We start from the raw sequence: 56096 nt of genomic DNA, 5'->3' as shown, positions 1-56096 counted from the left end.
CAATCATCTCTGGCTCAAACAGGTAAAACAGCAGTTGCCCGACGTACCCGTGGCGCCACTGCTCGAAGGGATAGCTCTCGACCAAGCCGCAGTGGTCAGTGAACTCAAAGCCTGGTCACTGCATCTGGATATCAGCTTTATCAGCCGTGAACTGGTTGCCGATGCTCATCAGCGTGGCGCCAAAGTGTATGTCTATACCGTAGATAATGCCGATGATATCAGGGCACTGGCGGCGCTGGGGGTAGATGGTATTTTTGCCAACTATCCAGACAGAGCCGCCGCCGCATTGACTCAGGAGTCACAAACCGACTACCGCCACTGGTTTGAGTGATTAGTCGTTTGAATGCTCTCTGATTAGCGTGTTCAACTCTGGTTATTACGCTGGGCCCAGCTGCCGACAAAGATAAAGGTGGCGCTGACCAAGAGTAAAGTCCACAGCGCCGGTAGGTGCGCCAGCTGCCTGGCGAGCCAGGGACTGAGCGCCACTATCAGCATGCCGTAACCAAAGGCGTTGACCAGAATAAAGATCAGCGTGCGCAGCACAAAATTGCGAGCCCCGAGCTTACGGCGCAGAAAACGGTTGAAGTCGGCACCGAACACCAAAATGACGCAGGCAACCATGGCGGTGGCTATCTCATTGAGCCAGGGATAGAGCTGACTGCCCAGCTGGGTCAGCAGTTGCGTAACTGAATCCATTAAAATATAAAATCCATAAAAATAACGAAAACAACAAGGACAGATACTATGGCATACAAGCTGCTGTTACTCACCCGGGAAAATGCTGAATATCGACAGTTGTTGTCAGAAAAATCACTTCCTGGCCTTACTATCCTGGGCGATGACCCGGCCAATATCGCCAGTGCCGATATCTGGCTGGCCGAGCCGGCTCTGGCCCAACCGCTGCTGAGTCACGGCAAGAATCTCAGTTGGTTGCAATCAACCTTCGCCGGTGTCGATAAACTGCTTGGCACTAAAACCAGGAAAGACTACCTGCTGACCAATGTGAAAGGTATCTTCGGCCCCTTGATGAGTGAATATGTGTTCGGTTATCTGCTCGCCGAAGTTCGCCAACATGCGCTGTATCATCACCAACAGCAGGAGAAATACTGGCACCCAGGTTCCCTGGCCACCCTACAGGGGATGAAGATGCTGATCCTGGGCACGGGTTCCATCGGCGAGCACCTGGCCGCCAGTGCCAAGCACTTCAAGATGCAAGTCTGGGGTATGAACCGCAGCCAAAGGGCCGTCGCGGGCTTTGATTGCATCATCAGCCCGGCCCAGCTCAATGAGCTTTTGCCCCAGGCCGATGTGGTCGTCAACACTCTGCCGAGCACTCAGGAGAGCCGAGGCTTGCTGAGCAAAGAGAGACTGGCACAACTCAAAGACAGCGCGATACTGTTCAACATAGGCCGCGGCGACGCCCTAGATCTCGATGCCCTGGTGGTCGAACTCGGCCGCAGAAACCGGCTCAAAGCCGTGCTGGATGTGTTTGCCCAGGAGCCGCTGTCGCCGCTGCACCCCATCTGGGATTGCCCCAATGCGGTAATCACTCCCCATATTTCGGCGCCCAGCTTCCCGTCTCAGGTGGTCGATATCTTCGCTCGCAACTATCACCACTACCTCAATGCCGAATCACTGGAGAACCTGGTGTACTTCGACAGAGGCTACTAATCCTTACTCTAGCGCGCCCATTCCTCCGGGCGCGGTGCTATGGCTGACTAAAGACCTAATAACCAACTAAAGGGTGATCAGCCCTAAAATATACCCAAGTGTTATTAGTATTGATAACGGTTTTCATTTAGAATTACGGACTGAAAATTGCCTTCCACTTACCAGCAGCAACCGGAGCCCGATAAATGTACGTTTGTCTGTGTCATGCGATTACGGATACCCAGATAAAGCAGGCTGTCAGCCAGGGAGATATTAGCCTCAGCGAGGTGAAAAAACGCCTCGGGGTGGGTGATCAATGCGGTAAGTGTGTACGGATGGCGACGCAAATCATCCAGAATCAGCTGGATCTCGAGCCCAACTATTACGAAGTCGCCTGATATATTGGGTAAAAAGCAAAAGCCGCATCATGATGCGGCTTTTGTGGTTTTTGGGCCGGGCTACAGCGCCGGCTCCTCCAAACTGACCTCGACACTGTCGACCCTTTGCAACCCTCTTGGCAGCTTGGCGCCACGACGGCCACGCTCCCCACGGTAATGTTCCAGATCGCTGCTCTTCAATGTCAGCTTACGCTTGCCAGCCCAGAGGGTGACATTGGCACCCTCCGGCACCAGATATAGATGGGTCACCAACTCTTCGCGGTTTTTCGCCCGCTCCGATGGGATGCCGATGATCTTGTTGCCCTTACCCTTGGCCAACTGCGGCAGCGCCTCCATGGAGAACATCAGCATCCGCCCTTCATTGGTAATGGCCAGAATCGAACTGGGTCTGGACTTGTCCAGTTTACGCGGCGTTAAAGCCTTGGCATTGGCCGGCAGTGTCAGCAAAGCCTTACCCGCCTTGTTGCGCGACACCATGTCCTTAAAGGCGCAGATAAAGCCGTAACCGGCATCACTCGCCAGTAGGAAGCAGTTATCATCATCCCCGAGCAATACATGCTCCATGCTCTCCCCTGGGGCCAGATTGAATCTGGTGGTAATAGGTTCCCCTTGGCTACGGGCCGAAGGCAGAGTATGGGTATCCGTGGCGAAGGCGCGCCCGGCGCTGTCAATAAACACAGATTGCTGGTTGCTGCGGCCGGCTGCGGCGCAGAGGAAACTGTCACCAGCCTTGTAGGACAACCCGGCGGCGTCTATATCATGGCCCTTGGCACAGCGTACCCAGCCCTTTTCAGACAACACCACAGTCACGGGCTCGGTGGGCACCAACTCCTGCTCAGACAGTGCTCTGGATTCGCTTCTCACCACCAGTGGCGAGCGGCGGTCATCACCATAGGTTTCCGCATCTGCCTGCAGTTCTTTCTTGATCAAGGTCTTCAGGCGGCGTTCCGAACTGAGCAGTTGCTGCAACTTTTCCCGCTCGGCTTCAAGCTCATCCTGCTCACCACGGATCTTCATCTCTTCCAGCTTGGCCAGATGGCGCAGCTTGAGGTCCAAAATTGCTTCGGCTTGCTTGTCTGTCAGCCCGAAGCGGCGCATCAACTCGGCCTTGGGTTCATCGTGGAAGCGGATGATCTCTATCACTTCATCAATATTGAGGAAGGCAATCATCAAGGCTTCAAGAATATGCAACCTGGCCAGAACTTTATCCAGACGGAATTCCAGACGGCGGCGCACAGTATGAATTCGAAACTCCAGCCACTCACTCAAAAGTTGCTTGAGCCCCTTGACCTGAGGCCGACCATCGAGGCCAAGCACATTGAGGTTGACCCTGTAGCTCTTCTCCAGATCTGTAGTGGCAAACAGGTGCGCCATCAACTGTTCGATATCGACCCGGTTGGATCTCGGCACTATCACCAAGCGAACCGGACTTTCATGGTCCGACTCATCGCGTAAGTCTGTCACCATGGGCAGCTTCTTGGCCTGCATCTGCGCCGCCAACTGCTCAAGGATCTTGCTGGAGCTGGCCTGGTGCGGCAAAGCCGTTATCACCACTTCACCGTTTTCCACAGTGTAAACCGCACGGGCCTTGATTGAGCCGCGGCCCGATTCATAGACCTTGGCGATTTCGGCGCTTGGGGTAATGATCTCGGCAGCTGTCGGATAATCGGGCCCGGGCACGAATTCCATTAGCCGCGGCAGGTCAGCCTTGGGATTATCCAGCAGCTCGATACAGGCATTGGCCAACTCTCGGGCGTTATGGGGTGGAATATCCGTGGCCATACCCACTGCGATACCGGTAATACCGTTGAGCAGAATATGCGGCAGTCTGGCAGGCAGGACCAAGGGCTCTTTCAGAGTGCCATCGAAGTTGACGCCCCAGTCCACTGTTCCCTGACCTAGCTCGCTGAGCAGCACCTCGGAAAACTTGGATAGCCTGGCTTCGGTATAACGCATGGCCGCAAACGACTTGGGATCGTCCGGAGCCCCCCAGTTACCCTGACCATCCACCAGGGGATAGCGATAGGTAAAGGGCTGCGCCATCAGTACCATGGCTTCGTAACAGGCGCTGTCACCGTGCGGGTGATACTTACCCAGTACGTCACCCACGGTACGGGCCGACTTCTTGTATTTGGCCGCCGCCGATAATCCAAGCTCGCTCATGGCGTAGACGATTCGCCGTTGCACTGGCTTGAGACCATCGCCGATATGGGGCAAGGCCCGGTCCATGATCACATACATGGAATAGTTGAGATATGCCTCTTCGGTGAAGCGCCTGAGCGGCATCTGCTCCACGCCATCCAGGCTCAAGGCTATCGCATCACTCATTATTCATTTTCCTGTTCAGGTGTCGGCGCATAGTCCGACTCAGATTCAGCATCTTCTGCATCAGTGTCTTTGTAGTACAGGCGGTAGATGTTTCCCTTCAGATCATCCGAAATATAGACGGCGCCATCCGGGGCCATCGCCAGTGAATGGGGTCTGGCCACCGGAAACTCACCATCGAGAAAACTCACCAGGGTGCGGCGATTGCTCACCTGACGGCCATCGGTTTCCAACACCACTATCTGGTAGCCCACCTTACTGGAACGGTTCCAGGAGCCGTTCTCAGCCAATAAAATCTGGTTGTGATATTCGGCGGGAAACTGGCTTCCCCGATAAAACAGCATCCCCATAGGAGACACATGCGCCGGCAATTCATAGACTGGCTTGGTAATATTCAGGCTCTTGGGCTCTTCATAGGCAGGCTCCTGCACCGCTTTGCCATGCACATATGGAAAACCATAATGCGCCCCGGCAACATCGACCCGGTTGATTTCATCTGGTGGCAGATTATCCCCCATCCAGTCGCGGCTCATATCGGCAAACCAGAGGCGGTTATCCAGTGGCGACCAGTCAAAACCTATGACATTGCGTATTCCGAGCGCTATCTGCTGACTACTGCCCGAGTTCACATCCACGGCAATGATGCTGCCAAAAGGGGCGCTGGGCTCACACACATTGCAGGGGGCGCTGATGGCGATATAGAGCCTGTCGTCCGGGCCAAAGCGCATGGCTCTGGCGCTTTTCTTACCATTGCCCGGAAGTTGATCATAGACTTCCCGTGCCCGCGGAGGGCGCCTGAGCCTGGGTTCGATATCACGGAATACCACAACCCTGTCTTCCAGAGCAACATAGAGATCGCCCTTGTGAAAAGCCAAGGCCTCCGGGTAATCCAGGCCCTTGGCTATCAGATAACGCTTATCAACCCGGCCATCATTGTTACTATCGACCAAAGCGTGAATCGTGCCACTCTTGTGAGAACCGACAAACAGGGTACCTTCATCTCCTACTGCCATCTGCTTGGCATCGCCAACATCTGTGGCATAGAGAGAAACACCAAAGCCTTTGGTCACAGTAATGATCATCGACTGAGATGCATTGGCCGCCGCACTCAGCAACGCCGCTCCCAGCAGGAGCAAGCCTCCGCCGGCCGCGATACCGACTCTGTTATTCAGGTTCATCATATCCTTGCCTTTAAGTTTTATAGTTATTGGCACATCAAGGGCGATTACAGCTGAGCAAGGTCTCCCTTGGTTTCCAGCCACGACTTACGATCACCTGAGCGCTTCTTGGCCAGCAACATGTCCATCAATGCCACAGTCTCGTCGACATCATCTATGGTCAGTTGTACCAATCTACGGGTGTTGGGATCCATGGTCGTTTCCCTCAGTTGCAGTGGATTCATCTCACCCAGACCTTTAAAGCGGGTGACCTGCACTTTTCCTTTCTTGTTGTCTGCGGCAATTCTGTCAAGAATGCCTTGCTTTTCAGGCTCATCCAAAGCGTAAAACACTTCTTTGCCGATATCGATACGGAACAGTGGCGGCATAGCGATATACACATGCCCCTTTTCAACCAGAGTGCGATAATGTTTCAAAAACAGCGCGCACAGCAAGGTTGCTATGTGCAAACCATCCGAGTCGGCATCGGCGAGAATACATATCTTGCCGTATCTGAGTTCGGAGATATCGTCGCTATCGGGATCGCAGCCTATGGCCACTGAAATATCGTGCACTTCCTGGGAGGCCAACACTTGGCTCGCTTCCACTTCCCAGGTGTTGAGAATTTTGCCCCGCAGCGGCATGATCGCCTGAAACTCTCTGTCCCTGGCCTGTTTGGCACTGCCACCGGCCGAGTCCCCTTCCACCAGAAACAGCTCGGAACGTGCCGGATCCTGACCTGTGCAGTCGGTCAATTTACCGGGCAGCGCCGGGCCTGAAGTGACCTTCTTACGGGCGACTTTCTTCGCCGCCTTGAGGCGCTTCTGGGCGTTGTTGATGCACATCTCGGCCAGCAGTTCGGCTTGATCTGTGTTGCTGTTGAGCCAGAGGCTGAAGGCATCACGCACCACACCCGACACAAACGCAGAACACTGGCGGCTGGAGAGTTTCTCCTTGGTCTGGCCGGCAAATTGCGGATCTTGCATCTTCACCGACAGAATAAAACTGGCCTTGTCCCAGATATCTTCCGGGCTAAGCTTAATCCCCCTTGGGATCAGGTTGCGAAACTCACAGAACTCACGCATCGACTCGAGCAGTCCCTGACGGAAACCGTTCACATGGGTACCACCAAGCGGCGTTGGGATCAGGTTGACATAGCTTTCGCTGATACTGTCGCCGCCCTCAGGCAGCCAGGTAATGGCCCAGTCAGCGGCTTCCAGATTGGTCTTGATACTGCCGACAAAAGGCTCCTGTGGCAGCGCCGGGGCTTCTTTGAGGGAGTCTTTCAGATAATCGGTCAGGCCCTCTTCATAAAACCACTCATGAACCTCACCGTTTTGTTTGTTGGCGAAACGAATTCTGAGCCCAGGACAGAGTACCGCCTTGGCCCGCAACAGATAAGTCAGCTTGGTGACCGAAAAGTTCGGTGAGTCAAAATAGCTGGGATCGGGCCAAAACTGTACCCGGGTGCCGGTATTGCGGCGCCCGCAGGTACCGGTTTCCCTGAGACTCTCGGCCTTGTCGCCATGCTCAAAGGCCATTTCATACACTTTGGCATCGCGGCGAACCGTGATCTCAACCCTTTTGGAGAGGGCGTTGACCACAGAGATCCCCACCCCATGCAAACCACCGGAAAACTGATAGTTTTTGTTGGAAAACTTACCACCGGCATGCAGTTTGGTCAGGATCAGCTCGACCCCTGGGATCCCCTCCTCCGGGTGAATATCCACCGGCATACCACGGCCATCGTCTGTGACTTCCAGCGAGTTGTCTGTGTGTAACACCACATCGATTCGGGTTGCAAACCCTGCCAAAGCCTCATCGACACTGTTATCTATGACTTCCTGACCCAGGTGGTTGGGTCGGGTGGTATCGGTATACATGCCGGGACGGCGTTTTACCGGATCCAGTCCGTTCAGTACTTCAATGGCATCGGAGGTGTATTGATTGGTCATAGCGCACACTGTCTTTTATGTTCAGGCCATGGTGGGCCGCGAGGATCTGATTGTCAAGATAAGTGTAAAAAACGGCAGACTGCGTCCAGCTTGTCGCCGTAACCCACAAAACTATGGTTTCCACCGCTTTCCAGCAGCATCTCACAGCAGTGATATTTGCCCAGGGCCTGGCGATAATCCAGCACCTCATCGGCAGTCTGTAATAATACAAAAAAACGATCCGGATTGAGAATGACCGGCGTATCAAATTCAATCAGCTGCTGCTGATGTTGTGGCAATAATTGGTAATGTTCGTCGGTATAAGGGTTGTATTGCAGCCCCAAATAGTCGCTGAATAACTCAAAGGGACGCACCGCCGGGTTGACCAATACCGCCTTGCCGCCATAGCGCTCCGCCAGCCAAGAGGCAAAATACCCGCCGAGGGATGAACCGATAAACGCCAGTGGCTCGCCCTTGGCTTTGGCCGCTTCGGTCAACTGGATCAGCAACGCCATTGCCGCCTTGGGCGAAGTGGGTAGCTGTGGCTGCTCCAGTCGCACACTTGGAAAATGTTGTTCAATATAGGTGCGGGTAAGCACGGCCTTGTCGGACAAGGGAGAACTGTTGAAACCGTGAATGTAGAGCAGCATAGTTCCTCACAAGGGGCCACTGCTCCAAAGCAAATTCAGTAGCCGCTGGCCTCAGCATCCGGTGCGAAGCGCTCGCCCGGGATCCGATAAACATTGGTGAGCATGCTACCATCGGGCTTGAGCTCCAGCAAACGGTAGCCAGGCTGCAGTGCATCCAGCGCAAAATAGGAAGACAAGGGTTTAAATTGAATACAGGTCGATGGTGTCGCCATCAGAGATAACTTGTGGGTTTCACCCTGATATTCTGTATCCAATTGCTGATGAACATGGCCCCAGAGCATGCCCTTGACCTGAGGATAACGCCCCATCTCTTTGAGGAAATGGGCGCCATTGTCCATACAGTGCTGATCCAGCCAGGTGCAGTCCACCAGCACAGGATTATGATGCATTACCAGCAGCACATGTTTGTCCGGTTCGGCGGCTATGGCACTGCGGATGATCTCAATTTCGCTTTCGGCCATATGGCCCCCGGGCTTTCCCCGCACTGTGGAGTCCAGCAAGATAATCTGCCAATTCCCGGCCAATACCCGCCTGTGACCATAGACACGCTCACCCTGCATATGCAGATACATGATCCTGGGGTCATCGTGATTGCCAGGCAGATAATGGCAGGGCAGATTCAGCGGTTTGATGGCTTCGACAAAGTTGCGGTAGGACTCACCGGAGTAATCCTGGCTAATGTCACCACTGGCCAGCAGCATGTCGGCGGGATACTTGACTGCCTGGATGGTATTGATAACGGCATTGAGACTGTTGGCGGTATTTACGCCAAGAAGCTGTCCTTCAGGATCGGCAAACAGGTGAGGATCTGTGATCTGCACCAAACGAACACTCTTGTCCTCAGGAATACTGTATGTGATTGCCTCTTTCAGCACTTTGATTACCCAATCTCAGGACTGACAAACGAGGCGCGCCTGACAGTCTATTTTCAATAACTCCTCCAGGAAGGCGTTTACCTGGTACTTTTCATCGCGGTGGTACATGCGTAAGTTCGGATAATCATACACTGGCCGCAATTGGTAAATCTGTCGGCTGCTTAACACTTCTGCTAATTTAGCATCATGATAAATCCGCACAGTGACCTTGGGGACAGGTATCAATCCGCCCTTCCCTACATGGCGGGAAATACTGACCAACTGGGTATAGCGGGTATTTTCCAGCAGCTCGACATCCAGGCAGCCGAAATCCCCTTCTACCTGCCAGCTTTCACCCACTTCACCTTGCTCCGGCAACCAGCGCTGAATATGGCCATAGTTGCGGCCACACAGGGCTAAAAAGCGGCTGACATCCGGCTGGTATTTCTTGTCACTGTCTTTCTTGTTCATTGGCCTGGATTAAACTTTGATAGTTAAGCTGCAACCATTGCAGTCCGAGCACGGTCGAAGCATTGTCGATTTCGCCACTAAGCACCTTGGCATAAGCATCACTGCGGGAAAGCACATGCAACTTAATGTCTTCATGTTCTTCGGCCAAGCCATGCAGCCCTTTGGCCTTGGATGAATCCACCGCCGCCCAGTAAAAGAAGAAGCGTTCACTGCAACCTCCGGGGCTGGAAAGATAGCTGCTTACGGCCGAAATTGCACTGGCATTGAGTCCGGTTTCTTCCAAAAGTTCCCGTTTGGCCACCTCATCGGCCACTTCGCCGGGGGCAATCATACCCGCCACCAACTCCAGCAGCCAAGGAGATTCACTGGTTTCCAGCGCAGGAAACCGCACCTGCTCAATCAACACCACTTTGTCTTCTCGCGGATCATAGGGTAAAACCACCACGGCATGGCCGCGCTCAAACACCTCACGAGTCACTTCATCGCTCCAGCCCCCGGCAAACAGCCGATGACGGAAACGGTATTCCTCCATACGGAAAAACCCACGGTATAGCGTGCGCTGCCCCAGCACCTGAACATCCTCTTTGGTGAATTTTTCTGCTGCCATTTTCACTCCGCTTTAGCTATAAAAGGTGCAATTTCAAACCACCCGGCACCATTTGCCAATAAAATCTGTTACACTTCCGAATTGACTTGAAAACGGTTGATTTTTTAGTATCAAAACCATTAAGTTTTGCTGTATCGGGAAGCGTCGGGAAGCGCAAACCGCCTTTATCAAAGGCATTAACAGTCTAACGAAGTTGAAACCGCCCGTCACAGGGTGTTTGTCTATAAGGACAGCCAATGAAATTCAAGATCCGCACTTTATGCGCGGCGTTAACGCTCGCAGTTTCTGCCCCGGCCGTTCAAGCCGACGATTTACTTCAGATATATCAGCAGGCATTAACCAATGATCCAGTGGTACTCCAGGCCAAGGCCCAAAGAGACCAGTTGTATGAGAAAATTGAAGAGAATCGCGCACCACTGCTGCCAACCATCAGTGCCAATGTCGGTTATGACAAAGCCTGGAACGATCCCAGTGCCGACACCAGCGGCCTGACAGGTGCGATTAAACTTAACCAGGTCATCTATGATCATTCTGCCTGGGTCGGTTTGAGCCTGGCGGAGAAAGCTGCATCACAGGCCGATGCCGTCTACGCCTCTGCCCTGCAGACACTGATCACCCGAGTAACAACCGCTTACTTTGACGTGTTGGCCGCCAAGGACAACTACGAGTTCAAAGGCGCCGAGAAGCGTGCCATCGAGCGTCAGTTGGAACAAACCAAACAGCGCTTTGCCGTTGGTCTGACAGCCATTACCGATGTTCATGAAGCTCAGGCTCAGTATGATCTGGCGACCGCCGATGAAATTTTGGCAGAGAATCAGTTGATCAACAGCTATGAAGCCCTGCGTGAAATCACCGGCATAGATCACAAGAGCATCGACATCCTGGATACCAACCGCTTCTCTGCGGCCAGCCCAACCCCGGCAGTGCCAGGCGATTGGCTTAAGATGGCCGAGACCAACAGTGTCGACCTGCTGACCCAGCGTATCGGTAAAGATATCGCCCAGGAAACCATCAGCCTCTATAAGGCCGGCCATATGCCGTCTCTAAGCCTGAGCGCCGGTTATACCAAAGGCCTGGAGCAGGAAATCGGCAGCCAGAGCCAACCTGACTTCGATAACGGCACCGTTGGGGTTAACCTCAGTGTACCTATCTTTGAAGGTTTCAAGGTCAGCTCTCAGGTGAAACAGGCGCAATACGCCTATGTTGAAGCCAGCCAGAAGCTGGAACAGACTTATCGCCAGGTAGTCAAAAATGTTCGCAACAACTTCAACAACGTTGGTGCTTCTATCAGCTCCATCAAGGCCTATGAGCAATCAGTGCTCTCTTCCGAAAGTGCATTGAAAGCCACTCAAGCCGGTTTTGAAGTGGGTACCCGTACCATAGTTGACGTGCTGAACCGTACCCGGGATCTGTATGATTCCAAGCGTCAGCTGTCCAACGCCCGTTACGGCTATATCAAGTCGATATTGGCGCTGAAACAAGCCACAGGCACCCTGAATGAAGATGACGTCATCTCAATCAACAACGGCCTGACAACTCCTGCACAGCAGTAAGCTGAAGCTTAACCAATAAAAAAAACCGCCAACTGGCGGTTTTTTTTGTGGCTAATCGACTGAAACGGAATTAGAACACCAGTTCAACACCGGCAAAGAAGCCGTCAAACTGCATATTACTGCTCATGCCGTTGAAGCCGTTCACGTCAAATTTAAAGTCGCGGTAGCCGGCACGTACCCGGGTATCCAGCGCCACGCCATCAAACTCCCAGCCCAGACCTACTTGGTAGTCATAGACACTGGATTCATTGATACCGGCCAACACATCGGCAAAGGCGTACAAGCCGAAGAAAGGCAGGCCAACCTCGGCATTGGCATAACCCATGACCACACCGCTGTCGATATCACGCTGCTCAGGATGCCCCTTGTCTGCCACCCGGAAAGAACCATCCATCAACTTGTAGGCCCCACCCACATCCAGAGAAACCAGATCATTGTCCAGTAGCTCATAGTAAAGGATAAAGTCTGTGTTGCTCAGGTCGGCCGTAGCATACACATCACCGCTGAAGGTGTGGCCGTTGAAACTGAAGTTGGCATTGCTCATAGCGCCATCTTCTTTCAGGCGGTTTTCGCGGATCTTCAGGTTGGGCAGCAGTGGCACAGGGTGCTCAACGCTGAACCAAAGGCTGTACTGGGCGGAAGAGTCATAGTTGAACTCCTGCTGCGGCTGGCCTTTCTCGGCGAAAGTACCGCTGGCATCTCCTTTCCAGTAATCGGCGCCTACCTTAAAGCCTACGACTGTTGCTGCCTGGGCGGAGGTCGCCATCAAAGAAGCCAGCAAGGCTGTCGCCAATAAAGTCTTTTTCATAAATTAACCCTGTGAAAGCAAGTTGGTTAAATCAATCACCGCGGCATTGGCGCGGGACACATAGTTGGCCATCACCAAGGAATGGTTGGCCACCAAACCGAATCCGGAACCATTGAGGATCATTGGGCTCCAGACTGTTTGCTGAGTCGCTTCCAGTTCACGGATGATCTGTTTGAGACTCACTTCGGCATTCTTTTTCTTCAGTACGTCAGCAAAATCGACCTCTACCGCCTTCATGAAATTCAGCAAGGCCCAGGCAGAGCCTCTGGATTCATAGAAGACATCGTCTATTTGCCACCAGCTGGTCTTAATCTGCTGGCTCGCCAGGTTGGGGGTCGACTGACGGGCGGCACTGTCACCGGCCAGATCGGTATTCAGCCTCTCCTGACCAACACTGGCGGCCAGACGCTGTGACATGCTGCCCAAACGCTTCTGCACTTCTTTCAACCACTCATTGAGGTTATCGGCGCGGGCATAAAACTGGGCATCCGGGTTATTGGGATCCATCATCCGCGCCCGGTAAACCTTCAATAGCTTGATGGCATCGCGATACTCGCTCTCGGCACTGGGCACCAGCCAACTGGTATGCTCGATATTCAGCTTGGAATGTGCTTCCAGCAGATCTTTGTCAGCGGTGGACTGAGACTGGGAGCGGCTGAACTCTTTACGCATGATCAAGGCGAGATCCCGCACCTGTTCCAGGGCACCGAATTCAAACGCCGGCATGTTGTCCATCATCACAGAAGGCGGCATCATGTCGTTGGACAACCAGCCTCCTTGCTTATCCAGCAAGGTCTCCATGGTTTCGATCAAGGCGCTGGTAGTGGCATAACCTGTGATTTTCTCGCCCTTTTCCGATGTCATCACCTTGGGCGTCAACACTTCGGGTTCAATACTCCACCAAACACTGATGCCGTATGCGATAACGAACACTATGACCGCTGCACCGACACCTTTTTTCCATGTCATTTGCATCCCGGGTTCTCCTTAATGATGGTGATGATGCTCTTGGGCTGCAGGAGCATCATTGGGGGATTTTACTTCGAGTTCGATATTGAGGGTTTCACCATTGGCAAAACTGAGTGTCATAGGCACTTTTTGCCCCAGCTCTAACGGTGCCTTGAGGCCCATGATCATGATGTGATCGCCGCTGCTTTGCAGCGTCAACTGGCCATGCTCAGGCAGCGGGAAAGCCGCCACATGGCGCATTTTAACCAGGCCATCTTCTTCAATCAGGGTATGCAGCATGGCTTCACGGGCCACAGGGGTGCTGGCAGAAACCAGCTCAGTCGCCGCGCCATGGTTGCTGAGTGTCAGATACGCCGCCGTATTGGGAACAGAAGCGGGCATGGCCCGGATATATCCTTGTTCGAGCATTATGTTCGAGGCGAAGGCGCTGGCACTGATGCCGGCCAGCAAGATAACTTTAAACAGTTGTTTGAATATCGCCATCTATGTCTTAAACTCCATGTAAAACCCATTTCGTCAGCAAAGGAAACAACGAATGAGCACGATTCAGGTTCAGGATGAGCAGGGTGTACGCATCATACGTTTTAACCGTCCGGATAAACGTAACGCCCTCGATCTCGATATGTATAAGCAGCTTACAGAATACCTGATCCAGGGGGAAGCGGACAACGAGATCCGTGCCTTTCTGCTGACAGGCAGTGAAAACTGCTTTACTTCAGGCAATGATGTGGCGGATTTTCTCAAGCAGCCGGATCTGGGGCCTAACCACCCTGCGGTGCGATTTCTCTTTTGCCTGCTGGAGCTGAAAAAGCCCTTGGTCGCCGCTGTCAGCGGAGCCGCTGTCGGAATCGGCACCACGCTGCTGCTGCATTGTGACCTTGTCTATGCCGATAACACAGCCCAGTTCCGTTTGCCCTTTATCGACCTGGCACTGGTGCCTGAAGCCGGCTCCAGCCTGCTACTACCTGAATTGGTCGGCTATCAAAAGGCCTCTGAACTGCTGTTGCTGGGCGAAAGTTTCGATGCCGAAACGGCGCTGGATCTCAAACTCATCAACCGCATGTTGAGTCCGGTGGAACTCTTCCCTTATGCGCTGGAAAAGGCCAAAGCCCTGGCTTCCAAGCCACCTCAGGCACTGCAACTCACCAGACAACTTATGCGGCCACACAAGAGCCGGGTACAACACCAGATGCATCAGGAGTTGGAACTCTTCGGCCAGCGTCTTCAGAGCGATGAAGCCAAAGCGGTTTTCCGCCAGTTTCTCAACAAAGGTTAGATCATCGAGGCTGAATCCAATGTTGCTGCGGCTGGGCTGACACCAAGCCAGTCGCAGCAACACTACTCCTGCCATTGACTGGACTTGCCTATTCCCCATACTGCCAATGCCAAAACCAGCACGGGCCAAATCATTGCAAAGCCGCTGATAAACATCAGTAATGCCGCAGCAACACAAAGTACACACACCACCGCCAACACACTGAAAGTCATTGCGGCCCACACCAATGCCAGCATCGCGGTTATCAGGGTCAACACCCAGCTCCAGTTCTCGGCATCCAGCCATAAAAACGGGCTACCCCAGATCCCCACTGACATAAACTCGCGGCTGAGCAGAGAGACCATAAGGATCAGTGCGCCGACTATGCTCCATACCAGTAACTGAGACAGCAACCTATATCTTCTGTGCTTGTTTCGACTCTTGTTATACATACTCATTTCACCCACTTGGGCCACAACAGTGCCAGGGCAAAGTAAGCCGTCAACCCGAGCAATGGGTGCATCAGAGTGATGACTGCGGCAACAATTCGGGTCCAGAATACCGACCAGCCAAAACGCTCGGCCATATCGCGGCATAGGCCACAGACGATGGAAGAATTTCCCTTGAGTGTACGTTCCAAATCAAACATAACTGACTCCGATTATCTCGTTAACTGTATCTGCCGGGCACTGCAGGCTAACAACGCCACCAGGGTGTAGCCAAGCAACGGCAGAAACATCAGTAGTGCCAAGGTGCTATTTATCCACATAGGCACCTCAATCGTTGGCTTGGGTCAGAACACTGGTCTCCACGGGTAATTCGGTGATCTGACTCAGGGTTTCTTGAGTCATCTCGTCGCTCAGTTGGGCCACGCTACGCTCCAGTTCCTGTTGCAGGGAGGCCAGCATTTCACGCTTGGCACTGAGCAACATGGTCTGGGCCTGTTGACTCAGGTTCTGTTCAACAGCACTGAGGATAGGTTGAGTAGGCAGTACATCGGCCTGGGCTGAAACACTGGCTGAAGCCAAAACAACGCCAAGAAGCAAAGATTTAATAGTCAGGTTGGAAGTTTTCATGCTTGTCATCCCTTTCTGGTTAAGCTGAACGGGTCAGCGGTCAAGATGACTAATTCAAAGGGCGTGCCAACTGGGAAAAATTTCTATTAAAGATATGATATTAAATGAAATAAAAAATAAAAACGGCCAATCACTAACACAGAATGACTGACCGTAACAGCACAAAAATACAGCAATTTCCTATCTGTTGGTAAAAAGCACTATCACCATAGCGATTTTCACCACTCGGGTATTACAGCAAGGTCAAACTCCGCTGTGCATCATTTCACGAGCCTTAAGCAGCACTTCGATGCCGGCACCCGGCTTGTGGGCATTCTCGCTCAAATGACGGCGCCAACTGCGAGAACCGGGGATCCCCTGATACAGGCCTGTCATGTGTCTGCTGATATGATTCAAGCGGCCACCCGACTGCAGATGAGCTTCCACATAGGGCAACATGGCATCCACCACCTGATCGCGACTCATAACCTGGCTATCGAGGCCAAAGATCTTCTGATCCACCTCGGCCAACAGATAGGGATTTTGGTAGGCTTCACGCCCCACCATCACCCCATCCAGCTGGGCCAGATGGGCATGCATCTCTTCAAAGCTCTTGATACCACCATTGATGCTGATATGCAGGCCGGGAAAGTCCTGCTTCAATTGATACACCCTGGGATAATCCAATGGCGGGATCTCACGGTTTTCCTTGGGACTAAGCCCCTGCAACCAGGCCTTGCGGGCATGGATGATGAAAGTATCGCAGCCGGCGGCACTCACCTTGGTAATGAAGTCACAAAGAAATTCGTAGGAATCTTTATCATCTATGCCGATGCGGGTCTTGACCGTCACCGGAATATCTACCTTCTGGCGCATGGCATCGACGCAATGGGCCACCAGCTCTGGCTCTTCCATCAAACAAGCACCAAAGCGGCCGTTCTGTACTCTATCCGATGGGCATCCCACATTGAGGTTAACTTCGTCATACCCCCTTTGCCGGGCGATTTCGGCGCAGCGGGCCAGATCCTCAACATTGGAGCCACCCAGTTGCAATGCCAGCGGGTGCTCTTCCTGGTTATAAGCCAGATAATCGCCCTTGCCATGCAGTATCGCGCCTGTGGTCACCATCTCAGTGTAGAGCAGAGTCTGACTCGACATCAGCCGGGCAAAGTAACGATAGTGGCGATCCGTCCAATCCAGCATGGGGGCAATGGAAAAACGGCGGTTGGCATCGATAGGGCTTGGCATTAACGGATCCGGTACGCAAAAATGGGCCGCTATTTTACCCTCTGTGGCCATAAAACGACAGCCGCAGATGAATCCCTCTCATAAACCCGAATCAAAGGTCATTCTGTTGTCGCCGAAGACTTTTGACCCGAGTTACTCAAACTCTGTCTCTATCCCGGCATAAATCAACAACATTTCAGCCAGCGAGCTCACCTGCATGCCCTTCATCAGGTTGGATCTGTGGATCTCCACTGTGCGCATGGCGATACAGAGTTCGTCGGCTATTTGCTGGTTCTTATAGCCCTTGGCGATGAGATGCAATATCTCTTTCTCTCTCGGAGTCAGCGCCTGGTAGATGCCTTGCAGCTTTCGGTGTTTGGCGATTTCGGCAGAGTGACTCAGCGCCTTGGTGACCGCCTCGGCCAGGCGAGCGCCATCGGCGGGCTTTTGAAAAAAGTCCACCGCGCCGGATTTAAGCGCATCCACGGCCAGCGGCACGTCGCCATGACCGGTGAGAAAGATCACCGCCAGCGGGCTATTACGCTCATTGAGCAGCTGCTGCAGCTGCGCCCCACTGAGCCCAGGCATACGCATATCGAGGATCAGGCAGCCGGGCTGCTCCAGCAGCTGCGCCTTGAGAAAATGCTCTGCATCTTCAAAGGCCTGCACCTCAAAACCATAGCCTTCCAGCATAAAGCCCAACGAACGCCGCACCGAATCATCGTCATCCACCAGATAGACTGACTGACGCTTGTCATCGGTCGGTGAACTGTTTTGGGCAGCAAATTGTCCCGGCATTTTTCTTTCTCCTTGGCAAAACGGGTTTAAGCCAGCAACACTGTGACCAGACAACCGCCCTCAGGCGGCTGCAGCAGACTGATACTGCCGCCATGGCTCTCGGCGATTTCGCGGCAGATCACCAGCCCAAGCCCCAGGCCATCTGTCTTGGTACTGGTAAAGGCCTGCATCAGGCTCTTGCCGTCCAGTTTAAGCCCAGGGCCATTGTCCTGCACTTCCAGCAAGAGCTTGCCGGGCTGGGATTGATAATCCAGCCGCAGCGAAATAATTCGCTCGGCTTTAGGCTCTTCAGCCAAGGCTTCGATGGCATTCTTAAGCAGATTCAACAAGAGTTGTTGCATGGCGACCGTATCCAGTTGCATGGGGCTTTCTTCGCCGACAATCTGCCAATCGACGCGGATCGCTTGTTTCTCCAGTTCATGCCCCAGCAGAATAAGCGTCTCGCTCAGCAAGGGGCTGAACGGCTGCAACTGCTTTTGCGGCGGGCGCTTTTTCAAAAGCCCCCTGAGCCTTTGAATGATACCGTGAGCGCGGCCCACTTCCGCCTGTATCTGTTCCAGTGCCAGCGGCAACTTGTCCAGTTGCCCCTGTTGCAGCCTGACACTGGCGCCGTGGCAATAGTTGCCTATGGCCGCCAAAGGTTGGTTCAGCTCATGGGCCAGGCTGGCGCCCAGTTCACCGGCCACCGCCGCCCGCTGGGCATGTTCCAGCAGACTGAGGTTTTCACTCAGTTGCCGCTGGGCCTTGGCCAGTTCCCGGCCGCGGCGGCTGAAACTGTATTCGAGCCAGAAGTGATAACCGTTGAGCAGCACCAGCAGCGCCAGCAAGCTCCAGCCCCAATGACTGTGGGCCTTGAGCCACTGCAGCGCCCTTTGCCACCAAGGCGCCTGCAATGGGTGCAGGTCCAGATCCTTGAGCAGCTTATCAATGGCCAGTTGACTGACCGCCGTAGTCCACCCCAGTGAGCCGGACATTTTGGCCGCCTCACTGTCCTCCGGCAGTGCCAACAGGGCCAGGGTCAACTGCTTGGCCAGCCCCTGACCGGCACGGCTGGTCTTGGCCATGGACCAGTTGGGATAGAGGCGGGTCGACACCTCGCAGGCAAACCCTGCCGGCGCCTGGTTGTCCAGTACCCGATAGTGCCCGGCATCGATAAGCCCCTCCGCCGCCATCTGCTCCAATTGGCAGACTGGCACCACGGCGGCGTCTATGCTGCCATCGCGCAGGCGATAGAGCAGATTATCCAGCGGGAATCCCAAAGATTGGATCTCGGCCACATAGCTTGGCAGGTCTATCTGCTTGAGCCGCGCTTCATACACCAAGGTCAGGTAGCCGCCGAAGGCCTGGGTCGAGACTATCCCCAGGCGCTTGTGCCTGAGATCTTGCAGATGTTGCAGGCTGGACTCGCTTCTTACCACCAGCGCCGAACCCACCTGCATCGGCTCACCGGCATTGAGGCGGCTCTTGAGGGTCGCCAGCCAACTTAAGGAATATTGCCGCGCCAACAGCACAGATTGGCCCGGATTGGTGATCACAAAGTCCAGCTCCTGGGCGGCCACCGCCTGCGACAGCTGCTCCAGCGTCAAAGGGTGCAGGCGAAAGTAATATCCCGGGATCTGCTGCTCGAGCCAATTCATGGTGGGTTGCCAGCGGTTGATGCTGTCGCTGTAGCCCCGGGTAGCCAACACACCTATATCCACCACCGCCTTATCGGTCAGCGCTCCAGTTGTCATGGCTGGGCCTGATACCGGCAAAGGCTCAGTCGCTGCCGCAGCTGACGACCAATGGCCGAGCAGTACAGCCGCAAACAGATAACACAGCAGATACAGGGTTCTCATCTCTTGATTTTGGCTCCGGTTAGAAAATCTTGCGGCCACAAGCGGCTGGGTCAGCATCAGTCTGCCCGCCATTCTAGCCTCAATTTCTTGCGCTGGATCAATAGCGGCCCCGATATGTGGAAAACCACTATAGAGACCAAGGGCGCCAGTTGCCGAGAATACAGGCAACAGGAGCCCGGTGGGTTTCCAATCACCGCAAGACTCAGGAGTCTGTATGGACAAGAGTAAACGTCAACTACTGGGGCAAATCGCCGCCATCAGCGCCGGAGCTGCGTTTTTGCCCGTCGCCCAGGCATCGACCGCCAAGCCCCAGGCAACCAGTGGCAAACGCTATGGCATGCTGATCGATCTGCGCCGCTGCGTCGGTTGCCAGGCTTGTACTGTCGCCTGCACCATAGAAAACCAACCCCCACTGGGGCAGTTTCGTACCACAGTCAACCAGTATGAAGTGACCCAAGGGCAGGAAAGCGCCTTTATGATGCTGCCCAGGCTCTGCAACCACTGCGAAAACCCACCCTGCATCCCGGTTTGCCCCACTGGCGCCACATTTCAGCGCCAGGACGGCATAGTGGTGGTCGACAGCCACTGGTGTGTCGGCTGCGGTTACTGTGTCCAGGCCTGCCCCTATGATGCGCGCTTTATCAACCATGACACCAACACCGCCGACAAGTGCACCTTCTGCGCCCATAGGCTGGAGGCGGGCTTGCTGCCGGCCTGCGTCGAAACCTGTGTCGGTGAAGCCAGGATCATCGGCGATCTCAACGATCCCGGCAGCCAAATCAGTCGCATGCTGGCCGAGTACAGAGACGAGATCAAGGTACTCAAGCCCTCAGCCGAAACCTCGCCCTGCGTATTCTATCTGGGGATGACAGCCGCATTTGAAGAAAGGATCCGCGGCGAAGCACCGGTTCGCAGCCTGATGACCGCCACTGGAGAGGAGTTGCACCATGGACATTAAAGAGATCTTGACCCCGGATATCGCCATCACCTGGTTACCCTGGGCGGTGCAGTACTTCTTTATGATGGGACTGGCCTATTCCGCGGTGTGGATTGCGGCGCTGACCATTATCCGCCCCGGCGCCAAAGATAGGCGCCTGCTGACACTCTGCGGCAGCCTGATCCTCAGCACCGCCATTGTGGCACCTGTGGCACTCTTGGCCGATCTGCACCAACCCGCCCGCGCCTGGCACTTCTATATGCAGCTCAGACCGGATTCCTGGATGTGGTATGGCGCCTGGTTACTGCCGCTGTTTATGGCAGCGGCGCTGGCCTTTGCCTACCTCTTGCTGCGCCCTTCCCTTCCGACTCAGCCCAAAGATGGCTGGAGCCGCCTGGGATACTGGTTACGCCTGGGGAACTGGCAAGGCGAGCCCTGGCTCAAGCCTCTGGCCTGGGTTGCCCTGCTCAGCGGCCTGAGCATCGCCCTCTACACCGGCATGGAAACCATGGCCATCAAGGCCAGGCCACTGTGGCACAGCTACTGGCTGCCGCCTCTATTCGCCGCCAGCGCCCTGGCCGCCGGCAGCGGCATGCTGATTTGGCTCAACCGCCTGTTCAATGGCCATAAACAGGAGACCGACAAACAGCTGCTGCTCTGGCTGCGTGGCTCCTTCGCCCTGTTTGCCCTGTTGCTTATCGGCTGGGCTCTCAGTGGCGGCAACAGCGCCAATGAAGCCAGATTACTGCTCGGCGACAGCCCAAGTTGGCAACTGGCCGCTCTCTGGGTGCTGGCCACCCTGGCCTTGTTGGCGCTGCTGCTGGCCTTCAGACATCTGCCCCGCTGGGCCTTGCTGTTTGGCAGCTTTGCCGCCATCCACCTGGCTTGGGGCTTTCGCTGGCTGGTGCTTATCCAGGCGCAGACAGATCCCAAGTATGGCGCCGGCACCTACTTCTATGAACTGCCCTGGGGCCCACAGGGGCTGCTGGGGATCCTGGGTACCTTTGGCCTATGGCTGGCCCTGATCACCCTGATTTCCGAACTGATACGTCAGTCTGCCACCGGACTGAAAGGAGCCGCATAATGGACAAGAGTAAACGCCGTTTTATCAAAGGGGCTGCCATCACAGGTGGTACCGGACTGTTTGTTGCAGGCTACAGCCACACCCTGACCCAGCTGGGCAAAGGCCTGGTCAATGGCAGCTCGGGCAAAAATACCCAAGAAGCGATTCATGGCAACTCGCTGGCACCTGAGCTCAAGGTCGACCTGAATAGTGGCCAACTGAGTGCCAATGACAACCAGCGTCTGGCCAACACCATGTGTTTCGGCTGCTGGACCAAATGCGGGGTACGAGCCCGTATCGATAATGAAACCGACAGCATTATCCGTATCAGTGGTAACCCTTATCATCCACTGTCGGCCCGAGAACACCTGGACTTTGACACCCCGGTGCGCGATGCCCTGGTGTCCACCAGCGCCTGGCAAGAGCAGGGGCTTGCCGGGCGTTCCACCGCCTGCGCCCGCGGCAACGCCATGCTGGAATTATTGGACAGCCCCTATCGGGTAACGCGCTGCCTGAAACGGGTCGGCCCCAGAGGTTCGGGCCAATGGCAGAGCATAGCATTCGAGCAGTTGCTCAAGGAGGTTGTCGAAGGTGGCGATCTGTTTGGTGAAGGCCATGTGGATGGACTCAGGGCGATTCGCGATCTCAATACGCCTTTGGATCCCGCCAACCCTGAATACGGCCCCAAGGCCAATCAGCTGTTGGTCAGCAACGCCTCGGATGAAGGGCGGGACACCTTGATAAAACGATTTACTTTCAACAGCTTCGGCACCCGTAACTTTGCCAACCACGGCTCTTACTGTGGCTTCAGCTATCGGGCCGGTGCCGGCGCCTTGCTGGACGATCTGAAAAAGTACGCCCACTTGAAACCGGACTGGGATCATGCCGAGTTTCTGCTGTTCATCGGCACTTCACCGCAGCAGTCCGGCAACCCCTTCAAGCGCCAGGCTCGGCAACTGGCCAATGCCAGGGTCAACAACCGCAACTTCAGCTATGTTGTGGTTTCGCCCATGTTGCCCAACACCTCCAATCTGGCGTCGGCGCCGGACAATGTCTGGTTGCCGATCCGCCCGGCCACAGACGCCTCGCTGGCGATGGCCATGCTGCGCTGGATCATAGACAATCAGCGCTACAGCGCCGAGTTTCTCAGTGCTCCCAATGCCAAGGCCGCTAAAACAGCCGGTTTCCGCGGTTTCAGTAATGCCGGTTTCCTGGTGCATTCAGACCAGGCGCATCCGAGATACGGCCAATATCTGCACGCCAGCGAATTGGGTTTGGCCTTCAGCGGCAAGCCCTTCGGTGATGAAGACCCCTTGCTGGTGCTGGACGCCGTCAGCGGTGAACCCATGGCCGCCGAAGCCTGCCCCAAGGCGCAGCTCGAAGTGGACCGCAGACTCACAGGACAAAATGGCCAGAGCCTGGCCTGCAAGAGCAGTTTCAGCCTGCTGGCCGAATCGGCCCGGCTCAAGACGTTGGCGCAATACAGCGCCGAATGCGATGTGCCGGTCGATGAGATTGAGGCCCTGGCCAACAAGTTCACCAGCCATGGCAGCAAGGCGGCGGTGATCAGCCACGGCGGCACCATGAGCAGTGATGGCTTCTATACCGCCTGGGCCATCATGATGCTCAACGCCATGATAGGCAATATCAACCAAAAGGGCGGCGCGCTGGCCAAGGGCGGTACTTTCCCCCCCTTCGGCAAAGGCCCACGTTACAATCTGGCCGAGTTTGACGGCATGGTGCAGCCCAAGGGAGTATTCCTGTCACGCTCCCGTTTCCCCTATGAAAAAAGCTCGGAATACAAGCGCAAGCAGCAGGCCGGCGAGTCGCCCTACCCGGCCAGGGAACCCTGGTTCCCGATTTCGGCGCCCATGTTGAGCGAACATCTAACCGCGGCGGTCAACGGTTACCCCTATTCGCTCAAGGCCTGGATCAACCATATGGGCAACCCTGTCTATGGTCAGGCCGGGCTCGGCGCCGCCATAGGCGATAAGCTCAAAGATCCCAAGGTGCTGCCGCTGTTTATCAGTATCGACAGTTTTATCAACGAAACCACGGCACTGTCCGACTATATAGTGCCTGACACCCTCACCTATGAGTCCTGGGGCTGGACCTCGGCCTGGCAGGGCACCATGACCAAGATTGCCACCGGCCGCTGGCCGATAGTCAAACCCAGGGTGGAGCACACAGTGGATGGCGATCCCGTGTGCATGGAAAGCTTTCTTACCCGGATTGCCATGGCGCTGGCCTTGCCCGGCTTCGGTGAAAATGCGGTGCTGGCCCATGATGGCACACGCCACCCGCTGACCCGTGCCGCCGACTTTTCTCTCTACGGCGCCGCTAACGTCGCCTGGTTGGGAGAGAAAGTCCCCGCCATCGGCAAGGAAGATCTCTATTGGTCCGGGGTTGCCAGGATCATTCCCGAACTCAAGGCCCGTCTCGGCGAAGAGGAAGCATCGAGAGTCGCTTATCTCTATGCCCGCGGTGGCCGTTTCGAATCAATGAACAAGGCCAGGGACGCCGAAGGCAACCCCGCCAAGGTCTGGCCCAAGCCGATGATGTTATGGAACCCTCAGGTGGGCAGTCGCCGTCACTCCCAGAGCGGCGAGTTTCTCAGTGGCTGTCCGCGCAGCTATGGTCAACGTCTGGCCGATGGCACAGAACTCAGGCAAGCCTTCGACCGCCAGTCCTGGCCCATGTTGCTGTCGAGCTACAAGTCACACACCATGAGCTCCATGAGTATCGGCTCTGACAGACTCAGGCAGGTGCACCCCAATAATCCGGTGCGGATCAATAAAGACACGGCCCAAAGATTGGGGATAACCACAGGGGATACAGTGAAAATCAGCACCCCCAACGGCAGTGTGCTGGCACTGGTGGAGTGCGTCGCCGGCGTGCACCCCGAGTGCATCGCCATCGAACACGGCTTTGGCCACAAGGAGCTCGGCGCGCGGGCATTCAGCATAGATGGCAAGCAGGTTGCTGCCAATCCGCTGATCCGCGCCGGGGTTAACCTCAACGATCTCGCTGTGCTGGATCCCAGCCGTTCGGGTTCCTACCCTCTGGTGGATTGGGCCAGCGGCGCCTCGGCCCGCCAGGGGCTACCGGCGAAAATCGAAAAAGTCTCCTGAAGCTCGCTCTGTGCCCGGTTTTTATGCCGGGCACAGTTTTTCCGGGCAAGAAATCGCCACAGAGCCCAAGCCATTGTTCTAAGCTAATAAGAGTGTGATCCAGTGGGCGGGAGTGAAACCGCTTATGGATTAGCCTTACGCTATCTGCACTTCCCTAGGCAGCAAGAGGAACAAATCCGGCATGAATGTCACTTTTATCAATCCCTTTCTTCAGTCACTTCTCAATGTGGTTTCCACCATGGCCAACATGCAGTTGACCCCGGGTAAGCCCAGACTCAAGACAGACAACCTGGCCAAGGGCGATGTCTCCGGGCTTATCGGTATGGTGGGCCCGCAGACCAAAGGGTCGCTGTCGATCACCTTTGAACAAGGGCTGATCCTGGAGATAATGCAAAATATGCTGGGAGAGAATCCCGGCAATATCAATGAAGAAGTGACAGATCTGGTGGGGGAAATCACCAACATGGTGACCGGCGGCGCCAAAAATCTGCTGTCGGACAAGGGCTATGAGTTTGAAATGGCCACCCCTGTAGTGGTTTCCGGCATAGGTCACAAGATTTCCCATCAGGCCCAGGGCCAGAAGATCATCATGCCTTTTGTCGCACCCAAGGGCTCGGCTTACATAGAGATCTGCTTCGAGAATCAGTAATGACAAAGGGCGCCTCGGCGCCCTTTATTGTTTGCCAACTCAATGGCATGACTCACTCAATCGAGGCAGACGGCCACTCTGGGAGTTAGCTTGGTCACCAGTTCATAGGCCACGGTTTCGATATGAGCCGCCACCTCTTCCACCGGTAATGCCGGGCCCCACAAGAGGGCATCATCACCGACCGCATCCCGGGCATCCGGCCCCAGATCCACAGTCAGCATATCCATGGACACCCTGCCAACCACAGGCACCCGGCGACCATTGATCAGTACAGGCGTGCCCTCGGGGGCATTGCGTGGATAACCATCACCATAACCTATGGCCACCACGCCGAGGCGGGTATCCCTTGATGAACGCCAAAAACTCCCGTAGCCCACACTCTCCCCGGCCTTGTGCTCGCGCACGGCTATCAACTGTGACACCAGACTCATGGCCGGTTGCAGGTCGTGGTTGGCGCCTCGGTCACCGACAACAGGCGACACCCCATAGAGGGCGATACCCGGGCGAATCCAGTTTTGCTGGCTGCTGGGCCAATAGAGGGCACCGGCCGAGTTGGCCAGACTGCGGTCGCCATCCAACCCGGCGGTGAGCTGGTTGAAATGCTCCAACTGCTTGCGAGTATAGTCATTGTCCGGCTCATCAGCGCAGGCGAAATGGGTCATCAGATTGATGGGCTTGGCCACTTGCGGGCAATCCAGCAGCCGCTGATACACCTCGCTAAACTCGTCGCTGCGAAAACCCAATCTGTGCATGCCGCTGTCAACCTTGAGCCACACAGTTACCGGCTTGTCCAGCTTGGCCTGCTCCAGCATCTGCAACTGCGACTTATGATGCACCACAGTGTCTATGTCATGCTCAACCAGCAGAGGCAACTCAGTGCTGCGAAAAAAACCTTCAAGCAACAACAACTTGGCCGTTACACCACCGGCCCTGAGCTCCAACGCTTCTTCGAGCCGCGCCAGACCGAAGCCGTCGGCACAGCTCAGACTCTTGGCCACGTTCAGCGAGCCGTGGCCATAGCCGTTGGCCTTGACGACAGCAATAACTTTGCTGGCGGGTGCGATCTCACGCAGCCTGGCCAGATTATGTTGCAGCGCCCGGCTGCTAATCTCTGCTCTGGGAAAGGGTTTCAAAGCTTACCTTCAATCTTGGATTGGATGGCGCGCTCTCTGGCCGCGCCGGGAAAACCGTCCGCAGAGGTTTAGTCCTCTTCAAATTGCGGACCGGCGTAATTGTCAAAGCGGGAGAACATCCCCTGGAAAGTCAGCCTGACCCGGCCGATGGGGCCGTTACGTTGCTTACCTATGATGATCTCTGCCGTGCCTTTATCGGGCGAATCGTCGTTATACACCTCGTCACGATAAATAAACATGATAAGGTCCGCATCCTGCTCGATAGAGCCGGATTCACGCAAGTCAGAGTTTACCGGGCGCTTATCGGCCCTTTGCTCCAATGAGCGGTTCAGCTGCGACAGAGCGATCACCGGGATCTCCAGCTCCTTGGCCAAGGCCTTGAGCGAGCGTGAGATTTCAGCAATTTCCAGGGTCCGGTTATCGGCCAGCGCCGGCACCTGCATCAGCTGCAGGTAGTCGACCATGATCATAGACAGACCGCCGTATTCCCGGGCGATACGCCTGGCCCTGCTGCGCACTTCGGTCGGCGTCAGGCCCGAGCTGTCATCGATATACATCTTGCCCTGCTCGAGCATGATCCCCATGGTAGAGGACACCCGCGCCCAATCATCATCATCCAGTTGGCCGGTACGTATCTTGGTCTGATCCACCCGGCCAAGCGACGCCAGCATACGCATCATGATCTGTTCCGAGGGCATCTCTAGACTGAAAATAAGCACCGGCTTGTTTTCATTGAGCGCCGCGTATTCACACAGGTTCATCGCAAAGGTGGTCTTACCCATGGAAGGACGGGCCGCGACAATGATCAGGTCACCGGACTGGAAACCTGCGGTCATCTTATCCAGATCGGAGAAGCCGCTGGATACCCCGGTCACACCGTTGTGCGGGTTGTTGTACAGCTGCTCAATCTTGTCGACGGTTTTTTCGAGGATGGTCTTGATCCCCTCCGGGCCCTCGTTGGCGTTGGCGCGCTGCTCGGCTATCTTGAACACCTTGGTTTCGGCCAAGTCCAGCAAGGCGCCTGAGTCCCGCCCCTCAGGGTTGTAACCGGCATCGGCAATCTCATGTGCTACCCGGATCATCTCCCGCACCACGGCACGCTCGCGCACGATTTCGGCGTAGGAGAGAATGTTACCGGCGCTGGGGGTATTCTTGGCGATTTCACCCAGATAGGTAAAACCACCGGCATCTTCCAGCTCGTCAGTCAGTTCCAGTTGTTCTGAAACCGTAATCAAATCTATGGGTTGGCCGTTTTCTACCAGCTTTTGCATGGCACCGAAAATCAGCCTGTGGGAACGGGAGTAAAAGTCTTCTCTGACCACGGCCTCGGACACCTTGTCCCAGGCCTCTGCATCCAGCATTAGTCCCCCGAGCACGGATTGTTCCGCCTCAATGGAATGGGGGGGCAGCTTGAGCGCGTCAACCTGGACGTCTCTTCGCTTGTCTTTGGCCTTAAAGGCACCTTGCTGTTGCATAAATCTCCAACTCTCCAACAATCAGGCAAAATGTGATATAAAACCCGGTTCAATCAGAACAGGAATTTTACACCTACAATAACCTGTTTTTCATATCCAAACGGACACTAACAATAAATAAGGAATGAACATGCGCAATGCATTGGCTGCAGCCTTGGCGCTGACCTCTGGCCTCGCCATAGCCGATGAAGGGCAGTGGCAACCTTACCAAATGCCCTCTATTGCCGACAAGCTCAGTGAGCGCGGCATCGCCATCCCGGCAGAGCAACTGGCCGATCTCGGAAAGTATCCCATGAACGCCGTGGTGGGCCTCGGCTATTGTACCGCCAGTTTCGTCTCACCCCAAGGATTGGTTGTCACCAATCATCACTGTGCCTATCGGGGTATTCAATACAACAGCACCAAAGAACACAACTATCTGGCCGACGGCTTTTTGGCCAAAGAACAACGCCTGGAGCCTTCGGCCGGCCCCAACGAGCGCCTCTATGTCACCGAAGCGGTCACAGATGTCACAGATAAGATAACGGCCAATCTGCCGACCGAGCCACTGGCGCGTTATGAAGCCATCCAGGCCAACAGCAAGGCGCTGGTCAAAGAGTGTGAAGCCGACGACAACTACCGTTGCTCAGTACGTAGTTTCCATAATGGACTTGAATACTACCTGATCAAACAGCTGATTATTCGCGATGTGCGCCTGGTTTATGCGCCACCCGAGAGTGTTGGCGGTTACGGTGGCGACATAGATAACTATGAATACCCTCGCCACAGCGGCGACTTTACCTTCCTCAGGGCCTATGTCGGCAAGGATGGCAAGCCTGCGGCCTATGCCGAGGATAACGTGCCTTATCAGCCCAAGAGCTTCCTCAAGGTCAATGCCGATGGCGTTAAGGCCGGTGACGGCGTGTTTGTGGCCGGTTACCCGGGTTCAACCAGCCGCTACCGCCTGACCTCAGAGTTGAGATTCGCCAGCGACTGGCTCTACCCGACTCAAGCCGCCCGCTATCAGGCCAGAATCGACACCATTGAGGGAATGGGCGCTTCCGACAAGGATATCGCCATCAAGTATGCCGGTACTCTGGCCGGCATGGCCAACCGGATGAAAAAACTCAACGGCTTGTTGGATGGCTTCCACGCCACAGATATTGCCGCTATCAAGCAGGTCGAGGAAAATGCCTTCCGCGACTGGCTGGCCAAAGATAAAGACGCACAGCCGCTGACGGCACAACTGAGTGAGCTCGAACAACTGCTGACCGAGCAACAGCACAAGTATCAGCAGAGCTACTATTTTGACAACGCTCAATCCAGTGCCCTGCTCGGCGCCGCCAAGCAGCTTTATCGCCTGGCCAAAGAAAACCAAAAACCGGATGCCGAGCGCGAAGCGGGTTATCAAGAGCGTGACATGAAGATGTTCGCCGCCCGTCTCAAGCGACTTGACTCCAGCTTCGATATCAGCGTCGACAAAACACTATGGCAGATGGATATCGACGCCTACCTGGCGCAGGATAACCGGGTCGCCGTGATGGATCAGTTGCTGACACCCGAGCAAGGTATCAGTCTGGGCGACAAACTCGAAGGCATGTATGCCCTGACCGAGTTGACCGACCAAGAGAAACGCCTCGACTGGATGCAGGCCAAGCCGGAAGCCTTTGAGAGCAGCAGCGATCCCTTCATTCGCATGGCAGTAGCCCTGTACGATACCAATATGGCGCAGGAAAAAGCCGACAAGGAACTGGCCGGTAAGCTGTCCATCGCCCGCCCCGCCTACATGAAGGCGATCATTGCCTATAACAAGGCCATGGGTAAGCCTGTCTATCCGGATGCCAACGGCACCTTAAGGATCAGCTATGGTATGGTCGATGGCTATCAGTCCCGTGATGCGCTCTACAAGCAACCCTTTACCAAGCTGGAAGGCATAGTCGCCAAGCACACAGGTGTCGAGCCCTACAATGCACCGCAGAAGCTGCTGGATGCCATCAAGCAGGGACGACTGGGCGAGCATAAGGTGCAGCACTTGTATCAGGATCCCCGCAGCTGGTTGTGCCGCCTGTTCTCCTGTCTGGATAACCCGGCCGAGTTCAACTCTGTACCGGTTAACTTCCTCTCCAGCGTAGATACCACAGGTGGTAACTCAGGCTCCCCTGTGTTTAACGGCAAGGGCGAGCTGGTTGGCCTCAACTTTGACTCCACCTATGAAGCCATCACCAAAGATTGGTACTTCAACCCCACCATCACCCGCGCCGTGCACGTGGATATCCGCTACATTTTGTGGATGATGGATGAAGTGGATCATGCCGACAACCTGCTCAAAGAGTTGGAACTGGTGCGCAACTGATAGCCACTAATCTGCAATAACCCAGAAAACACCCGCCCCGGCGGGTGTTTCTGTAGTTATAGGCAATCAAGTCAGCAGCGATTCTGCCAGAGATAGCCACAGTAACTGTGGGTAAGTGACAGCGTGCTTAAGTTTGGCATCCGCAGACGGGAGAATTAAAGGGAAACCCGTCGTCCCCGGCCAGCAAACAGGCATAAAAAAACACCGCCCGAAGGCGGTGTTTCTTCTAGTAAAAGCCGGGATTAAGCTTCAGCAACAACAGTTACTTTAACTACAGCTTTTACTTCAGTGTGCAGCTGAACTTCAACTTCGAAGTCGCCAGTAGTGCGCAGAGCGCCCAGTGGCAGACGTACTTCGGCTTTGGCCAGTTCAACGCCGGCAGCAGTTACTGCGTCAGCGATGTCACGGGTACCGATAGAACCGAACAGCTTGCCTTCGTCACCGGCTTTAGAAGCGATAACAACCGCTTCCAGAGCAGAGATCTGCTCTGCACGAGCAGTGGCAGCGGCCAGGTCGGCAGCCAGCTTGGCTTCCAGCTCAGCACGACGAGCTTCGAAAACTTTTACGTTCTCAGCGTTGGCAACAACAGCTTTGCCTTTTGGCAGCAGGTAGTTACGAGCGTAACCGGCCTTAACTGATACCTGGTCACCCAGGTTGCCCAGGTTTGCGATTTTATCAAGCAGAATAACGTTCATTATCAATTCCTCTAGCTAGAACAGTGCCGATTACTGATGCAGATCAGTGTATGGCAGCAGTGACAGATAACGAGCACGCTTGATAGCGCGAGCCAGTTGACGCTGATACTTGGCAGAAGTACCAGTGATACGGCTTGGAACAATCTTACCGCTTTCTGTGATGTAGTTTTTCAGAGTAGCGATATCTTTGTAATCGATCTCCGTAACACCTTCAGCAGTGAAACGGCAGAACTTACGACGACGGAAATAACGTGCCATTTGACAGTCTCCTAATTTTTCAATTCGACATTTTCGGCGTGTAACACCAGTCGGCTTTGGCCATTGCGACTCTGTTGTAGAGCCAGAAAACCACTGACTTGGATATCCACACCCGCTTTCAGCTTGTCTGCTACGCTCTTGAAGCGTTCACCACTCAATATCACTTGAAGTTGGCAGTAGACGTTTCTGGGCAAATCGGCCTCGAAACGCTGCGACCTGTGTTCCAGTTGAAGTACCGTGTGAGGTATTCCAGCCGGGCTATCAAAGTGTCTGGACCGAATGACGGTACCGGACAACACCAAGTGATTGGTGGTCACAGAAAAGCTTACTCAGCGCTTGCTTCAGCGTTTTCTTGGGTTTCTTCAGCAGCTTTTTCGCTAACGGCGCTGCGACGTGAATCGCGCTCGTCTTTAGCTTTGGCCATTGGAGATGCTTCAGTGATGGCAGCTTTAGTGCGCATCACCAGGCTACGCAGAACGGCGTCGTTGAAACGGAAAGCAGTTTCCAGCTCTTCAACAGACTCTGCAGTGGTCTCAACGTTCATCAGAACATAGTGAGCCTTGTGCAGATCCTGGATTGGGTAAGCCAGTTGGCGACGACCCCAGTCTTCCAAACGATGGATTTGACCGCCAGCTTCGGTGATAACACCTGTGTAGCGCTCAATCATACCTGGTACTTGTTCACTCTGATCAGGGTGAACCATAAATACGATTTCGTAATGACGCATTTAGTGCTCCTTACGGTTATCTAGCCTCGTTGTTGGCTCAGTCAGACCAAATTGAGGCAAGGAACGAAAATTAATGTGACTGAATTAGGCGCGAAATAGTACATAAAGGCCGCGGTAAACTCAAGCAATAACTTTGCCTCGGCCCCATGAGCAGGTATTATGTGACGCTAAATTTATGGCAGTCACAGCAAAAGACATAAGAATAATGACAAGATCCTCTGTATTGGCGTTATTGTTTGCGCTACCGACTTCGGCGTGGGCCTTGGTGCCTCCGGATTATCGCGAGCCTCCAAGCGACTTCACCGCTGAGATTGAGGCCGGCTTTCAGCTCAACACAGGTAACACAGACTCAAGCAGTTTCAACGGTCGTACCAAGTTGGTTTACGACACGGAAAACGCCAAGCAGGAAGGAACCCTCAAGGCCTATTTCGCCTCTGACTCTGAAAAAACCACTGCCGAAAAATACGATCTGCAGCTGCAGTCCAACTACAAACTCAACGGCGGCTATATCTTTGGCCGTGGTGAATTCATCTGGGACAAGTTCGGTTCCTACACAGAGATCTACACGGTTTCCAGCGGTTATGGTTTCGATGCCATCAGCACCCGCCGTACCAAGTTGAGTCTCGAAGTCGGCCCGGGTTACCGATACAACATGCCGATAGAAACTGACGCGGCGCCGGATCCTGTGGCCGAGAAAGATGTGATCCTACGGACCGCGGCCAAGTTTGAACAGAAGATCCACGAGTACACCAGTTTCACTGCCGACCTGACCGCCGAGGTGGGCGAAAATAACAATACTCTGGCACTGGACATGGGCTATAAAAACACCCTGTTTCAGGACTGGGCCTTCAAGATAGGCTTCAACGTCAAATATACAGAAGTGGTGCCGGAAGGCAGTAAACAGACAGATACCATCACCACCTTCAACCTGCTCTATACCTTTCAGTAACTCCCGCGCTTGGCTTGAAGAGCTCTTTCAACTAAAGAGCTCCAAGAAAACGCTCCAGGATTAACGCGGCGCGCTTTTCACCGCGCTCAAGCGCCTGCAAGTAGAGATAGATGGCGGTTTCATGCCGCTCCAACAGACGAAAGGCTGCGCCGTACTCAGAGTTACTCTGGGCATCATCCGCCCACTTGGCATATTTTTGCTGGTAAGGTTCGACCCAGAGACGCAGCGCCGCAAGCAGTTTATGCCAGGGAAGCTTAAGCCAACTGTCCACCTCTTTCTGCGCCTGCATGTGCACTTGCTCCAACAAAGCCTCGTCCAGACTCACCAGCTCAGGCAGCAGTTTCAGCAAGGCCTTGGCAGTATATTGCTCCACCTTGAACAGTAGAGAAAACACGGCTTGGCTTTCTATTAAGTGGCTTTCTATTAAGTGGCTTTCAGTTAAGTGGATTTCTGTTAACTGGCTCTCGGTTACCTGAGAATGATAATCCAGGCCGAGGCGCTCGAAGAACGCCATGCCATAGATTTCACCCAGATAGCCTTGTTGCAGTTGCATGAGATACGGGCCGGCACTGCTATACAGTTTATGGTCCGTATTCTCAAGAGAGGCTGCCATATTCGGCAGTTAGAGACGCTGACGCACAGCTTCGAACAGGCAGATACCTGTTGCCACCGACACGTTCAGACTGGAGACACTGCCAGCCATAGGAATAGAGATCAGGGTGTCGCAACTTTCGCGGCTCAGGCGTCTCAGCCCCTTGCCTTCGGCGCCCATGGCAATGGCCAGAGCCCCCTTGAGGTCGGCCTGATACAGGGTGCTGTCTGCCTCGCCTGCGGTGCCGGCAATCCACACGCCCCTTTCCTGCAAACGCTTCATGGTACGCGCCAGGTTGGTCACCTGAAACAGCGGTACTGTCTCGGCCGCGCCGCAAGCCACCTTGCTGACGGTCGGCGTCAGCCCCACTGAGTTGTCTTTGGGCACTATGACGCCGTGCACCCCGGCCGCATCGGCATTTCGCAGACAGGCCCCCAGATTGTGGGGATCTGTGACACCATCCAGGATCAACAAAAATGGCGAGTCCGTCTTGTCTAATAAGGCTTCCAGATCGTTTTCGGTCAAGACTTTGGCCGGACGCACCCGAATGATGATCCCCTGATGCTGAGTACTTTCAGCCTTGTCATCCAGTGTCTTGCGGGACGCCTGCTGGGCGCGAATGCCCCACTGAGCCGCCATCTCCAACAAGGGCTTGACCCTGTCATCCTGACGACCACTGAGCAGCCACATTTCCAGCACCCGCTCCGGAGCGTGTTTCAGCAAAGACTCGACCGCGTGAATGCCAAACACCAGTTCCTGTTTTTTCATTTACTTCTTTCTCTTGACTCGTTTGGCTGCCTTGGGCTTTTTCGCCCCGGCGTTGCCGGCAGCCTTGGTTGATTTGCTCTTGGCGGATGCGCCTGTGGACTTAGACTTGGCGCTCCCTTTACCTGCCGGCTTCTGTGCCTTGGCCGAGCGGCGGGCTCCTTCAATATTGACCCTTTCCCGTGCGGTCAGCGGCTTACTCTTGCTGCGGCCTTTACGGCGCTGACTGCGTCCCTCTTCGTCCACCATCAGCAAGTCTATCTGTCTGTCGTCCAGATTGACCGAGGCGACTTTAACCGTCACAGGATCACCAATCTGGTAGATCTGCCCTGAGTGCTCACCTATCAGGCGCTGGCGCATGGGATCATACTGGAAGTAGTCGCTGCCCAGGGTAGAGATATGCACCAAGCCGTCGATAAACAGCTCATTGAGGCGCACAAACAGCCCGAAGCTGGTGACGGAAGCCACCACCGCATCGAAGGTGTCACCCACATGGTCCTGCATAAACTCACACTTGAGCCAGTCGGAGACGTCACGGGTGGCTTCATCGGCGCGGCGCTCGGTGTTGGAACACTCTTCGCCAAGCTGATCCAGCTCATCGAGCTGATAGTGATAGCCACCGTCCGGGGTCCACTTGTCGCTCGCTTCGCCACGCTCTTTGGCGAGCAGGTAACGGATCACCCTGTGCAACACCAAGTCAGGATAACGGCGAATCGGCGAAGTAAAGTGAGCATACTCCTCCAGCGCCAGACCAAAGTGGCCTTCATTGTCCGGTGTGTAAGTCGCCTGGCGCATAGAGCGCAGCAACATCACCTGAATGAGTTCGGCATCGGCGCGACCCTGGACTTTTTCCATCAGCGCCTGGTAGTCACTGGGTTCGGGTTCGAGACCGCCGCCCATGGAGAGCCCTCGCTCAGCCAGAAACTCCTTGAACTGAGTCAGCTTCTGCTCGGATGGCGCTTCATGCACCCGATAGAGGACTTCACCCTTGTGCTTTTTGACAAACTTGGCCGCCGCCACGTTGGCGAGGATCATACACTCTTCGATAATCTTGTGCGCCTGGTTACGGGCTCTGGGTACTATCTTGTCTATCTTGCGCTGCTCATTGAAGATGAACTGGGTTTCCAGCGTCTCAAAGGCGATGGCGCCACGGTTGGCCCGCTGGCTATCGAGCGCCAGATACAGCTCCTGCAACACCTTGAGATGCGGCAGTAAAGGCTTATGCTCTTCCAGGCCTTCTTCGCCTTCCAGCATGGCCGCCACCTGGGTATAGGTGAAACGGGCGTGGGAATGCATCACCGCCGGATAGAACTTGTAGCCGGATAACTTACCCGACGCCGACACTGTCATCTCGGCCACCATACAGAGACGGTCGACTCCCGGGTTCAGGGAGCACAGGCCGTTGGAGAGTTTTTCCGGCAACATGGGGATCACCTGTGACGGGAAGTACACAGAGTTGCCTCGGGCACGGGCTTCTTGATCCAGCGCCGATTGAGTACGCACATAATAGCTGACATCGGCAATGGCCACCCACAGGCGCCAACCGCCGCTGCGCTTGCGCTCGGCATAGACAGCATCGTCAAAGTCGCGAGCATCTTCACCGTCTATGGTGACCAAGGGCAGTTGTCGCAGATCGACTCGACCTGCCTTGTCCTCTTCCTGCACTTCATCGGATATCTTGCGCAGTTTCTTTTCGATGGCGGCAGACCAGGTATGGGGCAGATCATAGTTGCGCAGGGCAATTTCTATCTCCATGCCCGGTGCCATCTCTTTGCCCAGCACCTCAACCACCTTACCGGCGGCTTTGACATAGCGCCCGGGCCTGCGGGTGAGTTCCACCACCACGACATCGCCCTGACGGGCGCCGTTGCGATCGGCGTTGTCTATCAGTATTTCCTGGGTAATCCGCTTATCATCGGCAATAACAAAGGCCATGCCGCAATCGACATGGAAACGCCCCACCAGAGCGGCGGTTCGCTCGGCGACCAAGCGCACTATGCGAGCTTCGCGGCGCCCCTTGCGATCGACGCCGGCCTTTTGCGCCAACACCTTGTCGCCATGGAAGTATCTGAGCATGTCACCATGGTTGATAAACAGGTCATCACCGCCTTCATCGGGACGGAAGAAGCCATAGCCATCTCTGTGGCCCAGCACAGTACCCTGGATCAAGTCCATCCGCTCCGGCAGGCCATAACACTGGCCGCGGGTAAATACCAGCTGACCATCGCGCTCCATGGCACGCAGCCGACGCCGCAGCGCCTCGAGTTGTTCTTCGTCGGAGATGTTGAGGGCCGTGGCGATCCGCTCACGATTCAGGGGAGAGGTCTGCGAGCGCAGATATTCCAATATAAATTCCCGGCTGGGGATGGGGTTGTCGTACTTATCTTGTTCTCGCTCAAAATGAGGATCTTTTATCATTCAATTTCCAATTTTTTCGTTGTCGCATCCAGTGCGACAAGCTAATTAACGGCTTTGCAGATGTTCCTTTTTGGCCTTCTCCACCTGACTGGCGGGCATTTTAGCCGCTAACAGCTGCAATAATCTTTTGGCGTCTTGCTGGGTCTGTTCATCGCTGAACACCTGGTTGTAGAGCCAGTGATACCCCAAGACATAATCCCTTGGGCTGCCATAACCCTTGGCAAACAGTTCGACCAGCATCATTCTGGCCGGCAGGTCACCGTTGGCGGCAGCGGGTAACAGGTACTGCACCGAACGTTCTTTGTCCTGCAGTACAAACTTGCCATCTTTATAATACTCGGCAATGCGCACCATGGCTTCGGCACTGCCCTGCTCGGCGGCATCCCTGAGCAGCGATATTCCTCTGGGCGGATTGGCCTTGACGCAGATGCCGAAATTAAGCATCTCACCCCAGAGGTACTGGTACAACGGCTGCTTGAGCACTTCAGCACGCGCCTCAATATCCTGCACCAGCTGACAGTCATCGGCTTTGACCCGGGTCAGGTATTGCTTGCTGCGAATAAGCTCCAGCAGTTCTTCCTGGCTGTAGATATCCACGGCCTTGGTTTCTTCGGCCAACACATTGGCACTGGTTACTAACAAGAGTAATAGGGCTATACGCAACATAAGCTGTCCTGATGACAAATAGACTGTCTTTTCATCGGCAGTATAACCCAATTCTTAAGGGCAAACAGTGTAAGCCCCATAAACGAAAAAGGCCGCTTAGGCGGCCTTTTTACTTAACTGAATGGATTCACCAGAATCATGGTCTCATTCCGGTCTGGCCCGGTTGAGATGATATCGACAGGTGTTTCCAGCAGTTCTTCAATCCGCTTGATATAGTTGATTGCTGCCTGTGGCAGTTGCTCCAGTGAAGTGGCACCAAAGGTGTTTTCACTCCAGCCTGGCATGGTTTCATACACAGGAGTAACGTGCTCGTAGCCTTCTGCTGCCAGCGGAGTCACATTGGACACAGTACCGTCTGGGTGCTGATAGCCTACGCAGAGCTTCACTTCTTTCAAGCCGTCCAAAACGTCGAGCTTGGTCAGGCAGAAACCACTGATGCTGTTGATCTGAACCGCGCGGCGCATAGCCACTATGTCCAACCAACCCGGACGACGCTTACGACCGGTTGTCGCACCAAATTCCTGGCCCTTGGTTCCCAAGTGATCGCCGATTTCACATTCCAGTTCAGTCGGGAATGGGCCGGCACCCACACGAGTGGTATAAGCCTTGATGATGCCACAAACATAATCCAGATGACGAGGACCGAATCCTGAACCAGTTGCCACACCGCCAGCAGTAGTGTTGGAAGAGGTTACAAATGGATAAGTACCGTGGTCGATATCCAGCAATGTGCCCTGAGCGCCTTCAAACAGTATGTTGTCGCCATTCTTGCGGGCTTGATCCAGCAATTCGGTGACATCAACACACAGACCTTTCAGGTAGTCTGCCAGTGCCAGCGCGTCATCCAGAGTCTTTTGATAATCAACGGCTTCGCACTTATAGTATTCGGTCAGCATAAAGTTGTGATAGGCCATCACTTCTTTCAGCTTCTCGGCAAACAGTTGTGGATTGAAGAGATCCCCTACGCGCAAGCCGCGACGGGAAATTTTATCTTCATAAGCCGGGCCGATGCCGCGCCCTGTAGTACCGATAGCCTTGTTGCCACGCGCTTTTTCGCGAGCAATATCCAGCGCACAGTGGAAAGGAAGGATCAGAGGACAAGCTTCAGAGATCAGCAGGCGTTCCTCTACCGGAATACCTTTCTCTTTCAGCATGCCGATCTCTTTCATCAGAGCATCGGGCGCCAAAACCACGCCGTTGCCGATAATGCACTTGACGTTATCGCGCAGAATGCCTGAGGGGATCAGATGAAGAACGGTTTTTTCACCATCGATAACCAGAGTATGACCAGCGTTGTGGCCACCTTGGTAACGGACTACGAATTTTGCCTGTTCGGTCAGAAGGTCGACAATCTTACCTTTTCCCTCGTCACCCCATTGAGTGCCGAGAACAACTACATTTTTGCCCATTGTTTGCTGCAAGGTTGCGGTTAAAGCAGGATTCTAACAGATATTGGCATGGAAGGGGCAAGTATTTATGAAAAAATAATCAATATGACAATTCCTGCAACAACCAGGACGCCGCCCAGGCGTTGCATGATAGCTGTCGGTTGGGAAGCCACTTCCAACAGGTAACGACGCCAGCGGTTGGGGAATAACAAGGGCCCTACCCCTTCCAGGATCAATACCAAACCCAAGACCATCAACAGTAGTTGCCAACTCATGTTTCACCCCATTTAAACCTGCCACAACAACCCTGAGTATACAGGGCTGCCAGGGATAAATCTCAGCCATAAAAAAACCCAGCGTACGCTGGGTTTTTGGTATCTCGAAAGCGATATTAACGCTTGGAGAACTGTGGCTTACGACGTGCTTTACGCAGACCAACTTTCTTACGTTCAACCTTACGAGCATCGCGGGTTACATAACCAGCAGAACGTAAAGTAGGACGCAGAGCTTCGTCCAGCTCCATCAGAGCACGGGTGATACCGTGACGGATAGCGCCGGCTTGGCCAGTGATACCACCCCCCTTAACAGTTACATAGATGTCCAGCTTTTCAGTCATTTCAACCAGCTCAAGAGGTTGACGAACAACCATACGAGCGGTTTCACGACCGAAGTAAACATCCAGAGGACGTTGGTTAACAACGATATTGCCACTACCTGCTTTAGCGAATACGCGAGCAGTTGAAGTTTTGCGACGGCCAGTGCCGTAGTACTGAGTTGCAGCCATTTGCTTAATCCCGTTTAGATATCAAGAACTTGAGGTTGTTGTGCAGCGTGGTTGTGCTCTGCGCCAGCGTAAACTTTCAGCTTACGGAACATGGCACGACCCAGAGGGCCTTTTGGCAACATACCCTTGACTGCTTTCTCGATGATCATTTCTGGCTTGTGAGCTTGCAGCTTCTCGAAGCTGATTTGCTTGATGCCACCTGGGAAGCCTGAGTGCGAGTAGTACGTCTTGCCTGCAGCCTTGTTACCGGTCACAGTTACTTTCTCGGCGTTGATCACGATGATGTAGTCACCGGTATCTACGTGAGGAGTGTACTCAGCCTTGTGCTTGCCACGCAGACGCAGAGCGATTTCAGTGGCGATACGACCCAGGGTCTTACCTTCGGCATCAACAACGTACCAGTCACGAGCTACAGTTTCTGGCTTAGCAGTAAAAGTCTTCATTATTACAAAAACCCAAAGTTAAATTCTGTCACATGCTACCTGCGGATGCAGATAACACAAAAATGCCTTTCTCTGCCCCTTCGAGCAAAGAATCTGGCTTTTAAATCCGCCCAATCGGCGGAGTAACGTGGGCAGGTGGCGGATTATAGACAAAGCTGAACTAAAAATCACCTGCTTTTTGAGATCCCGCCGTAAAAGACGATCTTTTTCAGGTCGTTACCGCTTTGGCACCATCAACGCCTTGGTCACCGTGCTCATTCGGTTGGATTGTCGGCAACAAAACGGGGGCAATCATCCCCTATGGCAGGTGCTCCAGAGCCAGGTAATCCCGGGACTGCATCTCAATCAGACGGGAGCGGCAGCGACGAAATTCAAAACTCAGCTGCCCATCTGTGTAAATCTGCTCGAGCGGTACCTCGGCCGAGATGATAAGTTTCACATGCCGCTCGTAGAACTCATCCACCAGCGCCAGAAACCGGCGGGCAATATCATCCCCTGTCTGCTGGGCGCCCATCTGTTCCAGGCCACTGAGCAACACTGTGTGAAACAACTGCGCCAATTCCATATAGTCCCGCTGACTGCGCGGCCCATCACACAGCGCTCGGAAGTCGGCCAGCAAAACACCCTGGGCCTGCTTACGGATCACTATGCTGCGCCCATCTATCTCCAGCGGCGTTTCAGAGACCTCAGACTCAGGCGCCAGTTGGGTGAAATAACGTTGCAAATTGCACTCGGCGGTTTCATCCAGCGGGTGATGGTAGATCTCGGCCTGTTCCAGGGTCCGCAGTCTGTAGTCGATTCCAGAATCGACATTCAACACCTGGCAATTGGCCTTGATTTCGGCGATGGCTGGTAAAAATCTGGCCCGCTGCAAACCATTCTTGTAAAGGTCGTCCGGCACTATGTTGGAGGTGGCCACCAAGACCACCCCCTCCTTGAACAGGGCCTCGAACAGCGTGCCCAGCAACATGGCATCCGTGATGTCCGAAACAAAGAACTCATCAAAGCAGATCACCCGATATTGCTGCGCCATCTGTTTGGCTATCACCAACAGCGGGTCCCGGGTTCCCTTGAGCTCGTCCAGTTCCCGATGAATTCTGTGCATAAATCGATGGAAATGCGCTCTCAGTTTCTGCTCACCCGGCAGGGCATCGAAAAAGGTGTCCATAAGATAAGTCTTGCCGCGCCCAACACCGCCCCAGAGGTAAAGCCCCTGAACCTTGCTGTTTTTTTCCCGGCTGAACCAATTGCGCCATCCGGACTTTTGCGGCCTTTGCAGCTCATCATAAACACGCTGCAATGCCTTTACCGCTTGCTCCTGCGCCGGGTCATGGCTGAAATCTTCACGGGTGAGATCTTGTTGGTAATGCTGCCAGGGGGTTAACTGCGACACTTGAATTCTTCTCTTTTAACCTTATTTGATGGGTACCTAACCCAACTCACGCAACAGAGTTGGGGCGGCAAATGGTATCATGAGACCCACGCTCGGGGTATATTTTGCCAGGTATCCCTATGGGGTCGAGCAAGAGCATAAGACACAAAGACAAACTTAAGGAGTCGATATGGAATGGCCACTGGTGTTTGCGGCTTTCATTCTGGGGTTGATACTGGGTTATATCGGCAAGACCTTGGTCAGCCGGGGGCTAGGCAAGAGCAGTAAAGGGGCTGCCATAGAGCGCAGCAAGATGGAATTGAGCCAACACAAGCAGGAGGTCAGCGATCATCTGGCCGAACAGAGGGCACTGCTGGGACAACTGACAGAACAGATCAATCGCCTCAATCAGCATTGGAATCAGGGCAGCCAAAGATTGGCCAAAGAGGAGCAACTGGCCCCTTTGCCAGCTATGCTGACCAGTGTGCCTGACACGGAAGAAAGGCCAGAGACTGCGTCCCCTGTCAGCGTGCAATAAAAATTAATCTTTGTTAATGAATGATGAACTTTTTAAACAGGATTAAAGTCGGATTAATTACCGGACGCTCGTAAGAGCCTTTATGATTCAGCCACCTCGGTGGCAAACAGTACATGGTTATTTGATCCCGTATTAGGAGCAATGCATAGATGAAGACCAAGTTATCTCTTGTTTCCGCCGCCCTCCTCGGGGCCACCCTGACACTGGCCCCTGTAGTCTCCCAGGCCGCGCTGCCACAAGCCGTAGACGGCCAAACCATGCCGAGTCTGGCACCCATGTTGGAGCAAACCACACCGGCGGTTGTCTCTGTGGCTGTTTCCGGCACTCAGGTTTCCCGCCAACGGGTACCGGATATATTCCGCTACTTCTTTGGCCCCAACGCCCCGCAGGAGCAAGTACAGGAGCGACCGTTTCGCGGTTTGGGATCCGGTGTCATCATAGATGCCGACAAGGGCTATATAGTTACCAACAACCATGTAATCGATGGTGCCGATGATATTCAGGTGGGTCTGCACGACGGCCGCGAAATCAAGGCCAAGTTGATAGGCAAAGATAAAGATGCCGATATTGCCCTGCTGCAGATTGAGGCCGACAACCTCACGGCAGTCAAGTCTGCTGACTCGGATGACTTGAGGGTTGGCGACTTTGCCGTGGCCATAGGTAACCCCTTCGGTCTTGGGCAAACCGTGACTTCAGGTATTGTCAGTGCTCTGGGGCGTACAGGCCTTGGCATAGAGATGCTGGAAAACTTCATTCAAACCGATGCCGCCATTAACAGCGGTAACTCAGGCGGCGCCTTGGTTAACCTGCGCGGCGAGCTTATCGGTATCAATACCGCCATTGTGGCTCCCGGCGGCGGTAACGTAGGTATCGGCTTCGCGATACCGGCCAACATGGTTCATAGCCTGGTGGATCAGATTATCGAACACGGCGAAGTCCGTCGCGGCGTTCTGGGGGTCATGGGTCGGGATCTGGACAATGAACTGGCTCAAGGCTTCGGTCTCAAGACCCAACACGGTGGCTTTGTCAGCGAAGTAATGGAAGGCAGCGCCGCCGATAAGGCGGGCATCAAGGCAGGCGATATTATCGTCAGCATTAATGGCCGCAAGATCAAGAGCTTCCAGGAATTGAGAGCCAAGATTGGCACCATGGGTGCCGGCACCAAGCTAGAGCTTGGCCTGATACGTGATGGTGATGACAAGACAGTCAAAGTCACTCTGGGCGAAGCCAGCCAAGTGAAAGAAACTGCGGCCGGCGCCGTTCATCCTATGTTGGCCGGTGCCACTCTGGAGAACAGCAAGAAAGGTATCGAGATCACCGATATCGCCCAGAATTCTCCAGCGGCCATGAGTGGCTTGCAAAAAGGTGACCTGATTGTTGGGGTAAACCGTACCAAGACCGCCACCCTCAAAGCGCTGAAAGAAGAACTCAAAGAGCAACAAGGCGCAGTGGCACTGAAGATAGTCAGGGGCAACAGCAGCCTGTATCTGATCCTCAGAGGTTGACAGTCATCCGGAAAAAGCGGGGATAACCCCGCTTTTTCTATTTCCGGTGCCCAATTCAGGGCAAAATTGACTTCCTGAGCCTTGACTAATGTTCGCAAGAGCAAGAAACATGCTAATCTAACGAGCCTTTTTTTAATATTCAGCAATATCATCACAATGAAAGAAACCCTGATCTATATCTGCAAAGCTGTGGTCTTTGGCCTGGTAATGGCAGCCGTCTTTCTGCTGGCCAACCGTTTTATGGGCGAAGGCAATCTCGGTGGCAACCTGTTGCAGTTCAGGGGAAACAGTGGTGCAGAGCTGTCCTTTGCCAAGGCGGTACGCCGCGCCGCGCCAGCGGTAGTGAATATCTATAGCCTGAGTATCAACCAGAGCCAGCCTCTGAATGGCGGCTCTCTGCAGGGCCTGGGCTCAGGCGTCATCATGAGCAAGGAAGGCTACATTCTCACTAACTATCATGTGGTCAAGAAGGCCGATGAAATTGTGGTGGCATTGCAGGATGGCCGAAAATTCGGTGCAGAGGTAGTCGGTCAGGATCCTGAAACCGACCTGGCCGTGCTGGAGATCCAGGGGGATAACCTGCCAGTCGTACCGGTTAACCTCGACAGCCCACCTCAAGTGGGCGATGTGGTGCTTGCCATAGGTAACCCCTATAACCTGGGGCAAACCATTACCCAGGGGATCATCAGTGCCACAGGCCGTAACGGCCTGAGCACAGGCTACCTGGACTTTCTGCAAACCGATGCCGCCATCAATGCCGGTAACTCGGGTGGCGCCCTGATAGACACCCATGGCGGCCTGATAGGCATCAACACTGCCGCCTTCCAGATAGGCGGTGAAGGGGGTGGCCATGGCATCAACTTCGCCATTCCCATCAAGCTGGCCTACGCTGTCATGGGCAAACTGATCAAGGACGGCCGGGTTATTCGCGGGGCTCTGGGGATCTCGGGTGAAGACGTCAGCCCGGTTGTGGCGCAAATACTTAACTTGCCGGATCTTCGCGGCGTAGTGGTAACCGGCATAGAACCCAATGGCCCGGCAGCACTGGCCGGTCTGAGGCCCAGAGATGTGATCACTCAGTATCAGGGTGAAGAGGTTACCCGCATCTATATGCTGATGGACAGGATTGCCGAGACCACCCCAGGTACCAAGGTCACCCTGCAGGTGATCCGCGCCGGTAAACAGATAGAGCTCCCGGTCGTTATTGGCGAGAAGCCGGTCGACTACAACTGAAAATAAATCTGCCGGCAAAACTGACAGAGACAAAAACACCGGGCCAAGAACCCGGTGTTTTTATTGGTAACAGGACTTAGTCCTGCTCTTCGTCGTCTTCATCTTCCAGCTCGTCACCTATGTAATAGGTGCCCCAGCCGTCATAGTCGACCTTATGCTTGACCGCCAGCTGCAGCAACTGCTCACAGGCCTTATCCAGAAGTTCGGCTTCCAGTTGGTGGTAGGCAATGGCGTCAAAACAGAAAATCAAACTACCATCATCCAGTTCCACCTCTTCGGCGTCGTTAACCTCAAAGCCCAATTTAAAGGCATCGACTGCGGCCTTTTCCAGGCGGTCAAAGTTAGTGGACGAAAAATGGTGTTCTATGGTGTATTCAGCATCGGCCTCAGAACCGTCATCCAGCAAGGACTGAATAATGTCACGGTTTTCCTGCTTCTGTGCCTGCAACAGACGTTCAATGGACATGCTTGTCTCCGAAAAAATAGGTCAGAGGGTATTATACGATATCCGCGGGCACAGTTTTACCCATAAGTGCTGCCGCCTCGGCATTGAGTTGTTTCAGTTTGCTGGCCATGGTGGCATGGACCTTATCGGACAACTCTTTAACATTGGCCTTACTTAGGCCTTTGGTCGCCACCGGCTCCATCATCTCAATGATCACCACGCCATTGTTCCAGCGGTTGAGCTTGATATGACACTGATTGGAAGCCAGTACCGGCACCATAGGTACTCCGGCGGCTATGGCGGTATGAAATGCCCCAGCCTTGAAGGGCAACAGACCGCGACCGCGACTGCGGGTTCCTTCAGGAAATATCCATACAGAGAGGCATTTCTCTTTGATCTTACGCGCCGTCTCGGCCATGGTTTCAAAGGCGCGGGTACGGTTTTTACGGTCGATGAGAATATTACCCGAAAGCCAATAAAGCTGACCAAACAGCGGCATCCACAACAGGCTCTTCTTTCCCAGGCTGACAGTGCCTTTGGGAACCGCTGCTGTGTGGGTAAACATATCGAAATTATTTTGATGGTTCGCCAGAAAGATACAGGGCTCACCCGGGTTGGTTTTGCCTGCACGCACTATGACTTTAACACCCAGTATAGGCGCTACCGCCGAAAACAGTCGGGCAAACAGGTGTACATTGTCTCTGTGTCTTGGACGCAAGATGCAAAAAATGCCACCAAAAACAAAGGCCAGCAATAAGAGTACCGCCAGCAGCAGAGAACGGACTATCAACAGCATAAATTTACTCCACTTATGCAACGGCGGACAGTATAGCTACAGGCCTGCTGTGGCTCAATCTTTTGTTTACATCTGTGCGCTGATTTTTAACAGCATAAAAAAATGCGGCCACTGGGGCCGCATTCAATCTCGCCAGTCTCAGCGGCGGCCGCTGAAGCCAAGCAGCACACGGAACAGCAGAGCGCTCAGTGCCAGAGTTGCCACTATCGCGGCCCCACTAGGCAGGTCATAACTCGCCGAGGCCCACAGACCGGCGACATAACCCAATACCCCGACCAGATAGGCCCAGCCAAGTGCGAAACGGCCGCTGTATTTATTCAGCGCCAGTGCCGGCAGAATCAAGGTGCTAAACACCAGATAGACACCCACCAGCTCCACCGACAGGGTTATCACCAGGGCAAACAGGGGATAAAACACGGCGCCATTGAGCAAAGACGGGCGCCACAGCAATAGCCCCAACACCAGAGCATAAACCAGTGCCGGCAAGATCAGTTGTGGCCAGTTGACCCAAAGGATCTGTCCCGACATCAGTTGCTTGAGCAGCTCGGCACCATGGGGGTCGTTGGAGAGCAGCAACATGGCAGCCACAGCAGCCAACACGTAGAAGCAGCCGATCATGGCCTCCAGCTCAGAGGCCATCTTACGTGACAACCAGGCTATGACTCCGGCCCCGGCCAGGGCAAACAATGCCGGCATCCATACATGAGAATAAGGAATATCCTCCAGATCATGGTTAAGATGCGCCACTATCGCCCCCAGAGCCGCCACTTGGGCAATCGCCAGATCGATAAAGATGATCCCGCGCTTCAACACCTGACGCCCCAATACCACATGGGTTGAGAGTACCAGCAGGCCGGCCGCAAAGGCCGGCAGGAGTATGCTGAACAGTCCGCTGTCCATAATCAATTCACGCTCTTGAGCAGCGAGATGGCGCTGTCATACAGGCTGAAAAGATCCTGGCTCTGGGCGTTACCACCGACCGACATGGGCAATACCAATACCGGCAGCTTGGCTCTTTCACCCAACCAGTTGGCGCCACGTTCATCCTGATAGGATGCCACTACCACGGCACTGACATCCCCTTGCCCTGCCCGCTCAAGCAGCGAAGCCAAGTGTGAACTGCTGGGGGGCAACCCGGGCTTGGGCTCGAGATCCGCGACCTGAGAAACTCCCAACCAGTTGAACAGATAGCGGAAACTGGTGTGATAGGCGATAACCTTCTTGCCCTTGAGTGATGCCGCTTCGGCTTCCCACTTGGGAATAGCTTGCTGCCAACGCTCGCTGAATGCCTTGAGCGCAGCCTCGTAATCGGCTTTTCCTTGAGGATCCAGGGCCACCAGCTTGGCGCTCAGCGCCTTGGCGATATCCAGCATCCGATACGGGTCAAAGTGCAGATGCGGATTCCCCTTGGCGTGCACATCCCCCATGCTGCGGTCGACCGAATCCAGCTTATCCAGGGTCTCAACCTGATCGGCTGCAAAAAACAGCCCCTGATCCGTAGAGCGCACCTTGGCGTTGGAAGATTTCATCTGCAGCATAGGCAACCAACCGATTTCCAGATCCGCACCGGCGCAGACCGCCAGATCAGCCTGGCGCATCTTGGCGATTAAACTGGGCCGAGCCTGCACCTGGTGAGGATCCTGCAAGGCGGTTGTGGCCGAATAGATGTCCGCATCCGGCGCCAAGCTCTTGGCCAACGCGGCATATTCAGGTTCACAGGCAAAAATATTCAGGCTGGCCTGAGCCTGCCAACTGGCCACCAGAGTTAAAGCGGCCGTGGCCAGGCCGACAAATTTAGAATTGATGCGCACCGTGGGCCCCCAGAGTCATAACGTATTGCAGAGTGATAACATTGTCGTCTTCGATACCGTCGAAATTAGTGCCACGCTGATTGGTGTACTGCAGTCTTACGGTAGAGAAGTGGCTGTGATGCCAAGCCAGGCTAACTTCGGTTTCTTTCAGCTTCTGACCGTGGAAATGATCGTCGTGGGCCTGCTGGGTATCCAGCTCGCCGTAGCGGATCCCGGTAGACCAGCTGGGGCTCCATTGGTAGACACCGCTCAGATACCAGCCCTGATGGTAATCTTTCGGCTCTGCATGGGCGTGTTCATCCTCGTGATGCTCATGCTCGGCCTCGGCAACGAAATCTGCCACCCGGAAATATTCACCACTCACAGTCAGATGCTGATACTTGTAGTTGCCGTTGGGTGCCCACTTATAAACAAAGTCGGCAATATAGGTGTTTTCACCCGTATAAGAGGCACCATGGCTGTGACCTTCATGGTCGTGGCCGTGATCATGCTCCTCTTCCTCACCTGCGTGCTCTTCAAAAGGGGTCATGCGGCCATTTTCATTGCGCAGATATGACAGCCCCAACTGCCAGGAACTGTCTGTCCCTATATCGCCACCTATCTTGGTGTAAGCGGTATAAACACCCACATCCTTGAACTCGCGCTCGCCGTGTTCATCCTCGGCACGCATCTTGTCGCCCTTGAAAGCTTCCAGACCCATTACCCAGTAAAGGTCTGTCGGCGCCACATAGTTCAAGCGGATACCATCATCGAAGTAGTGATTGCCCAGGAAGGCACGGTAAGCCGCCGGTCTGTCGGTAAAGGCGTCTGTGTGGGGATGTTGGTTATTGAGATAGCCCACATCAGACAGGAAACGTCCGGCGCGCACCGCAAACCCTGCCGGCATCGCCAAGGTCTGAATAAAAGCCTCTTCCAGATTCACTTCGGTATCACCATCATGATTTTCTATGGTGGTGGTGAGTTTGCCGTAAAACATATCGTCAATATTGGCGCTGAGCGCCAGTTCGGTTTCCCCCAGACCAAAACCTTCCTGGCGCTCGGCCATGGGACGATCCGCCGTTTGATAATAGCCATCCAAAACCGCACTGATCGCCGGATTGGTCAGCGTAGGGTCCTGGGCCATTGCACAGGTGGAAACCAAGCCAAAGGCCAAGGCCAGAGGCGAAATACGAGTTGAAAAAACAGTCATTTTAGCTCCTGAAATACAGCAGTCATCGCACCGCAATTCCATGCGGTCGATAGCAAAATTTAAATAGATGTCTCTTTAAATTCAGGCTGTTACAGGTGGAGCACGACTGTTAAACAGGCGAACGTGGGGCGCCTGCCAGGAAGGAGCCGTAAAACTGACTCTGATATAGGATTGTTTGACAGCATCCAGATGCAGCCCGGTGCCGGGCATGAGCTTGTTCAGCTGATGCTGATGGAAACAGAGAGTACAGTGGGTCTTGTGACCCTCTTCGAGATGGGAAATGCTGTGGGCCGATGCAGCCACAGACAAGAGCACCAGTATGGCGGCAAGCCATATGGCAATAGTGCTTCTTGTACGAACAGCGATATACAAACCTAACATCCCCCAGATAGATCCGGCGCTAGTGTAAGCCAGCCTACCCCGAGGTTGCAACAAGGTTAACAAGGCGAAGCTGAAACTAAAAGTTACAAGATATGTAACAACGCCAAGGTTTCGGCGCTAATTACAGCTTACGGCCTGGCTGAGATTAAGTTCTGCTTAAGCTCTGCCGGTTAAGGTTTACCCTATACTCTTACTCTTTGTGCTCGCGCGGGCCCGCCCATGGGAGCAGCGTAACCAAAGGAAAAGCTATGTTGGCATTTCTCAAAAATAACCTGGGGATTATCCTGTTTGCCATTCTGTTTTGCGGCGCCATTTTGGGCGGCATCTATTACGTAGAAACCTCCCTGGCCAATCAGGTACAGGTGGTAGACTGAGCCCTCAGCGATACTTCTGCCGCTGCGCCGAATCATCCTCTTCAACTTTAACCGGCGCTTCAACCGTGTGCAGATGATCCATCAGGTGGCTGATCAGCAAGACGATCAGCCCAAGGATTGCGACAGGTATCCCGAAGTGTCTGGTCTCTGGAACCAACCAGGCACAGATAGCCGCAGCCGCCCCCAGATAAAAACCCACCAGTTTCAATTTCAATAACCAAGGCGTCTTCCCAAGCCAGGCTTCACAATGAGGACACTGGATCTGCGCGGAAAAGCCACTGCCCCGCTGCCGGGCTATCTGAGAAACATTAAAGGTTTTATTGCAATTGGAACATAGCACTCGAGCGTTCTCCGGCGAGCTCAACAAAGGGCGCTATTCTAGCAAAGCTGGCGTCTGCCTTATATCTCCCATGAGTGAAAAACCACAAATCCGCGAGCTTTTTGGGCGTCATGGGACATTTCGTGTCATATTTATTGACTCCAACACTTCAAAAATACAGATAAAAATCGGACAAAAACATGGTTAGAACTCTCTTGCTCGTGTTGTGTTTATCTCTTTCCTGGCAATCTTTCGCATCTGAACCTGAACCGCTCGCTACCGAGCAGCTCACTTTGATGCAGCAAACCATAAGACAAAATATTCAACAGCTTCGCAGTGCCAAAGGCGAACTCAAGGCGGTGAGTGAGTTTAGGATCAAGGCGCTGATTCTGGCGCAAAGAAATAAACTCAAAGAGAGCATAGATGCCATTGGCGACAAGAGCGCAGAACAGAATGCCAAGGTGAATGTTTTGCCGCATCTGCAAGCGCAGCGGCAACTCCTGCAGGAGATGGTGCAATATCTCGACAAGGAGATAATGTCGCTGCAGGGCAAGCTCGGCAAAGGGGAAGATCAACAGCTAATGCTTGAGATCTCCCGCCGCAGCCTGGAAAAGGATGAAATTCAAAAAGGCTTACTGGAACTGCTCAACTGGTCAGGGCAACTGGGACAGGATGTCAGCCAGGCGAAAGAATCACTCAAGCAACGTCTTATCGTCAGAGCCGAGTTGCTCGAAAGTCTGGTGAGCTACAACCAGCAGCAGTTGGGCGTGCAAATGGCTGAAAATGCGCTGGCGGGCAAAGATGTCAGCAGCGAGCAGAGCAAGGCCTTGACCCTGCTGAAAGAGCGTTTGGAAAACAACAGCAGCAGCCTGAGTGCAGTGATAGGCATGCTGGATAAACTGGATGTAGATACCAGCGATCTGAAAAAGACCCTGTTTGCCATTTCCGGGGATATCACCCAGGACGTCCTCAATATCGATATCGTCTCCAGTCTGGCCGGACAATGGTTTGATATCGCCAAGGCGCAGTTGATTGAATGTGGGCCGGATATACTGTTCAAGATATTTATATTCTTGTTTATCTTGCTACTTACCGTCTTGCTGGCCAAATTAACCAAGCGAATCGTCGCCAAGGCGGTCAGTAACTCCAAACTCAAGTTCAGCAAGCTGCTGCAAGATTTCTTCACCTCGCTTTCCGGCAAGATTATTTTTACCTTGGGGCTGCTGATAGCCTTGTCACAGCTTGGATTCGAACTCGGCCCATTGCTGGCCGGTTTCGGTATTGCCGGGGTAATTATCGGTTTTGCGCTACAGGATACCCTGTCCAACTTCGCCTCAGGGATGATGATCCTTATCTATCGTCCCTTCGATGTGGGAGATCTGATCCATGCCGCCGGCGTCACAGGCAGAGTCAGCCATATGAGCCTGGTATCTACCACTATCAAGACCCTGGACAACCAGCGGCTGATCATTCCCAACAACAAAATTTGGGGCGATACCATCAACAATATCACCGCCGAGCATCACAGACGGGTAGATATGACCTTCGGCATCAGCTACAGCGATAATATTGAACAGGCCGAAGCCGTGCTGGAGCAACTGGTGCAAGAGCATCCCAAAGTACTTAAGCACCCTGAGCCTACGGTTAAACTGCACCTCTTGGGCGAATCCTCGGTGGACTTTGTGGTGCGCCCTTGGGTCAGGCCGGAAGACTATTGGGAAGTTTACTGGGACATCACCCGGGCGGTGAAGATGCGTTTCGACGAGGAAGGGATCAGCATTCCATTCCCGCAGCGGGACGTACACTTCTATCGCGGTTAAATCGGCGCGGCAGTATCCAATACAACCAAGGGCGCATCTGCGCCCTTGGTTGTTATCGAGTTAAAGCCCTATCACTTCACCCTGCTCATTGATATCGATATGCAGGTAGCCTGGGTTCAAACCCAGCCCAGGCATTGTCATCACCTTGCCCACCAAAGCGGTGACAAAACCGGCTCCGGCGTTAAGCCTAAGCTCAGTGATTGGCAGGGTAAAACCGCTGGGTGCCCCCTTGAGTTTGGGATCGTGGCTGATAGACATAGGCGTCTTGGCCATACACACAGGCAGCTTATCTGCGCCAAGACGCCGGATCTCGGCCAGTTGCTCACGGGCCTTGGCCGACAACTCTACCCCGGCCGCACCATAACCAAGCTCGGCCAAGGTTGCCAGACTGGCCTCGAGTCCAAGCGAAGGGTCATAGAGAGGCTTGAAGCCATCGCCCTTGCCTATGGCCGCCAATACCGACTCGGCCAGGGCCTTGGCGCCATCGGCACCTAGGGCAAAGGCCTCACTGAGTTCACAAGCATCGGCGCCCTCGGCGAGGCAGGCCTGCCTCAGCCACTCAAGCTCCTGCTCGGTATCCTCGGGAAAACGGTTGACAGCCACCACCACAGGTGTGCCGTAGCGGCGCACATTGGCCAGGTGCCAGGCCAGGTTGGCAAAGCCCTGCTCCAGTGCCTGTTGGTTAGGCTGGCTTACTGCCTCCCCCTTGAGCCCGGCATTACTCTTAAGCGCTCTCAAGGTCGCCACCAAGACGGTGCAATCCGGCTGACGCCCGGAAATCGGCGCCTTGATATTGCAGAACTTCTCAAAGCCCATATCCGAGCCAAAGCCGCCTTCCGTGACCACATAGTCGCTGAGTTTCAGCGCCATTTCGTCGGCAATGATAGAGGAGTTGCCATGGGCGATATTGGCAAAAGGCCCTGTGTGGATAAGACAAGGGGCGCCGTTGAGGGTCTGCATCAATGTCGGCTCCAGCGCCTGACGCAAAATGGCGCACATGGCACCGGCAACCCCGAGCCGCTCGGCTGTGATGGCCTGTCCGGAGGTATCGAGTGCCAGCAACACCTGGCCGACACGGCGGCGCATATCGGCAAGATCGCGACTCAGGGCCAAAATGGCCATCAGCTCCGAGGCGGCGGTGATATCAAAGCCAGACTCATGCTCAGGGCCATTGTTATTTCCCAGCCCTACCTGAATTTGCCGCAGGCTGCGATCATTGTGATCCATCACCCTGTGCCAAAAGAGCTTTTCCGGATCGATATTGAGCGCATCCAAGCCACTGCGACGGCTGAACTCTGCCGCCCCGAGGCGTTGCTCGTGATGCAGCCTGGCATCCAGCGCGGCTGCGGCCAGGTTGTGGGCGCTGGTAATGGCGTGAATGTCCCCGGTAAGATGCAAATTCAGTTCTTCCATCGGCACTATCTGGGCATAACCACCGCCGGCAGCTCCACCCTTGACGCCAAAGACCGGCCCCATACTGGGCTGGCGCAAACAGGCGCAGACCTTGTGCTCGAGCGCATGCAGGGCCTGGGTCAAACCTATGCTGGTCACCGTCTTGCCTTCACCGTGTGACGTAGGCGTTATCGCAGTCACCAGAATCAGCTTACCGGGCAGATAGTCATAGACCCGTTCGAGCAAGGACAGCGGGATTTTTGCCTTGTGGTCGCCGTAACAGCTGAATTCACCGGGACGCAACCCCAGCTCAGTAGCAATATGCTCAATGGGACGCCTCGGCGTCATTCTAGAGATCTCTATGTCCTTCAACATTCAGTAAAACTCCCACAAGGGCCAAAGCAAATAGATCAAAGGACCCGCATACTAGGCCATTCCGGCTTCAAGCTAAAGTCGGAGCCCTCTTTATTCAGCAATACCTTAATCTGGGTCAAGAAATCTCTGGCCGGAATTGGCCGAAAAACAGTTTCCGAACGGAGGGAAAATAGCGAACGCAGGAATCATGGAGCCAAACAGGGGCCAAGGCGCGAAACCTAGGCCCCGACACCTCAGAGCAGGGAGATCTCACCAAAAAGATGCGGCCTGCGCCCTTTCTGATCTCTGAGTTCAAACTTATAGCCCTGCTCCATGGCCTCGGCGCAGAAGCAAACACTGGCCGGCATAAACAGCGGCAATTTGAACGCCACGTCAATGACACAGGGCCTATTGCCCAGCTCAGGCATCAACTGAGCCACGCAGCGGGCCTTGGACCACATGCCATGGGCCAGCACCCGGTCGAAACCAAAACGCTTGGAAAGCAAGGGATGCAGATGGATCAGGTTATAGTCACCCGAGGCTCTGGCATAACGCCGCCCCAAGTCGTCACCCAACTCCCAGACACTGGGGTTTTCCCACTGAATATCCCCGGCCTTGGGTGGTCTTGCCCTGCGCCCCGGCTTATCTATGCGATACAGATAAGTAGACAAGGATTCCCACACCAGCTCTCCGGCCACAGTCACCCTGGAAATAAGGTCAAACTCCAGCCCGGAATCTGTCTCTCGGCTGTCAGTGAGGCGACAGTCGATATCGAAACGCTCATCAAGGGTAACACTGCGAAACTGACTGATACGGTTACGCAGGTGGATCATTCCCAGCAGAGGAAAAGTGATGGCGTCATGGGTAAAGATCACCGCATGCAACCTGAAGGCCATCACATACAGATAGGTAGGCGGCAGAGTTTTGCCATCAAACTCGAAGCCACACACCTGAGCGTAGTCGGCCACCTTGCCGGGCTCCAAAACCACGCCGGGAGTATTAACGCTGATACGAGGTAAAGGCTGGTTGTCCCAGCCAGGCTTTCGCCCGAAAAAAATCTTGCGATACAGCGAAAACAACGAAGGCATTGTTCGCAGTTCGACACTGAATTCCATAACCAAAAAGCCCACCTTGAGTATTCCAAGCCGAGCATTATACCTCATCCCTGCCGTTTTCGGAGCTATCTATGATTTTGCGATCTGTCCGCCATAAGCGCTTGAGCCTGATGCCAAGGGCTGCGGCTTGTGAGACACTATATGCCTTCAAGTCATTCAGAACCCTCCAAAGTGCAAGATCAGAACTTTGACAAGCTGGCGCAAAAGTTCGCCAACAATATCTATGGAACCCCCAAAGGGCAGATCAGAGCCGCCGTACTCTGGCGCGATCTGCAGGAACAGTTACCCTATTTTGCCGGCCGTAAACTCAGAGTACTGGATGCCGGTGGCGGTTTCGGTTTTTTCAGTCAAAAACTGGCGGCCATGGGGCATGAAGTCGTACTTTGCGACATCTCCTCGGCCATGCTGGAACAAGCCAAAGAGCAGATTGCCGCCTCGGCCGAGCCCTTGGATATTCAACTGCTGCACTGCGCCATTCAGGAGCTGAACGTAACGGAACTGGGCCAGTTCGACCTTATCCTCTGCCATGCGGTTGCCGAATGGTTGCATGATGCCAAGGGGACGCTGGCGGGCTTGCTGTCACTCTTGAAAGATGACGGCCTGTTTTCACTTATGTTTTTCAATAAGGAAGCGATGCGCTTTCACGCCCTGGTGTCTGGCAATCTCGACTATGTGGCTGCCGATCTGCAAACCCGCAAAAAAGTCCGCCTCAGCCCGAAACATCCGTTGCAAATAGCCGATGTACAAGCTTGGTTTAACGAGTGGCAACTGGAGTTGAGGTGTGAATCCGGGGTAAGAGTCATCCATGACTATCTTAAAAAGAGCTTGCCGGATAATTTCGACTTCCAGCAACTGCTGGAGATGGAGCTGAAATACTCACGCCAGCAGCCCTATCTTTCTCTGGGCCGCTACGTGCATTTCATTGCTCACAAGGCATCCGGGCCGAACAACTCGATCGAGGGTTGATCTTTGCCATCCACTATCTGATCCAGATAACGGTTCTCTTCCGGCACCAGTTGCGCCAGGCGTTCGGGATCCATGTGTTTAAGCAGAACCTTGCCGCTGTTGGGGTGAAACATCACCTTACGCGGCCAAGGGCCGCCCAAATCCTCCGCCTGCACAGGGATCTGCTCGAGTTCGAGATAACGTAGTACAAAATCTATGTTGGACTGGCCGACATTCAGCACACTGCTTTGGCCCATTCTGGCGCCGCCGAATACTTTGGCCTGTAATCTGTGTCGCTGACCACCGACACAGAGTATGGCATTGATCAGCTGCTCCATGGCCCAGTTGCCGTAGCGGCAGCTGTAGCTGGTCAGTTGGTGCCAATCTTCGTGAAGTTTGCGCTCGGGTAACAGAAAGTGATTCAGGCCACCTATGCCGAGTACGGGGTCCCAGATACAAGCCGCCACACAAGACCCCAAGCGGGTAAAAATGTACTCATCGGCACCTGTAATATAAAAATCGCCGGGATCGACCCTGGCAACCACCTTGCCAA

The 56096-nt window shown here is 54.3% G+C and carries 59 protein-coding genes (2 of these 59 running past the window's edge); 17 read left to right on the top strand and 42 right to left on the bottom strand.

Annotation, left to right across the window (positions count from 1 at the left end; genetic code table 11):
* Positions 1–331, top strand: partial view of a glycerophosphodiester phosphodiesterase gene (locus ACWAU4_RS03185; protein WP_208125480.1) — the final stretch only. Its footprint begins 389 nt before the window's first position; only the last 331 of its 720 coding nucleotides appear in the window; its start codon lies beyond the left edge, outside the window; the stop codon is at positions 329–331.
* 32 nt (positions 332–363) lie between these two features.
* Here the strand turns inward: ACWAU4_RS03185 and ACWAU4_RS03180 are convergent, their stop codons facing one another.
* Positions 364–696: a DUF3392 domain-containing protein gene (locus ACWAU4_RS03180; protein WP_025009366.1), complete on the bottom strand. Its 333-nt coding sequence runs from the start codon at positions 694–696 to the stop codon at positions 364–366.
* 48 nt (positions 697–744) lie between these two features.
* On the opposite strand from ACWAU4_RS03180, the gene ACWAU4_RS03175 reads away from it, so the two are divergent.
* Both ACWAU4_RS03175 and ACWAU4_RS03170 read left to right on the top strand, forming a co-directional pair.
* Complete coding sequence (locus ACWAU4_RS03175; protein WP_208125479.1) at positions 745–1671, top strand: D-2-hydroxyacid dehydrogenase; 927 nt, start codon at positions 745–747, stop codon at positions 1669–1671.
* A 185-nt stretch (positions 1672–1856) separates the two neighbouring features.
* Positions 1857–2048 carry a bacterioferritin-associated ferredoxin gene (locus tag ACWAU4_RS03170; protein ID WP_044733650.1) on the top strand — a complete coding sequence of 64 codons (192 nt, stop codon included), beginning with the start codon at positions 1857–1859 and terminating at the stop codon, positions 2046–2048.
* A 60-nt stretch (positions 2049–2108) separates the two neighbouring features.
* Here the strand turns inward: ACWAU4_RS03170 and parC are convergent, their stop codons facing one another.
* The 7 genes from parC to nudF are packed head-to-tail and all read right to left on the bottom strand — an operon-like array spanning position 2109 to position 10046.
* A complete protein-coding gene (gene parC / locus ACWAU4_RS03165; RefSeq protein ID WP_044733649.1) occupies positions 2109–4376 on the bottom strand; it encodes a DNA topoisomerase IV subunit A in 2268 nt (755 codons plus the stop codon).
* Complete coding sequence (locus ACWAU4_RS03160) at positions 4376–5551, bottom strand: PQQ-dependent sugar dehydrogenase (RefSeq protein WP_101059292.1); 1176 nt, start codon at positions 5549–5551, stop codon at positions 4376–4378. Before ACWAU4_RS03160 ends, parC begins: the two co-directional genes overlap by 1 nt.
* A gap of 47 nt (positions 5552–5598) precedes the next feature.
* Complete coding sequence (gene parE, locus ACWAU4_RS03155) at positions 5599–7485, bottom strand: DNA topoisomerase IV subunit B (RefSeq protein WP_025009362.1); 1887 nt, start codon at positions 7483–7485, stop codon at positions 5599–5601.
* Between the two features lie 53 nt (positions 7486–7538).
* Positions 7539–8114, bottom strand: coding sequence for a YqiA/YcfP family alpha/beta fold hydrolase (locus ACWAU4_RS03150; protein WP_208124156.1), 576 nt, complete (start codon positions 8112–8114; stop codon positions 7539–7541).
* 35 nt (positions 8115–8149) lie between these two features.
* Positions 8150–8989, bottom strand: a complete 840-nt coding sequence (cpdA, locus tag ACWAU4_RS03145; protein WP_025009361.1) for a 3',5'-cyclic-AMP phosphodiesterase — start codon at positions 8987–8989, stop codon at positions 8150–8152.
* Positions 8990–9004: 15 nt separating this feature from the next.
* Positions 9005–9439: a DUF1249 domain-containing protein gene (locus tag ACWAU4_RS03140; RefSeq protein ID WP_028779682.1), complete on the bottom strand. Its 435-nt coding sequence runs from the start codon at positions 9437–9439 to the stop codon at positions 9005–9007.
* The gene (gene nudF / locus ACWAU4_RS03135; protein ID WP_144216778.1) at positions 9420–10046 is read right to left on the bottom strand and encodes an ADP-ribose diphosphatase; all 627 of its coding nucleotides are present in this window, start codon (positions 10044–10046) and stop codon (positions 9420–9422) included. The genes ACWAU4_RS03140 and nudF overlap by 20 nt, the downstream gene beginning before the upstream one ends.
* A 236-nt stretch (positions 10047–10282) precedes the next feature.
* On the opposite strand from nudF, the gene tolC reads away from it, so the two are divergent.
* Positions 10283–11599, top strand: a complete 1317-nt coding sequence (gene tolC, locus ACWAU4_RS03130) for an outer membrane channel protein TolC (protein WP_144191551.1) — start codon at positions 10283–10285, stop codon at positions 11597–11599.
* 70 nt (positions 11600–11669) lie between these two features.
* Here the strand turns inward: tolC and ACWAU4_RS03125 are convergent, their stop codons facing one another.
* Genes ACWAU4_RS03125 through ACWAU4_RS03115 form a run of 3 tightly spaced genes read right to left on the bottom strand, consistent with a single transcriptional unit; the run spans position 11670 to position 13859 of the window.
* The gene (locus ACWAU4_RS03125; protein ID WP_025009357.1) at positions 11670–12407 is read right to left on the bottom strand and encodes a TIGR04219 family outer membrane beta-barrel protein; all 738 of its coding nucleotides are present in this window, start codon (positions 12405–12407) and stop codon (positions 11670–11672) included.
* Between the two features lie 3 nt (positions 12408–12410).
* A complete protein-coding gene (locus ACWAU4_RS03120) occupies positions 12411–13382 on the bottom strand; it encodes a DUF2333 family protein (protein WP_025009356.1) in 972 nt (323 codons plus the stop codon).
* Between the two features lie 12 nt (positions 13383–13394).
* Positions 13395–13859 (bottom strand): copper chaperone PCu(A)C, encoded by a 465-nt coding sequence (locus ACWAU4_RS03115; RefSeq protein WP_071239108.1) that lies wholly within the window; start codon positions 13857–13859, stop codon positions 13395–13397.
* 52 nt (positions 13860–13911) lie between these two features.
* On the opposite strand from ACWAU4_RS03115, the gene ACWAU4_RS03110 reads away from it, so the two are divergent.
* Complete coding sequence (locus ACWAU4_RS03110; RefSeq protein WP_025886877.1) at positions 13912–14652, top strand: enoyl-CoA hydratase; 741 nt, start codon at positions 13912–13914, stop codon at positions 14650–14652.
* A 62-nt stretch (positions 14653–14714) separates the two neighbouring features.
* On the opposite strand, the gene ACWAU4_RS03105 is transcribed toward ACWAU4_RS03110, so the two are convergent.
* From ACWAU4_RS03105 to ACWAU4_RS03080, 6 genes are all read right to left on the bottom strand, one after another.
* Positions 14715–15089 (bottom strand): hypothetical protein, encoded by a 375-nt coding sequence (locus tag ACWAU4_RS03105; RefSeq protein ID WP_129585965.1) that lies wholly within the window; start codon positions 15087–15089, stop codon positions 14715–14717.
* Positions 15086–15280 (bottom strand): PspC domain-containing protein, encoded by a 195-nt coding sequence (locus tag ACWAU4_RS03100; protein WP_025009353.1) that lies wholly within the window; start codon positions 15278–15280, stop codon positions 15086–15088. Before ACWAU4_RS03100 ends, ACWAU4_RS03105 begins: the two co-directional genes overlap by 4 nt.
* 127 nt (positions 15281–15407) lie before the next feature.
* Entirely contained in the window at positions 15408–15707 is a 300-nt protein-coding gene (locus tag ACWAU4_RS03095) for a hypothetical protein (RefSeq protein WP_025009352.1), read from the bottom strand.
* Positions 15708–15950: 243 nt separating this feature from the next.
* Positions 15951–16934: a tRNA dihydrouridine(20/20a) synthase DusA gene (gene dusA, locus ACWAU4_RS03090; protein ID WP_083390389.1), complete on the bottom strand. Its 984-nt coding sequence runs from the start codon at positions 16932–16934 to the stop codon at positions 15951–15953.
* A gap of 132 nt (positions 16935–17066) precedes the next feature.
* The gene (locus ACWAU4_RS03085; RefSeq protein ID WP_208125477.1) at positions 17067–17711 is read right to left on the bottom strand and encodes a response regulator transcription factor; all 645 of its coding nucleotides are present in this window, start codon (positions 17709–17711) and stop codon (positions 17067–17069) included.
* Between the two features lie 26 nt (positions 17712–17737).
* Positions 17738–19549, bottom strand: coding sequence for a sensor histidine kinase (locus tag ACWAU4_RS03080; protein WP_208125476.1), 1812 nt, complete (start codon positions 19547–19549; stop codon positions 17738–17740).
* 214 nt (positions 19550–19763) lie between these two features.
* Here ACWAU4_RS03080 and dsrO point away from each other — a divergent pair, with 214 nt between their 5' ends.
* The 4 genes from dsrO (at position 19764) to ACWAU4_RS03060 (ending at position 25329) form a co-directional block, all read left to right on the top strand.
* Entirely contained in the window at positions 19764–20507 is a 744-nt protein-coding gene (dsrO, locus tag ACWAU4_RS03075) for a sulfate reduction electron transfer complex DsrMKJOP subunit DsrO (RefSeq protein ID WP_101059263.1), read from the top strand.
* Complete coding sequence (nrfD, locus tag ACWAU4_RS03070) at positions 20497–21570, top strand: NrfD/PsrC family molybdoenzyme membrane anchor subunit (RefSeq protein ID WP_101059262.1); 1074 nt, start codon at positions 20497–20499, stop codon at positions 21568–21570. Before dsrO ends, nrfD begins: the two co-directional genes overlap by 11 nt.
* The gene (locus ACWAU4_RS03065) at positions 21570–24680 is read left to right on the top strand and encodes a tetrathionate reductase subunit A (protein WP_101059261.1); all 3111 of its coding nucleotides are present in this window, start codon (positions 21570–21572) and stop codon (positions 24678–24680) included. Before nrfD ends, ACWAU4_RS03065 begins: the two co-directional genes overlap by 1 nt.
* A gap of 181 nt (positions 24681–24861) precedes the next feature.
* Positions 24862–25329: a chemotaxis protein CheX gene (locus ACWAU4_RS03060; protein ID WP_028779668.1), complete on the top strand. Its 468-nt coding sequence runs from the start codon at positions 24862–24864 to the stop codon at positions 25327–25329.
* 56 nt (positions 25330–25385) lie between these two features.
* On the opposite strand, the gene alr is transcribed toward ACWAU4_RS03060, so the two are convergent.
* Together alr and dnaB are read right to left on the bottom strand one after the other, a co-directional pair.
* The gene (gene alr, locus ACWAU4_RS03055; protein WP_071239116.1) at positions 25386–26462 is read right to left on the bottom strand and encodes an alanine racemase; all 1077 of its coding nucleotides are present in this window, start codon (positions 26460–26462) and stop codon (positions 25386–25388) included.
* Positions 26463–26530: 68 nt separating this feature from the next.
* Positions 26531–27937, bottom strand: coding sequence for a replicative DNA helicase (gene dnaB, locus ACWAU4_RS03050; protein WP_025009346.1), 1407 nt, complete (start codon positions 27935–27937; stop codon positions 26531–26533).
* Between the two features lie 130 nt (positions 27938–28067).
* On the opposite strand from dnaB, the gene ACWAU4_RS03045 reads away from it, so the two are divergent.
* Positions 28068–30269, top strand: coding sequence for a S46 family peptidase (locus ACWAU4_RS03045; RefSeq protein WP_208125475.1), 2202 nt, complete (start codon positions 28068–28070; stop codon positions 30267–30269).
* A gap of 242 nt (positions 30270–30511) precedes the next feature.
* On the opposite strand, the gene rplI is transcribed toward ACWAU4_RS03045, so the two are convergent.
* From rplI to rpsF, 4 genes are read right to left on the bottom strand one after another with little or no spacing between them, the layout of a single operon-like run.
* Positions 30512–30964, bottom strand: a complete 453-nt coding sequence (gene rplI, locus ACWAU4_RS03040) for a 50S ribosomal protein L9 (protein WP_025009345.1) — start codon at positions 30962–30964, stop codon at positions 30512–30514.
* A 30-nt stretch (positions 30965–30994) separates the two neighbouring features.
* Complete coding sequence (rpsR, locus tag ACWAU4_RS03035) at positions 30995–31222, bottom strand: 30S ribosomal protein S18 (protein WP_025009344.1); 228 nt, start codon at positions 31220–31222, stop codon at positions 30995–30997.
* A gap of 11 nt (positions 31223–31233) precedes the next feature.
* Positions 31234–31539 (bottom strand): primosomal replication protein N, encoded by a 306-nt coding sequence (gene priB / locus ACWAU4_RS03030; protein ID WP_028779665.1) that lies wholly within the window; start codon positions 31537–31539, stop codon positions 31234–31236.
* An 8-nt stretch (positions 31540–31547) separates the two neighbouring features.
* On the bottom strand, positions 31548–31949 hold the full coding sequence (rpsF, locus tag ACWAU4_RS03025) for a 30S ribosomal protein S6 (RefSeq protein ID WP_025009342.1): 402 nt from the start codon (positions 31947–31949) through the stop codon (positions 31548–31550).
* Between the two features lie 205 nt (positions 31950–32154).
* On the opposite strand from rpsF, the gene ACWAU4_RS03020 reads away from it, so the two are divergent.
* Positions 32155–32898: a DUF481 domain-containing protein gene (locus ACWAU4_RS03020; RefSeq protein WP_025886868.1), complete on the top strand. Its 744-nt coding sequence runs from the start codon at positions 32155–32157 to the stop codon at positions 32896–32898.
* 31 nt (positions 32899–32929) lie between these two features.
* On the opposite strand, the gene ACWAU4_RS03015 is transcribed toward ACWAU4_RS03020, so the two are convergent.
* From ACWAU4_RS03015 to zapE, 9 genes are all read right to left on the bottom strand, one after another.
* The gene (locus ACWAU4_RS03015; protein ID WP_208125474.1) at positions 32930–33451 is read right to left on the bottom strand and encodes a hypothetical protein; all 522 of its coding nucleotides are present in this window, start codon (positions 33449–33451) and stop codon (positions 32930–32932) included.
* Positions 33452–33520: 69 nt separating this feature from the next.
* Positions 33521–34258 carry a 23S rRNA (guanosine(2251)-2'-O)-methyltransferase RlmB gene (gene rlmB / locus ACWAU4_RS03010; protein ID WP_025886866.1) on the bottom strand — a complete coding sequence of 246 codons (738 nt, stop codon included), beginning with the start codon at positions 34256–34258 and terminating at the stop codon, positions 33521–33523.
* Positions 34259–36673, bottom strand: coding sequence for a ribonuclease R (gene rnr, locus ACWAU4_RS03005; RefSeq protein ID WP_208125473.1), 2415 nt, complete (start codon positions 36671–36673; stop codon positions 34259–34261).
* A gap of 45 nt (positions 36674–36718) precedes the next feature.
* The gene (locus ACWAU4_RS03000) at positions 36719–37339 is read right to left on the bottom strand and encodes a tetratricopeptide repeat protein (RefSeq protein WP_025009338.1); all 621 of its coding nucleotides are present in this window, start codon (positions 37337–37339) and stop codon (positions 36719–36721) included.
* Between the two features lie 113 nt (positions 37340–37452).
* Positions 37453–38748: an adenylosuccinate synthase gene (locus ACWAU4_RS02995; RefSeq protein ID WP_025886864.1), complete on the bottom strand. Its 1296-nt coding sequence runs from the start codon at positions 38746–38748 to the stop codon at positions 37453–37455.
* 65 nt (positions 38749–38813) lie between these two features.
* Positions 38814–39002 carry a DUF2065 domain-containing protein gene (locus ACWAU4_RS02990; RefSeq protein ID WP_208125471.1) on the bottom strand — a complete coding sequence of 63 codons (189 nt, stop codon included), beginning with the start codon at positions 39000–39002 and terminating at the stop codon, positions 38814–38816.
* Between the two features lie 116 nt (positions 39003–39118).
* A complete protein-coding gene (gene rpsI / locus ACWAU4_RS02985; protein WP_025009335.1) occupies positions 39119–39511 on the bottom strand; it encodes a 30S ribosomal protein S9 in 393 nt (130 codons plus the stop codon).
* Positions 39512–39525: 14 nt separating this feature from the next.
* Positions 39526–39954, bottom strand: a complete 429-nt coding sequence (gene rplM / locus ACWAU4_RS02980; protein ID WP_025009334.1) for a 50S ribosomal protein L13 — start codon at positions 39952–39954, stop codon at positions 39526–39528.
* Positions 39955–40252: 298 nt separating this feature from the next.
* Entirely contained in the window at positions 40253–41347 is a 1095-nt protein-coding gene (gene zapE / locus ACWAU4_RS02975; RefSeq protein WP_062793557.1) for a cell division protein ZapE, read from the bottom strand.
* 169 nt (positions 41348–41516) lie between these two features.
* Between zapE and ACWAU4_RS02970 the strand changes: the two genes are divergently transcribed.
* The 3 genes from ACWAU4_RS02970 to degS all read left to right on the top strand — a co-directional run bounded on the left by ACWAU4_RS02970 (position 41517) and on the right by degS (position 44602).
* Positions 41517–41864 carry a ZapG family protein gene (locus tag ACWAU4_RS02970; RefSeq protein ID WP_045283169.1) on the top strand — a complete coding sequence of 116 codons (348 nt, stop codon included), beginning with the start codon at positions 41517–41519 and terminating at the stop codon, positions 41862–41864.
* 149 nt (positions 41865–42013) lie between these two features.
* Positions 42014–43369, top strand: coding sequence for a Do family serine endopeptidase DegQ (gene degQ / locus ACWAU4_RS02965; protein ID WP_045283170.1), 1356 nt, complete (start codon positions 42014–42016; stop codon positions 43367–43369).
* 150 nt (positions 43370–43519) lie between these two features.
* The gene (gene degS / locus ACWAU4_RS02960; RefSeq protein WP_208126084.1) at positions 43520–44602 is read left to right on the top strand and encodes an outer membrane-stress sensor serine endopeptidase DegS; all 1083 of its coding nucleotides are present in this window, start codon (positions 43520–43522) and stop codon (positions 44600–44602) included.
* A 76-nt stretch (positions 44603–44678) separates the two neighbouring features.
* Here the strand turns inward: degS and rraB are convergent, their stop codons facing one another.
* From rraB to ACWAU4_RS02930, 6 genes are all read right to left on the bottom strand, one after another.
* The gene (rraB, locus tag ACWAU4_RS02955) at positions 44679–45068 is read right to left on the bottom strand and encodes a ribonuclease E inhibitor RraB (protein ID WP_025009331.1); all 390 of its coding nucleotides are present in this window, start codon (positions 45066–45068) and stop codon (positions 44679–44681) included.
* Positions 45069–45099: 31 nt separating this feature from the next.
* On the bottom strand, positions 45100–45843 hold the full coding sequence (locus ACWAU4_RS02950; RefSeq protein ID WP_025009330.1) for a 1-acylglycerol-3-phosphate O-acyltransferase: 744 nt from the start codon (positions 45841–45843) through the stop codon (positions 45100–45102).
* Between the two features lie 138 nt (positions 45844–45981).
* A complete protein-coding gene (locus ACWAU4_RS02945; RefSeq protein ID WP_093982046.1) occupies positions 45982–46743 on the bottom strand; it encodes a metal ABC transporter permease in 762 nt (253 codons plus the stop codon).
* A 2-nt stretch (positions 46744–46745) separates the two neighbouring features.
* Positions 46746–47654, bottom strand: a complete 909-nt coding sequence (locus ACWAU4_RS02940) for a metal ABC transporter solute-binding protein, Zn/Mn family (RefSeq protein ID WP_025009328.1) — start codon at positions 47652–47654, stop codon at positions 46746–46748.
* Entirely contained in the window at positions 47638–48843 is a 1206-nt protein-coding gene (locus ACWAU4_RS02935; RefSeq protein WP_208125470.1) for a hypothetical protein, read from the bottom strand. Before ACWAU4_RS02935 ends, ACWAU4_RS02940 begins: the two co-directional genes overlap by 17 nt.
* A gap of 81 nt (positions 48844–48924) precedes the next feature.
* Complete coding sequence (locus ACWAU4_RS02930) at positions 48925–49224, bottom strand: hypothetical protein (RefSeq protein WP_062793559.1); 300 nt, start codon at positions 49222–49224, stop codon at positions 48925–48927.
* 248 nt (positions 49225–49472) lie between these two features.
* Between ACWAU4_RS02930 and ACWAU4_RS02925 the strand changes: the two genes are divergently transcribed.
* Positions 49473–49598 carry a hypothetical protein gene (locus tag ACWAU4_RS02925; RefSeq protein ID WP_037436329.1) on the top strand — a complete coding sequence of 42 codons (126 nt, stop codon included), beginning with the start codon at positions 49473–49475 and terminating at the stop codon, positions 49596–49598.
* A gap of 4 nt (positions 49599–49602) precedes the next feature.
* Here the strand turns inward: ACWAU4_RS02925 and ACWAU4_RS02920 are convergent, their stop codons facing one another.
* Positions 49603–49938 (bottom strand): hypothetical protein, encoded by a 336-nt coding sequence (locus tag ACWAU4_RS02920; RefSeq protein ID WP_025886860.1) that lies wholly within the window; start codon positions 49936–49938, stop codon positions 49603–49605.
* 179 nt (positions 49939–50117) lie between these two features.
* On the opposite strand from ACWAU4_RS02920, the gene ACWAU4_RS02915 reads away from it, so the two are divergent.
* Positions 50118–51737, top strand: a complete 1620-nt coding sequence (locus ACWAU4_RS02915; protein WP_454290449.1) for a mechanosensitive ion channel family protein — start codon at positions 50118–50120, stop codon at positions 51735–51737.
* A gap of 60 nt (positions 51738–51797) precedes the next feature.
* On the opposite strand, the gene ACWAU4_RS02910 is transcribed toward ACWAU4_RS02915, so the two are convergent.
* Positions 51798–53504, bottom strand: a complete 1707-nt coding sequence (locus ACWAU4_RS02910) for a formate--tetrahydrofolate ligase (protein ID WP_028779654.1) — start codon at positions 53502–53504, stop codon at positions 51798–51800.
* A gap of 233 nt (positions 53505–53737) precedes the next feature.
* Positions 53738–54571, bottom strand: coding sequence for a MaoC/PaaZ C-terminal domain-containing protein (locus ACWAU4_RS02905; protein ID WP_101059290.1), 834 nt, complete (start codon positions 54569–54571; stop codon positions 53738–53740).
* A gap of 198 nt (positions 54572–54769) precedes the next feature.
* Here ACWAU4_RS02905 and ACWAU4_RS02900 point away from each other — a divergent pair, with 198 nt between their 5' ends.
* Positions 54770–55564, top strand: a complete 795-nt coding sequence (locus ACWAU4_RS02900) for a methyltransferase domain-containing protein (RefSeq protein WP_107005578.1) — start codon at positions 54770–54772, stop codon at positions 55562–55564.
* On the opposite strand, the gene ACWAU4_RS02895 is transcribed toward ACWAU4_RS02900, so the two are convergent.
* A protein-coding gene (locus ACWAU4_RS02895) for a chemotaxis protein CheD (protein WP_025886858.1) crosses the window boundary here: on the bottom strand, positions 55525–56096 show its 3' portion. 64 nt of this gene lie beyond the right edge of the window; the window shows 572 of its 636 coding nt (coding positions 65–636); the start codon falls outside the window, past its right edge; it ends in the stop codon at positions 55525–55527. The two genes, ACWAU4_RS02900 and ACWAU4_RS02895, sit on opposite strands and share 40 nt — an antisense overlap.

Source organism: Shewanella sp. FeAMO, from assembly GCF_053653955.1.
The sequence above is the reverse complement of the archived record's forward strand: the minus strand, read 5'-3'. Positions and strand labels throughout refer to the sequence as shown.

Coding starts and splice junctions, on each gene's coding strand:
- ACWAU4_RS02910 (WP_028779654.1), bottom strand. CDS start 53,504: ATGTTGAAGGACATAGAGATCTCTAGAATGACGCCGAGGCGTCCCATT.
- ACWAU4_RS02905 (WP_101059290.1), bottom strand. CDS start 54,571: ATGCCTTCGTTGTTTTCGCTGTATCGCAAGATTTTTTTCGGGCGAAAG.
- ACWAU4_RS02915 (WP_454290449.1), top strand. CDS start 50,118: ATGGTTAGAACTCTCTTGCTCGTGTTGTGTTTATCTCTTTCCTGGCAA.
- ACWAU4_RS03110 (WP_025886877.1), top strand. CDS start 13,912: ATGAGCACGATTCAGGTTCAGGATGAGCAGGGTGTACGCATCATACGT.
- rpsI (WP_025009335.1), bottom strand. CDS start 39,511: ATGGCTGCAACTCAGTACTACGGCACTGGCCGTCGCAAAACTTCAACT.
- ACWAU4_RS03180 (WP_025009366.1), bottom strand. CDS start 696: ATGGATTCAGTTACGCAACTGCTGACCCAGCTGGGCAGTCAGCTCTAT.
- tolC (WP_144191551.1), top strand. CDS start 10,283: ATGAAATTCAAGATCCGCACTTTATGCGCGGCGTTAACGCTCGCAGTT.
- ACWAU4_RS03125 (WP_025009357.1), bottom strand. CDS start 12,407: ATGAAAAAGACTTTATTGGCGACAGCCTTGCTGGCTTCTTTGATGGCG.
- ACWAU4_RS03000 (WP_025009338.1), bottom strand. CDS start 37,339: ATGTTGCGTATAGCCCTATTACTCTTGTTAGTAACCAGTGCCAATGTG.
- ACWAU4_RS02935 (WP_208125470.1), bottom strand. CDS start 48,843: ATGACTGTTTTTTCAACTCGTATTTCGCCTCTGGCCTTGGCCTTTGGC.
- ACWAU4_RS03085 (WP_208125477.1), bottom strand. CDS start 17,711: ATGCCGGGACAATTTGCTGCCCAAAACAGTTCACCGACCGATGACAAG.
- ACWAU4_RS03015 (WP_208125474.1), bottom strand. CDS start 33,451: ATGCAACTGCAACAAGGCTATCTGGGTGAAATCTATGGCATGGCGTTC.
- ACWAU4_RS03045 (WP_208125475.1), top strand. CDS start 28,068: ATGCGCAATGCATTGGCTGCAGCCTTGGCGCTGACCTCTGGCCTCGCC.
- nudF (WP_144216778.1), bottom strand. CDS start 10,046: ATGGCAGCAGAAAAATTCACCAAAGAGGATGTTCAGGTGCTGGGGCAG.
- ACWAU4_RS03065 (WP_101059261.1), top strand. CDS start 21,570: ATGGACAAGAGTAAACGCCGTTTTATCAAAGGGGCTGCCATCACAGGT.
- ACWAU4_RS03120 (WP_025009356.1), bottom strand. CDS start 13,382: ATGCAAATGACATGGAAAAAAGGTGTCGGTGCAGCGGTCATAGTGTTC.
- degQ (WP_045283170.1), top strand. CDS start 42,014: ATGAAGACCAAGTTATCTCTTGTTTCCGCCGCCCTCCTCGGGGCCACC.
- ACWAU4_RS03060 (WP_028779668.1), top strand. CDS start 24,862: ATGAATGTCACTTTTATCAATCCCTTTCTTCAGTCACTTCTCAATGTG.
- dnaB (WP_025009346.1), bottom strand. CDS start 27,937: ATGCAACAGCAAGGTGCCTTTAAGGCCAAAGACAAGCGAAGAGACGTC.
- ACWAU4_RS03080 (WP_208125476.1), bottom strand. CDS start 19,549: ATGAGAACCCTGTATCTGCTGTGTTATCTGTTTGCGGCTGTACTGCTC.
- parE (WP_025009362.1), bottom strand. CDS start 7,485: ATGACCAATCAATACACCTCCGATGCCATTGAAGTACTGAACGGACTG.
- dusA (WP_083390389.1), bottom strand. CDS start 16,934: ATGCCAAGCCCTATCGATGCCAACCGCCGTTTTTCCATTGCCCCCATG.
- ACWAU4_RS03095 (WP_025009352.1), bottom strand. CDS start 15,707: ATGAAAACTTCCAACCTGACTATTAAATCTTTGCTTCTTGGCGTTGTT.
- ACWAU4_RS03105 (WP_129585965.1), bottom strand. CDS start 15,089: ATGAGTATGTATAACAAGAGTCGAAACAAGCACAGAAGATATAGGTTG.
- ACWAU4_RS02995 (WP_025886864.1), bottom strand. CDS start 38,748: ATGGGCAAAAATGTAGTTGTTCTCGGCACTCAATGGGGTGACGAGGGA.
- rlmB (WP_025886866.1), bottom strand. CDS start 34,258: ATGAAAAAACAGGAACTGGTGTTTGGCATTCACGCGGTCGAGTCTTTG.
- rpsR (WP_025009344.1), bottom strand. CDS start 31,222: ATGGCACGTTATTTCCGTCGTCGTAAGTTCTGCCGTTTCACTGCTGAA.
- ACWAU4_RS02990 (WP_208125471.1), bottom strand. CDS start 39,002: ATGAGTTGGCAACTACTGTTGATGGTCTTGGGTTTGGTATTGATCCTG.
- ACWAU4_RS02930 (WP_062793559.1), bottom strand. CDS start 49,224: ATGTTAGGTTTGTATATCGCTGTTCGTACAAGAAGCACTATTGCCATA.
- ACWAU4_RS03100 (WP_025009353.1), bottom strand. CDS start 15,280: ATGTTTGATTTGGAACGTACACTCAAGGGAAATTCTTCCATCGTCTGT.
- ACWAU4_RS03140 (WP_028779682.1), bottom strand. CDS start 9,439: ATGAACAAGAAAGACAGTGACAAGAAATACCAGCCGGATGTCAGCCGC.
- ACWAU4_RS03115 (WP_071239108.1), bottom strand. CDS start 13,859: ATGGCGATATTCAAACAACTGTTTAAAGTTATCTTGCTGGCCGGCATC.
- nrfD (WP_101059262.1), top strand. CDS start 20,497: ATGGACATTAAAGAGATCTTGACCCCGGATATCGCCATCACCTGGTTA.
- dsrO (WP_101059263.1), top strand. CDS start 19,764: ATGGACAAGAGTAAACGTCAACTACTGGGGCAAATCGCCGCCATCAGC.
- ACWAU4_RS02950 (WP_025009330.1), bottom strand. CDS start 45,843: ATGCTGTTGATAGTCCGTTCTCTGCTGCTGGCGGTACTCTTATTGCTG.
- ACWAU4_RS03020 (WP_025886868.1), top strand. CDS start 32,155: ATGACAAGATCCTCTGTATTGGCGTTATTGTTTGCGCTACCGACTTCG.
- rnr (WP_208125473.1), bottom strand. CDS start 36,673: ATGATAAAAGATCCTCATTTTGAGCGAGAACAAGATAAGTACGACAAC.
- ACWAU4_RS03150 (WP_208124156.1), bottom strand. CDS start 8,114: ATGCTGCTCTACATTCACGGTTTCAACAGTTCTCCCTTGTCCGACAAG.
- rpsF (WP_025009342.1), bottom strand. CDS start 31,949: ATGCGTCATTACGAAATCGTATTTATGGTTCACCCTGATCAGAGTGAA.
- rplI (WP_025009345.1), bottom strand. CDS start 30,964: ATGAACGTTATTCTGCTTGATAAAATCGCAAACCTGGGCAACCTGGGT.
- ACWAU4_RS03170 (WP_044733650.1), top strand. CDS start 1,857: ATGTACGTTTGTCTGTGTCATGCGATTACGGATACCCAGATAAAGCAG.
- ACWAU4_RS02970 (WP_045283169.1), top strand. CDS start 41,517: ATGGAATGGCCACTGGTGTTTGCGGCTTTCATTCTGGGGTTGATACTG.
- rplM (WP_025009334.1), bottom strand. CDS start 39,954: ATGAAGACTTTTACTGCTAAGCCAGAAACTGTAGCTCGTGACTGGTAC.
- ACWAU4_RS02945 (WP_093982046.1), bottom strand. CDS start 46,743: ATGGACAGCGGACTGTTCAGCATACTCCTGCCGGCCTTTGCGGCCGGC.
- parC (WP_044733649.1), bottom strand. CDS start 4,376: ATGAGTGATGCGATAGCCTTGAGCCTGGATGGCGTGGAGCAGATGCCG.
- ACWAU4_RS02925 (WP_037436329.1), top strand. CDS start 49,473: ATGTTGGCATTTCTCAAAAATAACCTGGGGATTATCCTGTTTGCCATT.
- ACWAU4_RS03175 (WP_208125479.1), top strand. CDS start 745: ATGGCATACAAGCTGCTGTTACTCACCCGGGAAAATGCTGAATATCGA.
- ACWAU4_RS03160 (WP_101059292.1), bottom strand. CDS start 5,551: ATGAACCTGAATAACAGAGTCGGTATCGCGGCCGGCGGAGGCTTGCTC.
- rraB (WP_025009331.1), bottom strand. CDS start 45,068: ATGTCCATTGAACGTCTGTTGCAGGCACAGAAGCAGGAAAACCGTGAC.